Origin of the sequence: Spongiibacter sp. UBA1325, assembly GCF_002306875.1 — a bacterium.
In the GTDB taxonomy this organism is placed as follows: domain Bacteria; phylum Pseudomonadota; class Gammaproteobacteria; order Pseudomonadales; family Spongiibacteraceae; genus Spongiibacter; species Spongiibacter marinus.
This window is the reverse complement of the sequence record NZ_DBTD01000004.1, coordinates 334,316-391,986: the sequence shown is the minus strand read 5'-3', so window position 1 is coordinate 391,986 and position 57,671 is coordinate 334,316. Positions and strand designations below refer to the sequence as shown.

Here is a 57,671-nt window from a genome sequence, read left to right as displayed (position 1 = left end):
ATAGGCGCACATTACCGAAGCAACATTCGCTTCCTTCACCGCGGCTTCGTAGGGCGGCATATACAACTCGCGCATACTGCGCTCATCCACCACTGCATTCACTACCGAGCGGCCACCCACCACCGCAGCGACGGGCGGCACACTAACGATGCCTTCCTGGGTGTTCATCAAATAGTGTTTGATATTGGCCATTACGCCCTCGGCTTGGCTGCCTTTTACCCACTCGACAACCATTCGTGTTGCCAGCAGGGGATCCTCACCAAAGGTTTCGAAACTGCGCCCCGCCAGCGGGTTGCGCACTAAATCGGCCACCGGCGCATGCACGAGATCATTACCCTTGTTACGCACCTCATTGGCGATCGCCGCACCGGTTTCATGCGCCAGCGCCGGGTTAAAACTTGCCGCCAAGGCCAGTGGTATCGGCATCGCCGTGGCCGGACTTCCGCGCACGCCAACCGGGCCGTCGCTCATTCTCAGCGGCGGGATGCCTAAGGCATCAATACCATTAACGATGCCGACATAGGGGTCGCCACTGGCCGAGGCCTGGGGATCGTCGCCCGCGAGGTAATCGATTTTTTGCTCCAGGCTCATTGCAGACACCAACAATTCCGCGCGCTGCGCGGCTGATAGCGAGGCGTCACACCACGGTCGTTCACTAAGCTCGCCGCAATGTTGGCTTATTGGGTCTGGCGTTGTTGTTTCAGAGGGTGAAGAACTGCCCCCGCAAGCGACTAACAGGGCGCTCATGGCGGCGAGAATTACTAGCCCGTTAACGGGGAAGCCACACTTCCTGGAAACACTATACTTCATGGGAACACCACCTGGCTGTCGCCCGCTGGCATACTCAATACAAGCTCGCCGTTACGCACCTGCCAGCGACTGCCCTCAACCTCAACGCGCTGGCCATCATCCAGACCGGTGAGGCGAAGCTGGTAGGGACTATCGCTACTGAGCACAAGACGTTTATCGTCGCGCTCAGCAATACCTGCCTCGCGCAAATTGATCGTTAGCGCTGCCACCTGAACCAGGCTGGCCCGCAGCTCTCCGGTCGCCGCCTCTGCACTCCCTCGCTGCCACAACTGGCTGTCGCGCACGGCTGGGCTCAAGGTCGTCGCATCGGGAAAAATCAACTCGCCTACGCTGGGCTCCAAAGAAATACTGGGCTCGGGTAAGGCGCCGGACTGGGCGCGAATTTCGGCAAACTCGGCGCCTGCAACGGCCTCAAGTTCTTCCAACCACCACGCCCCAGTAGGCCCGATGCCCCAATTTGTATTCACCTTATCTGGCTCCCAGCGATAAACCAACTCACCGGGGGCAGCGCGACGCTGCCCCTCTGATGCCTGCCAGTCCACCATCCACTGTGCGGCTTTTCCAAAGGCAGAGTAGCCGGCATCTTTCAGGGTCCAGGCAATATGGTCCTCCACTAAGTAGTGGTCGAAGACATAGCGATAGCCGAAGTCGCGCATGCCGTCTGCCGTGGCGCGCGCATCCGGAAAGGGCACAAGTTGGTCAAAGGTGCCGTGGGCCTGGTAGTACCCGTTCCATTTCAGGTTCTCCATCAACTCCGGCCCTTTGGGCTCGACGCAGCCGTTATTATCCAGCGAGCACGGCAACAGATTCGCATTGGCATGGGAGCCGGCAAGGATCACCCCGCCAAAAAACACCTCAGGGTATTTCACCATGAGATTGATCGAGCCAATCGCACCCATCGAGTAGCCGGTGGTAAACACGGCTTCGCTGTCGATATTGAAATGCGCCGCTACATCGCGCCAAACTTCCCAGAAATCCAGCTCTGCGGCGGTCTCATAGTAACCGGCTGAACCGCGGCCCAGCGGCGTGACACACACCGACTGGCGAAGATTTTCGCAGGCCGCTAGCAAGTAGTTCGGGACGCTGGCACTGTATTGGTTGTGGTTCTGCGTAAAGCTGTGCAGCAACCAGGTAAACAGGCTCGGCGACTCAGAAGATGGCGAGTAACTGCTGGGAATATAAATCCCGTAGGGCTGAACAGCATCGTAGTACCCGGGGTCGGCAACCACCCCCGCCTCGCTGCGATCAACACCCGCCGCGAAGTTGCCATCCCCGAGCTCGGTACCCGCTACCGAGGACAGATACCAGCGATTACTGTAGCCATAGCGCAGCGGCTCGGGCTCCGTCTCGCCCATTCGCGCCCAGTCAATTTCCCCGGAAAAGGCGGAAACATCGCCCGTGTTCAGCGCCGTCGACTGACTTTCATCAAACCAGAAATTGAATAACGCCGGCTCATCGTCGTAGTCGCGAAAAGCCAGGTTAAATACCGGCGGCTGATGAGGTAGGCTGCGAAAGCCCGCGTTATCGTTAAGAAAGCCACCTTCGCCATTGTTGATGCCCGAGGCAACGTACAGCGTCCACGACTGATCCGTCGCCAAGCTGCTCTGCGGCAGCGCCGCAATAAACGATCGCGATGCCATATCCACAGTGACCGGCGCCACAAACTGCGGGCCACTGCCATCTTTATAATCAATAAAGGCCCCATTCGCCGATAACGTCAGTAGGGCATCGACCCCGGGACTGCGCAGGCCTGTAATACCCGGCCACTCTTCACTGCCCCCTTCCTGGTTGTCGATGGCAAAGGCCGCCACCGGCACGCTGTGATCAATGAGCGTTTGCCAATCCACCCGGAAAAATAATTCGCCATTTTTTCGGCCCAGCGCTACAACGAATAAATCGGCGCCGTTACCCGCCATGTTTGCCGCAGGGTAATGCAGGCTGCCGCCGGTGGGCGTGCCAATGCGATAGAACGGCACATTGGGGCCCTTGGCGCCATTGGCGTCGTAAATAAAGTCGGTCCAGTAATAGGCGCCGTGGGCATAGCGGCCCGTGCCGGACGTTCGCGGCGCGCCCTCCTCAAAGGGCCAGCTTGCCGGTGAGTGGAGCTGGGGTATGTCGCCAAACGCCGCCGCGGGCGCACCACTGGGCACGACACCGCGCGCCAGGGCTGCATCTAGCTCTGACGAGGCGGTATTGGATGATGAGGAAGATTGCCCACCGCAAGCGGTTAGGCCGAATAGCAGTGCAGCAAGCACCGACAACTGAGCGCGCATACGCAGAACCCTTTGTCACATTATTGTTATTAATGTGATCTTACGCTGCTCAGCCTGCCGCCAGCAAAACCCAAATGGATGAGTCGCTTAGCTGCTGATGTGCCCCTGTTGCGGTCGCAGCACAATGTCCTCGGTAACGACATTGCGATCCATCGCGTAGAGGTGCCAGAACGCGCGCGCAACATCTTCAGCTGGCATCAGGGCCTGCTCGGCGATACCGCTATTTTCCCACGACGGCGACCATGTTGGTCCCGGCGAAACGCTGCATACACGAATGTTTTTACCGCGTACCTCTTCACGCAAGGCCTTGGCAAACCCCAGTACGCCATGTTTGGCTGCACAGTATGCGGACACGCCAGCGTAGCCTTCCAGCCCAGCGGTAGAGGCCATATTAAAAATATCACCGCTTTCCCGCTCCATCATGGCCGGCAAAAATTGGCGGCACATCAAAAAGACACTGCGTAAATTACTGGCGATAATCCGGTCAAAGTCCTCTACGGCCATGTCCGCTACCGGCTCTCCGTGCCAGCTGCCCGCATTATTTATCAGCACATCGACGGCGCCCATATCGCGCTGTAGCTGCTGGCCAAGACGCTGCACAGCCGCCGCATCGCTCACGTCACAGGGGTAGATTTCAACCCGTGCGGAACCGCTACACTGCGCGGCAACCTGTTCCAGTTTATCGGCATTGCGCGCCACTAATGCCAACCGCATAGCGGGGTTCTGGCGGCTAAACTCCCGGGCAATTGCTGCGCCTATACCCTGGGAGGCACCGCTTATCAGCAGCACTGGCGACTTGTTCTCAGAAACGCTTCCTGTCATGTTATTTCCTGTTTGGCAGTCCTGCCGAGCGCATTTGCCCCCAAGCAGCAGGCCACGAATGATCGACAATATTGTTAATAACAAAGCTATCAAACTCTTCATCTTAATGGCGGGCTTTTTTGTCGCCAATGCATTAATTGCTGAGTTTATTGGCGTTAAGATTTTCTCGCTGGAGCACAGCCTTGGGATTGAACCACTGTCGCTGAGCCTGTTCGGCGTCGACAACCTCTCCTTCAATTTAACCGCCGGGGTGCTGCTGTGGCCCTTTGTGTTTGTACTCACCGACCTGATCAACGAATACTACGGGCAACGCGGCGTGAAGCTGCTCTCCTACCTCACCGTCGGCCTGATTCTATACGCCTTTGCAATGTTCTACGTGGGCATTGAGCTCACCCCTGCCGACTTTTGGCCGCAGTCTCATATCAGCCCTGCACTACCCAGCGCGGAGCAGCAGGCAATTGCCAGCAAGGTCTCCGATTATGACTACGCCTACCGGCTGGTTTTCGGCCAAGGGCTGTGGATCATTATCGGCTCTTTGGTGGCATTTCTTATCGGCCAAATTATCGACGTCGCGGTATTTCACCGTATCAAAGCCAGTACCGGCGAGCGCTTGATCTGGCTGCGCGCAACCGGCTCCACGCTAGTTAGCCAGTTTATCGACAGCTTTGTTGTATTGTTTGTTGCCTTTTATCTCGGCGCCGATTGGGGGCTATCGCTGGTGCTCGCCATTGGTGTCGTGAACTACCTGTACAAATTTACCATGGCCATTGCGCTCACCCCGGTAATTTATGCGGCGCACTACGCCATCGACCGCTACCTGGGTGAGCCCCTTGCCACAGAAATGAAAATCGCCGCACAGCGACAAAATTAAACCGCAAACTTTAAATTACTGTTAGATAGATGACAGTGACAACATACTATTGCACACTAGGGTATCGACGAGTTCTTATTGCTTAGAATTTGTCCACTGCGATCGCAGTGCGCCAGGAAGGCAAAACCATAACAACCCGGGTAATACGTATGAACGCCAAGCTCTCTATCACGCTTCTCGCCGCTGTGCTGCTCGCCGCATGTGGCGGCTCAAGCTCATCATCGAGTAACAACAATAACAACACCAGCCAACGCGGTATTCCCGAAACCCGCTTTGCCATGGCCAACGGCTGCTACTCTCTGCAATCCAATGCGACCAAGCAATACGCTGCTCTCAGCGACAGCACCTTGCGCATGGACAGCGCGAAAACCAGCGCCGAACGCTTCTATATGAGGCCGGCAACTCTCGGCAAATACTTGCTCTATACCAGCGACGAGCGCTTTATTACTGCCAGCGGCGGCAATATCACCGCCGCGACGGAGCCCAGCGACGACGCCATCTGGACCATTGAGCGCGATGCCAGCGCCAAAACCTTTAGCCTGCAAAGCCACAGCGGACAAACACTGAGCGTTGCTGCCGATGGCGCGCTAAGCACAGGCGACGCCGGCGGCGCAGCCAGCCAATTCCTGTTTGCCCCCACAGCAGGTTGCAGTGGCTATCCGGAAATGCCCACCTCGGTGGCTGGCGAAACCTTCAAAGGTCGCGGTATTGACCAACCCGCTATCGGCTTTGCCGACATCCACAATCACATGGGCATGAGCAGCGAGCTGTCCTACGCCGGTGACGTTGGCCCCTCTGCTGGCGGCGTACTCTACGGGGAGGCCTTCCATCGCTTTGGCGTTACTCACGCACTCGAAGACTGCGAAGAACTCCACGGCCCCAACGGTATTCGCGGTCCCGACCTCATCTTGGAAACCGGCGCATCGCCCAACCACGAAACGCAGGGTTGGCCGACCTTTGTCGACTGGCCGCGCAACAAGTCACTGTCTCATACCGTGCTGTATTACCGCTGGGTGGAGCGCGCCTGGCTGGCCGGATTGCGTTTGATGGTCAACCACGGCACCAATATTGCTGGCTTGTGCACCGTGGGCTCTATTTATTCACTGACACCCGATGCCGACTGCAACGATATGAGCATCGCCATCAAACAAATCAAATACATGTATGAAATTCAGGACTACGTCGACGCCCAGCACGGCGGCCCTGGTAAAGGGTGGTACCGCATAGTCACCAGCCCCCAGCAGGCACGCGAGGTCATTAACGAGGGTAAGTTGGCAGTAGTGCTGGGAATGGAGGCCGCGCAGGTCTTCGACTGTGGCATGACCATGATCGCGGGCAATATCGAAATTCCCAAGTGTGATGAAGCACAGATCGATGCCAAGCTACAGGAGCTGTGGGATCTTGGCGTGCGCCATCTCTACGCCTACCACGATATCGACACAGCGCTGGGCGGCACCGGCCTGTTCAGCGACATTATGAACTTCCTCAATTTGCTGGATACCGGCTCTTTCTGGAAAACCTCTGAGTGCCGCGACTACCCCAGCGAAGAACCCACCGTGCGCGACCCCGGTCTCGCCATTGCAACCGCGCTGCCCGGCAGCGGCAATGACCCGCTATCCAGCATGGTACTCGATATCACCGGCGGCGCATTGCCAATCTACCCCGAGGGACTGCGCTGCAACGCCCGCACAGTAACCGAGCTGGGTAACTATGCGCTCAACGCAATGATGGATCGCGGCATGGTGATGGATATCGACCACGCCGCCTACCACAGCAAGGATATTATGCTCGACCTTGCGGAACAGCGTACACCCGCCCACCCGATGGTATCGTCACACGACGCCCACGGTGGCCTGACCAGCGACCAGGCCGCGCGCATCCTTAAAAATGGCGGCGTAATCTACCCCTACAAGGGCAATGGTGTTAAGCACAAAGAGTTTATGGAAAAGCTGAAATTCTGGCGCGAAAAAGCCGGTGTTAGCGACTCCCTGATGGCACTGGGTTATGGCGCTGACGGCAACGGCTTTGGCGGCCACGCCGGACCACGCGGTGGCGACTCCGAACCAGTGCAATATCCCTTTGTACTGTTCCAGGGTGACGACTGGGGGCCACAGTTCCAAGGCGCCGAGCCCGTCACCGTGCAAATGCTGACCATTCCCGAAAGCGGTAAGTACTGGCATATCGATGAAGTGGGCATGGCCCATTACGGCCTTGTTGCCGACTACGTTGAAGAGGTCCGACTCGAGGGCGGTCAAGAAGCTATCGATGCCCTGTTCAACTCGGCGGAGGCCTATCTACAAACCTGGGAGCGCTCATACAATCCGCGCAATGCGCAGTAGGCTGCCACCATGCGCACAGTTGCATTAGTTCTCAGTAGTGCGGTGGTGCTGGTAGCGCTGTGGTGGGGGCTGAAACCCACCACCTCCGCACCGAGCGAACCACAACTGCGACAGTATTCACTGGCGTTCAGTGGCCAACAGTACCAAGGCCCGGCAACGCTCACCGCTTATGCCGGCGACACGTTGCGATTGAACGTCGTCAGCGACAGCGATGATGCCATGCACGTACACGGCTACGAAAAACACCTGGTGCTGCCAGCCGGCGAACTGACCACACTGGAGTTCACCGCCGATAGCACCGGTCGTTTTATGCTTGAGCTACATGGTAACGACCTGCAGTTTGGCACCTTGGAAGTGTACCCTCGGCAGTGAAACTTCGACTCGCAATGGCTTTCGCCGCCAGTGTGGGCAGCACCGCCGTGCACGCCCACTCCTTCGCCCAGCCCTACCAGTTACCCATGCCCTACTGGATGTACATCTACGGGGCAATGGCAGCGCTGGCACTTTCCTTTGTTGTGCTGGCGTTTTTCCTGAGAGAAACCCCCAACGCTCAGCAACCGCGACACCTGCTGCTTGGCCAGCTCAAGATGCCGTGGCTGCAGCGGCTGTTTCAGACCGCTATGTTTGCCAGCATCGTGTTGGCCATTGTTGCCGGCCTCATCGGTAATCAGGACAGCTATCGCAATATCAACATGACCTACTTCTGGATCGTGTTTGCCCTGGGCGGCTGCTATTTGAGCGCGCTGGTGGGTGGCTGGTACGACGCCGTAAACCCCTGGAAGGTGTCTGTAGAAGTGCTGTCAAAACGCTGGCCCGTTTTTGGCAGCGGCTACATCGCCTACCCAAAGCGCCTCGCCTACTGGCCGGCACTGGCCCAGTACATGGTGTTTATCATTATCGAGCTGTTCGGCGATACACGGCCGTTTTCACTGTCAGTCATTCTGCTCGCGTACACGGCCTTAACCCTGCTGGGTAGCTGGCTGTTCGGGAGTCGCCAGTGGTTTTACTACGCCGACCTGTTCTCAGTGCTATTTCGTGTGATCGGCCATATGGCACCGCTGCAAAAAAATGCTGAGCAGCGTTGGGTGCTGCAGTGGCCGTTTGCCGGCTTAATCGGCCAGCGCGCCACGCACCCGAGTTTGCTGATCTTTATTCTGTTTATGCTGTCGTCCACCGCCTTCGACGGATTAAAAGAAACGCAGCTGTGGTTCAACCTATTCTGGAAAGACCCTTGGAATATTCTCACCCCGCTGCTCGGCGAGCACCCAATCTACGCCTACCCCTATTTGCGGCCCTGGTTCATCGCGTACGAAGTATTTTGGTTGCTGCTGTCGCCACTGCTGTATTTGGTATTGTTTCTCGGCTTTTTATGGCTGGGCAAGACGCTCAGCCGCAGCGACCTCCCACTCACTGAGCTTACCGCCCGGTTCAGCTATAGCCTGCTGCCCATCGCGCTGGTCTATCACATCACTCACTACTACACCTTGCTGCTGAATCAGGGGGTGAAAATTCGCGGGCTGATCTCCGATCCCTTTGGCTGGGGCTGGAACATTTTTGGCAATGCCATTACTGGCCGCCTGCCCATCATTCCCGATATGGGCGTGGTCTGGGATAGCCAGGTTTGGCTGATACTGATCGGTCATGTGGCCAGTGTTTGGTTGGCTCACGTCGAAGCCCTGCGCTGCTTCAATAGCCGCCGCCAGGCCACACTCAGTCAATTCCCGATGCTGGCACTGATGATTGTATTTACCGGCTTCGGCCTGTGGATTCTGGCGCAACCCCTTAAGGGCTAAACACTGCGGAAATAATGCGCCAAATCGCCCCGGGCGTTCGACCTCGCGCGCTGAAAGGCTTATAGTGCGCGCCTCTCTGCTCATCGATTTACGCACTGCCACGTGCAGGCTCAGGATACTCTGTTGATCTCTACTGCAAACATCACCATGCAATTTGGTGCCAAGCCGCTGTTTGAAAACATCTCAGTGAAGTTTGGCAACGGCAACCGCTACGGGCTTATTGGCGCGAATGGCTGCGGCAAATCCACGTTTATGAAAATCCTCGACGGCAGCCTCAAGCCCACCTCTGGCAATGTGTCGTTAGATCCGAACGAGCGCATCGGCAAGCTGCACCAAGACCAGTTCGCCTTCGAGCAGTATTCAGTGATCGATACGGTGATCATGGGTCACACCGAGCTTTGGGAAGTTAAACAAGAGCGCGACCGCATTTATTCGCAGAGCGAAATGTCGGAAGAAGACGGCATGAAAGTCGCCGAGCTGGAAACCCGTTTCATGGAAATGGATGGCTACAGCGCCGAGAGCCGCGCCGGTGAAATTTTGCTGGGCGCGGGCATCGACCAAAGCCTGCACTTCGGCCCAATGAGTGAAGTCGCCCCCGGCTGGAAATTGCGGGTATTGCTGGCGCAAGCCCTGTTCTCCGAGCCCGATATTCTGCTGCTGGACGAGCCCACCAACAACCTCGATATCAACACCATTCGCTGGCTGGAAGAGCTACTGAATGAGCGCAAGAGCACGATGGTGATCATTTCCCACGACCGGCATTTTCTCAATGCCGTTTGCACGCACATGGCGGATATCGACTATGGCGAGCTGCGCGTCTACCCCGGTAACTACGACGACTTTATGATGGCGGCGACCGCGGCGCGCGAGCGCTTACAGGCCCAGAATGCGAAGAAGTCTGCACAAATTGCCGAACTTCAGCAATTTGTAAGCCGCTTCTCCGCCAATGCCTCCAAGGCTAAGCAGGCGACCTCCCGCGCCAAGCAGATTGAAAAAATCCAACTGGATGAAATCAAAGCCTCCAGCCGGGTATCGCCCTATATCCGCTTCAAGCAGGAGAAGAAGCTGCACCGCCAAGCGCTGACGCTTGAGAGCGTTGGACACGGCTTCGATGACAAGCTATTTAGTGACGCCACCATGATTATTGAAGCGGGTACTCGCCTGGCAGTCATCGGTGAGAACGGCGCCGGTAAAACGACTTTTTTGCGCTGCTTAATGAAGGAATTAGCAGCCAACGAAGGCAATATTAAGTGGGCCGAAAATGCCAGCCTGGGCTACTGCCCTCAGGACAGCAGCAATGACTTTGACAACGACCTCAATCTGTTCGACTGGATGGCGCAGTGGCAAAAGCCCAGTCACGACGACCAGATTGTGCGCGCAACGCTTGGGCGCTTACTGTTCTCTTCCGACGACTTCAAAAAGCAGGTTAAGGTCTGTTCAGGCGGTGAGAAGAACCGCCTGCTGTTTGGCAAGCTGATGATGATGGACTGCAATATTCTCATTATGGACGAGCCGACTAACCACCTGGATATGGAGTCGATTGAAGCCCTGAACCTGGCGCTGGAATACTTTGAAGGCACACTAATCTTTGCCAGCCACGACCGCGAATTCGTATCGTCGCTGGCCACCCGTGTTGTTGAAATCAAAGACCAGAAGCTCAACGACTTCCAGGGTAGCTACGAGGAGTACTTGGCCAGTCAGCAGCTCATCGGCTGAGCGAGGACGAGTGCCTACCTCGCCGCGCAGTCCAGCAGTGATGCCATCACTTTGCGGGGCTGCGCGGGTAACATAAACACCTCGTCGAGCAAGCGCTCGTTAATCACCGCCGCAGCGCCGCCCTGGGCGACGAGCCGACCATTGGATAATACCCAAACCTGGTCAGCAAAGCGGTGCGCCAGCACCAAGTCATGAATCACACAGGCAATAGCAAAGCCGCGATCTCGCAGCGACTCAAGTAAGGCCATCAGCGCAAATTGGTGGTTCAGATCCAGGGCATTGAGCGGCTCATCGAGAAACAGATAAGCGGGATCACCTGCCTTTAATGATGGCAGCAATTGCAACAGCACCCGCGCTATCTGTACCCGCTGACGCTCGCCGCCAGACAGGGACAAATACTGGCGATTAATAAGCTCAGCGGCCGAAAAGTACCGCAGGCATTGTTCGATATCCTCGTCGTTGGCAGCGAGTAAACTCCCCATTGCCACAACATCCCTGACCGTGAACGGAAAGAGCAAGCTTTGCTCCTGGGTCAACACTGCCCTGCGCCGCGCTAAAGACGCTGCACTATAGGTGGATAGTAATTGCCCATCTAAACTCACTGTTCCGGTATCCGGCCGTTCACCACCGGCTAACAAATGCAGCAACGACGATTTACCCGCGCCGTTGGGGCCAACAATGGCCAGCAGTGTTCCCGGCGCTAACTCGCCGCCGACATCATGAAGGATTTTTTTGCCTTTTTGCGCCCACCCCAGTCCTTCTGCCAGCAAACTCATAGCCGCCTTCCCTGAGACAGTAGCAAATACAGGAAATACGGTGCGCCAAGCAGGCTGGTAATAACGCCCACAGGCAGCTCCGCAGGCGCAACCACCGTCCTCGCCAGCGTGTCGGCAGCCAATAGCAACAATGCACCTAGCAGGGCACTGCCCGGCAATAGCCATCGATGTTGAGGGCCGATAAGCATACGAAGCAGGTGTGGCACCAATAGACCAACAAAACCGATAACGCCGCTCACTGCCACACAACTGCCAACAATTAATGCCGCCAGTATGACGGTGCGACGCTGTAACTCGCGGGGGTCAATACCCAGGTATTCGGCGCTGCGATCACCCAACTGCAAAACATCCAATTGCCGAGCACTTCGTGTTAGCAGCAACAAGGCGGGGATCAATACACTGCAACACACGGCGATTTGCGTCCACAGCGCGCCGCCCAGGCTACCCATTGTCCAGAAGCTGAGGCTGCGCAATTGCTGGTCATCGCTCAAATACGTGAGAAACCCAATAGCCGCACCACAAAGGGCGTTTATCGCCAACCCCGCCAGCAGCAGTGCCGCAACACCGCCGCCGCTGCGACGAGCAAAAAGAAATATAACGATGCAGCAAATCAAACCGCCGCAAAATGCGGCGATGCTTATGCTGTACAGGCCCAGCAAACCCCAGCTGGATGGAATGGCAATTAAGCTGATGGCCACGGCGAGCGCCGCACCGTTGGCAATGCCCAGCAGGCCGGGGTCAGCAAGCGGGTTGCGAAACAAGCCCTGCATCGCCGCGCCCGATGCGCCGAGCCCTGCCCCAACGATGGCCGCCAAACACAAGCGCGGTAGCCGGATATGCCAGAGTATGGCGGCCTCTGGATTCTGCCACGCCCGCCACTGCCAGTGCTGCCACTCGACACTGGCCGCACCGACAAAAGCAGCCAGCATCAACGCCGCCAATAAACAGGCCATTAATAAGCCCAGCACGCGATACGCCGCATTTGGATGACGCGTTTCAGTAATCGCGCTGGGCATCATTTTCGGATTCGCCGTGTAGTGCATTAAACAGTGCGGTGGCGGCGTCAGCCGTGCGCGGACCAAAACCCAGCAATAGCAATGCATCCATGCTGAGAATGCGCCGCGACTCAGCGGCCGGTGTTAACGCCATCCCAGGCTGGCGCAACAAGCCGTCGACACCGCCAAACTGCTCCAGTCCCTGGTCAGTCACCACAATCCAGTCAGGCGCCGCATTCACTAACGCTTCTGCTGTCATGGGTTTGTAAGCGCGTATCGCGTCGGCAACGTTCCGCCCGCCCATCAGCTGAATCATGCTGTCGGCAGCGGTATTACGCCCCGCTATCATCGGTGCGCCACCACCGTGATTCATCACAAACAGCACCCCAGGGCGATGCGATAACCGCTGACGCCGCTCGGCAAGCGCGGCGAAATCCGCTTTGAGCGTTGCAATAATATCCTCGCCGGCGGCCACGGCTCCCAGCAACGATGCTAGCCGGCGAATCTTGCCATACAACTGCTCAGGTGTCGGCGTTGCCTCCACTAGCTCCAGTTGCTGACCAGCGGCCTGGATCTGCTGCTTTACTGCAGGCGGGCCAATGTCAGCATTCGCGATGATACGATCTGCCGACACCGACAATACGCCCTCGGCGGACAGGGCGCGAAGGTAACCCAGCTGGGGTAGCTGACGCACCTTCGGCGGGTAAACACTGGAGCTATCTACTGCCACCACGCGATCACCGGCGCCGAGCGCAAACACAATTTCTGTTACATCTCCGCCCAAGGTGACCAGGCGCTCACTCGCGTTACCCAGACTGGAGAGCAACGCCGCGCCAAAGGCCAGTGCCACGGCGCGCTTATTTATTCTCATTAAACATTTCCCTTTGGTGCAATAATTGAACACGTTCGACCTGCGCTTTTTGCAGGGCGTCGAGCAGGCTGACCAAGGCCTGTAATGGCGCCTGCTGGTCACCGGCGATGAGCAAGGTGGCATCCGCACTCGCCTGATAACGCACCAGAAGTTTGGGCATCAGTTCAGCGGTGGTGGAATAGCGGCGCTCATCCAATACATAAACGCCTGTCGCATCCACGCTTAACTGCAGCGGGGTATCGGGCATCGGCGACGACTCGCTGCCCTCGGCCTCCACCAGTGCTACGGGCATTGGCGCCACTGCAGCGCCGGCAGTAAGTAAGAAAAACAACAGCAGAATGAAGAGAATATCCATCAACGGCATCAGCTCCATCGCTGCGGGCTCTGCAGAGTCAGGCAGTTTGATCATGCAAGCTCCACGCGCAGCGTCGGCGCTGCCACTTTGGCTCCAGCCATATCCAGAGATCGCTGATTGAGTTTTGCGGCCCAGTTCTGCAGTACCACTCGGCAAACACTGTTTTGCAATGCTGCCAGCACGGCGGCAAGCAGTGCGATAGACAAACCCACAGCGGTCGTTGTTAGCGCCTGCCACAGGCCATCGGCAAGCAGTGCGGGATTCACCGCGCCGCGGTGTTCACTAAGGCGGTGAAAAGCGGCCATCACACCGATGATGGTGCCCAGCATTCCCAGCAGCGGGCTTACCGTGGCCAGGCCACGCAATACGTTTTGACCGCGCAACCACTGCGTGGAGAGCATTTGTAAATGCAGGGCCAGCACTTCATCGCGCAACGCTTTGTCACACTCGCGGTTACTGTCTAGCAAATTCAGGGCATCACTATAGGTTTGTTGCCGATGCCAAACTGCCCACACCGCAAAACACAGGCGCTCTCCCGCTACAGCGAACAACAGTAAGGCGCAGCAGATTAACGGCCACGCGAGTACGCCGAGAGTATCAATGGAAAACATTGCCATCATCAGTCAGCCAAGGTCTGCAACAATTCGCGCCACAGCGGCAATTCGGGTTGACCGGGTTTGCGGCGCCCAAAGAATGTGACGATCAGTTCACCGCCCGCGCCATAGACCTCCAACGCGGAGACCACACCATCGACGGTGGGCTTGCGAGTAAGCCAGCACGCGGCGACCGCATCTTCCTTAAGGTGAAGGTTGAAACGTGGATCCAATACGTTAAACCACCCCGGTGTCGCGCGCAGATTAGTAACCGGGCCACTGTGAATCTGAATGCAGGCGCGGTTGCCTACAAACACCATAATTTCACATTGGCTATCGCGCGCCGCTTCAAGCAGACGACGGGGAGATTCTGTGCTGAGCGGCTTCGCAAGATCGTCGCTGACCAAGCGCAAGGCCTGCTCACGCTGCACCTTGTAGGTCGCGAGTAAGGCGTGAAAATCGTGGGTGTCTTTCAGCGCCCGCCACGCGCTCTCGAGTCCCTGAATATCAATGTCACTGTCAGCGAGAGGCGGCGACGGCTCGGGGTAGGCCTCCAACGCCAGCTCTTCAACCTGAGGGCAGTCAGAAAATTTGCTGACCAGGGCTCGATACGCGGCGGCGTCCGAAGCGGACGTCAAATAGATTTTGTGGGCCGCGGTTCCCGAACGATCAAAAAACTGCAGACTGTGACGGCCAGATTCCTCGACCGCGAAAATACTCGACCAATGGTGCATGAATAGTCGCAGGTCAATCTCTTCGTTTACAGCAAGGCCCATGCTGCCGTTGAAACCGATTTTTTGGTAGCAGCCTTTGCGTTCATGCACACAGTGTTCATTACGGGTCAGGGCCATTACCTCGCCCAGTGTTTTTACTTCTTTCAGTATCGCCTTCGCATCATTGCGTAAACGCGTTACGCCAAGGCCAATGCGACTGGCGACCAACTCCGCCTCTGACACTCCCAGCGATTCAGCGGCATTGCGCGCACGAAGTGTTTTCCCTTGTTGCTGCAGTGCTTCGTAGCGCTGCAGCAAACTCTGGCCGTCCTTTACTAAGGTATCCATACACCCTCCATATCAATTGAGTAAAAATTCGATGGGCACTCGCATCCACTGTCCCTGCATGGGGCCTGGGGCAAAGCGCCACCGAGATACCGCGGCAAGCGCGGCCTTATCCAGCAAACCAAAACCAGAAGACTCAGCCACCTTCACATCGCGCAGCGCACCACCACTGTCGATCAACACATGCAGAACCACCATGCCCTGCATACCCAGCTCAACGGCTCGGCGCGGATAGCGCGGCGCTCGTCGCTCAACCACCTCGGCCTCGGCCAACGCGGTGGGCGTCGATGCCTGATTTTGGGTTTGCTGTTGCGCGGCAACGGCATCGGCTACCTCGCTTTCCTGCGGTGAGGCTTGTGATATTGGTTCGCGCTGCCGAGTTTGGTGGGCCTCACGTCGGGTGCGCCGCGGTGCCGGTGGCGATCGATGGCGGGCCGGCTGTGCAGACGATTTTTCTCGCGGGGGCGCAGCGAGCGCGTGTTGAACCGGCGGCGACGCCAGCGATACTGGCTCGTTTGCTGTTGAGTTATCCGCCGTGTTTTCTGATTCCGGCTGAAATGATGGTGACACCAGATTTACACCCACGGGAACAGCGACGGAAACCGGCGCCGTGTCGGGTAGCAACGCCGGCGCAAGTACGTGCATTAGCCACAACGCCGCAAGTGCGCCAGCGGCACTTAGCCCCTGGCACACCCGCGCTGGGTAGGTGCCCGACGACACTACCATTGATAACTCACTCTCGCCGTTAGGTTACGCTCCGGCGCGGCAGTGAGTGCAACGGGCCGCTGGTAGGTCTCATCAGTAAGGTTGTTAACGCCGAGATCAACCGTCAGCGAATCCACCGGTGACCAGCGAGCATAAACATCGTGAACCTGGTAGCTATCGCGACGCAGCTCGTCCTGTGGCACCTTGCTGGTGGAGTCCGCAAAGCGACTACGCAGACCGATCTCGGTGTTAATTGCAGCGACCTCGTAGGCCAGACTGATCGCGGCGGTACGCGGCTGATTGCTAACCAGATACTCGTCGGTTCGGCTGTTCTTACCCGTGCTATATGCCACACTCAAACCCAGTTGCCAGGGCCCAAGTCGGTAGTCGGCAGTGGCATCCCAACCCCGAATAACCGCATCAGAAATATTGCGAGATTGTGTTGTGCCGCAACAGGGTTGACCGGAAAACGGCGGAACGAAGTTCACCTCCAGGTCGATGTAGTCTTCGGCATCAACATTGAAGTAAGCCGCTTTAACATTCAGGGCATCCCCCGCTCGCCATACATTTTGAAAGCTCAAGCCCATCCCCAGCTCTGCGGTCAAATTGGTTTCCGGCTTTAGGTCTGGGTTAGGCACAAAGCGGTTACAACCGCCCGCTCCGGGAATGTTTAAGCAGAAGTGATTTCCCGTCGCGTAAATTTCGGTCATCGTCGGCGCGCGAAATGCCCCGGTATAATTGGCAAACAGCAGCAGCCAGTCCTTTGGCGCAAGGCTGACACCAAACCTTGGCGACCACTTGGACGCATCAATTGAGCTCGCCGGATCCGGATCACTCGCACTGCCTGGCAGAGGAAATGGCAACGGCCAGCCCGCGCCACCCGATACGGCCCCCTCGCCCTGACGTTTGGAGCGGTAGCGGTCGTAGCGAGCACCGGCGAGCAGCAACCACTGCCCCGCCGCATTCTGCCACTGCCACTCTTGCTGGGCGTACACGGCGGCAAAGTCCGCCTTGGCGTCGGGGATACCGTTGGCTTCACCGTTTGCGGAATCTGAACCGCGCTGCTCCTCTCGATAGGCCTCAATGCCATACACCGTGACGCTGTCACCCGACTGCCACAGCTGTTTGTTTTCCAACTTCACACCATCGGTGATCAATTGACGTCGACGCTCGTCACCCTGCGCACCCATGCCGGTGGCAACGGTCAGTGTTTCTTCCAGGTCCGTGTCTACGCGATAGATCTGAGCGTCGAGATTAACCCCCTCGTGGTCTGGGTTCTCATAGCGATAACCAAGGCGCCACAAGGTCGAGTCAATGCGCTTATCCACCAGCTCCTCACTGTGATCGTCGCCAACTCCCAGCTGGGGATTGTTAGGCTCTTCGGCGTCGCCGCGATAGTGCTGGGCACTGAGTTTCAAGCTGTGAAAATCTGCCAGTGTTATGCCCAGCTTGAACAAGCCACTGAGCACCTCATCATCGGCCGGCAGTGTGCTGCCGTCGGAAAGATCGATGTCACCCGACTCGCGTCGACTCACTGACAGCAAGCCATCCATGGCGGCGGTGCGACCAAATACACTGGCGGTCTGGCTGCGTTCGTTGTCGACAGACTGATAACCCGCCGCCAGCTGACCGCCGACCTGCTCGCCTGGCGCCAGCAAATCCGCCGCGTCGACCGTTTCCATCGCCACCACACCGCCGAGCCCGCCGGAGCCATAGAGCATGGAACTCGCTCCGCGTATCACCTCCACCCGCCGCAACAGCGCGGGGTCGACAAAGAAGGCACCATCGTGCCCGGATTCAAAACGCTGGCGAACACCGTCGAGTAACACCAGCACGCCGTCGCTGTCGTAACCGCGCATCACCAGTGTTTGGCCATTGCGGCGCGCACTGCCCGCAACCTCTACCGACGCCAGGCTATCGAAAATATCGGCCACTCTTGAGGCAGAGGCATGCTCAGCCGAACGCGCATCAACAACGTTGCTCATCAGCGGCAAGCGATGGCTGTCACGCGCCGAGCGGGTGGCGTACACGGTTAATTTATCGGTGCTAAGCAGTGCCGTATCGGCGGGCTCACCTTGACTGTCGGCGAGCACAGGAAGAATAGTAAGACTGCCTGCCAGCAGCCCCAGTCGCGCAATTCGCATAGTTGCTCCAAATACGATGGCGTTGCTGGCGACGTGCTGGCTGGCCTAATTTTGAGATGAAATTACTTGGTTAAAATCAATTTTCCCTGACGAGTAATTCGCAGTTGATATTGCTCGCCGGCATGCAAAATACGCAACGGGCCTTCCTTGCAAAGCAACTGCGAACTCTGCACAACGTTGTCACGAATCGTGACATAGCGCTGGCTTGAGCGGCGATCCGGTTCCACATCAAACTCCCTAAACGTTAATGCGAACAATTATCATTTAATTTGTAGGTGACGTCAACTCCCCAACCGCGCCCTTGCCTTTTATTTTGGCCGGGCTATGCTGTCAGCTCACTCATCGACTTCCCGGCAACCATGAAACGCAAGCTCAAGACCTGCACAACACCACTCAAATTTCTCTCCTAAGCCGGGGAGTTAGTTCGCTCTCCGGCATGAAGGCAAACACCTTGTTTTCACCATTGGAGGGTCGACATGTCTTCTCGCGAGACTACCCAAACTATCAAGCGCAACATCGCCGACAAACGTAAATCGCTGTTCCCTGCACAACGCTTATCCGGGCTTCTGTCCGACACACCAATTTTCAGCCAGCCCGCTGAGTTACTGGCAATATTGTGCCGGCTCGAGCAGGCACCTGTGGGAGATAACCGGGTACAGCTGGGTGATCACGTTCTACTTGAATGCGGCGAATTTAACGAATTACTGTGCGTCAAATTGGTGTTACCAAAAGACGTGACACTCAGGCACTACCACCTTTCTGTGCTCTCGCCGCTGGGCAGGGCCGTTTATCAACAGCCACTCGGCGCGGAGCTGTCCATCAAGGTGGCTCGCCGCTCGGTAACGTTCCGACTGCTGCATTTCTACCGCTAATCATCAATGGAGGGAAACCCGCTATGGAGCGTTTATCGCGCCGCACGCTTTTTTATTCATACATGAATGCGATCAGCAGCGCTCGCAACGCGGCGCAGCATGGCGCTGGATCGTAGGAGAATAAACATGGCCAAAGAAAAGCCGAAGAAAACCGCCCAAAAATCGCTGAAGGATAAACGCCGCGAGAAGCGCGAGAAACGCAGAAACAGCGACTAACTCAGCCACTCGGCGCCGCCCTGCGGCGCCGTTATTAAAGCCGATACTTCAGGCTGACATCTAACTGACGCGGCGCGATCGCCTTTCCAAAATGCGCGCCACTGAGTGTGGGAATATCACCGCTGCCTTCCAGTGCATGTTTGTCACCGGCATTGCGCAAAAATGCCTGCAGCGACCACTGCTCGTCGTCATCGGCGACGCGCAGGCGCAGATTATAGGTGCCAAACTCGCTTTGAAAATCTATCGGATCCTGGTCGGCCTGCAGGTACTTATCGTCTTCATATAGCACGTCGACGCCAAACAGCACGTTCACCGGCCATTCACCGAGGTCATGAAAATAATTCACGCTGAAATTTGCTTTCCACAACGGCGCATTTGCCAGCGGTCGTCCGGTTAGGTCACAGGGCGTGTCTTCACCAGCGGGACAAGGGCCATTTTCATAGTCGGTAAAACTGGCATCAAGGTAGGCGACGGCGAGGTTGCCTGAAATACCCCAGGGCGTCACGAAGGCCGACTCCAACTCGGCACCTTTGGAGATCGCCCCCGCTGCATTGGAGATGCGACTGACATTGCCTTCAAAAATAGTAAGTTGAAGGTCTTCAAATTCCGTGTAAAACGTGGCGAAGTTGAGCGAGGCTGCGCCGCCAAAGAAACGAGCTTTCGCCCCTAGCTCATAGGTCAGCGAGGACTCAGGTTCTACTTCGGTTATTTCAGCGCGAACCGCCGAACCACTGTAGCCACCGCTTTTAAACCCCGCCGCCGCGCTGCCATAAAACGTAATATCGTCACCCGGAATCCAACTGAGCGACAACTTGGGGCTAACATCTTCATCGACGCGTTTATCGATAAGGCGATATTCCTCAGCGGTGACCAGCTGGGTAAAGATGGGGCCATCGATGTCCGTGCCGGCGGTGAACATTTGCAGCTGTTGGTCGACGTCTTTCTCTTCACGCGACACGCGAATACCACCGGTTAGCGTCCACTCCGGCGAAAAATGCCAACTTGCCTGCGCGTAAGCCGCCGTACTGAGGTTTTCCTGGTAGCCGTCAATCAACAGTCTCTCTCCCGGCCCACCGCCAATCACTGAGGCCAAAATGGGGTCGAGACTCGCCAGCAGTCCACTGGTTGCCGATAGCCCCGTTAACAAATCCTCAGGATTCGGCGCGGCATCGATAATCACGCGAATACGGGTATCACTGGTGGCGGCGTAAATACCCGCCACGTAATCAAACTTGCCGTCAAACATGCCCAGCGGAGAGACAATGCGCAGCTCGCTGCTCAGCTGTTCATAATCCTCAGCGTTCAAAAAATACAGCAGAGGAATGGGTGAAAAATCCAAGTCGCTATTGGATTCCTCTGCGATAGTGGTCAGCGAATTTATCCAGGCAAATTCATGCCCCCACAGCTGGGCGTTGAACCGGATATCGTATTTATTGCCATTTTGGTAAGTCTCAGCAGGATAGTCCTGCGAGCTCAACTCATTGGAGGGGTCCAATTCAACACGCGGGTCATAGAACTGCATCAGCTGAAACTGCTCGGGCGTTGCGGTTTGCACCTGAAAGCTACCGAGACGAAACTCCTGATTAGTATCGGCCGCGGCGAAGGTAACATCCAGCCAGTCGGCAATATCCCAGCGCAGCTGCACGCGACCAATACGCGCATCGACACTGCCCTCATCGCGATCCAGGGTGGTGTTGTACACGGCGCCATCGCGCTGGTTAATTAAGCCAGAGGCGCGTAATGCCAGCCTGTCGTTAATAGGAATGTTCGCGGTTACGCTGTATTTATCGAGGTCTTCTTCACCCGTTACCAGCTCACCTGAGAATTCCAACTCCTGGCTGGGCTGGTTGGAGCGAATACTGATCGCACCTGAGATCGTATTTTTACCAAAAAGTGTGCCCTGAGGGCCTCGCAGAATTTCCACCGAGGCCACATCGAGAAAGGCCGCATCAAGAAACGCCAAGCGGCCGAGGTAGACCCCATCCAAAAACAGGCCAGCCGATTGTTCAAAGCCTTTATCAAAGGGCGAGCCCAAGCCCCGCACCTGCAGGCTGGTAAAAGGCGCATGACTAAAAACGCTGAGATTAGGCGTGAAGTTGGAGATGTCTTCCATATTGCCGATATTGGCATCTGCCATCATTTCCGCCGACATCGCCACCACCGATATCGGCACCTCTTGGAGACTTTCTTCACGTTTTTGCGCGGTAATGACGATCTCTTCGAGCACCGGTGAGCGCGCCATCAAGTCTGTGCTCAACAGACAAAATACACTAGCAAGCAATCGCTTCTTCATCATTTATCCACTGGCCTCAGTCTTATCGCGCTGGCGGGCGCATCACCAATACCGGTGTATTGGCTTTGTATTGTTCATAGTCCACTTGACCACCCCACTTCTCGTCGGCGCGTTTCTCAAGCAGCGGTACGCCGCTAATACGCGTGAGCAGCACCACGACAAACAACGGCGAAATCATCGTCACCCACTGCCAGCCCTGCAAACTGGGAATCGCCACAATCGCGACACCCAGCCAGAGCACAATCTCGCCGAAGTAATTGGGGTGGCGCGACCACCGCCACAGGCCAATATTTATAAATTTACCGGCGTTCTCTGCTTGCTGGTTAAAACGGGTTTTCTGCGCGTCGGCGATCGCTTCTATCGACAAGCCCGCCAGCCACACCAAGCCACCAGCAATCGCCCAACTATCGATGTCAGGCGCTCGCGAGCTGGTGATCGCCGCGAGGGCTGCCGCCAGAGTGACAAACACCCAAAGTCCCTGCAGCGTCCAGGTCACCAAGAAGCGAGACCAAATAGGTTTAATTTCATCGAAGCGGCCATCTTTACCCGCACGTTTTACTCGGCGAAATAAGAAAGGCCCGAGGCGCAATGCCCAAATGAATACCATTGCACTGAGCAGTATCGACCGGGGAGCGGCCTCTGCCAATGAGGCCGACGACGCCAGCAGCGCAAGCGTAATAACAGCCAGGTAGGTAAGACTGCCGGTAAGGTCGTAGTAGTGCTCGGTTTGGAAAATATACGATGGAACAAAAATCAGCCACTGCACGAAAAACGCCAACCCCGCGCAGGCCAACATCAGCGGAACACCGGCAACCTCCAGGCCACCATCGCCGCCAGCAAGGGCAATTGCCACGGCAATTAGCACCGACACCAGGATCACCGCCAGCGCAATTAATTTCTTCTTCATGGAGCATCTCCTTCAGCTATCCACCGGCTGAGCACCAGACGTTAACTACATGCATACTTCTATGATGAACGATTAAGCTGCCTGCTCCTGGCAGTGACTACGCTGCCAAATGACGCTGCCGAAACATCGCGGTTCAATGGGATATTGAGCAGCTTACCCGTGGGCACAGGCGCACACCGAGCGACCAATTCTCCTGACACCTCGACTTTTATTCTTCGTCATTATTTCTGAAGCAAGGCTCGCACATCATTTGCCAGCGAACCGGCAAATGCAAGTAAGTCACTCAACGCACGATGCGTGCATTAGGCAAGCCAGCCAACGAAGGTCTACGTACGCAGCGATAAAATGGATGCGTCGCGCCTAGGGAATAAGCCGATAAAGAGACAGCGCATTGCCGTAGGGCAAAGGGTTAGGAATGAGTAAGCCTTTCTCACTGACGAGTATGTCTGTCGGCTCAAAAAGCGGTGGGCGACCCAGGCGTAACTGGCTGGGGCTATCAAAGCTGAGAGGCTCGCTGCGACTAAGCAAGTCGCCGTCCTGACTGACCAGCGCGACAGCGCCCTCACTGAAAAAACTGAGCAACAGTGCATCGCCTGCGACACTCAAGTCGTCGGGAATGCTGGTGAACTGAAACAGCTCTTCCGGCTCGCCGGCGGAGCCATCAGCGGCAATGTCTACCCGCAATAGCACACCGAGTGCTGGCGGCAGTAGTCGGCTTGCCGTAATAAACAAACTGCGCCCGACACTCGCAATACCATTGGGTTGATAGCCTGTTAGCGAGAGCCAGTCGCTCTGTTCAACAACCTGCATGGCATCGCTGGCGGAAAACTGAACCCTAACCACCTTGGGGTCAGGCAGCGTCAAACCCAGTTCAAGCGGACCGTTAACAACATATAGCTCCCCACTCGGCCCGGCAGCCAAGCCATTGGGCATAGTCAGACCGAGCGGATGGATAAGAGAAAATTCAGGGGATTCGGTAAGCCGCGCGGCCCACAGTCCGCCGTCGTCGAATACGTTGACATAGAGCGTGTCGCCACGCTGAGCCATACCACCAAAACCACTGCCACCGGCTGTACCCACCGAGCGAGGCAGCGCGCGAAACTCATCAGACTCTTTTACCACTTCATAGATATTGGCGTTACCCGTGACAAACAAACGGCCAGCGTCGGTAAAAAACACATTCTCCGCGCCGGGGATCTCCAATAAACGCTGCTTGCTGCGGCATTGTGCCGTGACACAGCTCGGCGTGAACGTCGTGTTTGCGCTGCCACCGCCAGTGCTACTGTCATTACAGGCGGTCATCATTAGCAAACTTAACAGCAAGAGTGCGTTTTTCATGCGGGCAGCTCTCCTTCCGTTTCCTGCGCAGCTGGGCTGCTGGCGGCAAATTGCACATCCTGTTGTTCGGCAAGCATCTCGCAACTGCCGCACTGCACCTCAATTTTCAGGGCCTGCCCACAAGATTTATGCGTTAGCGTCAGAACCTCGCCCTGTGGCCGCCAGTCCACCGCCCACTGCCGCAAGGCAATGATGATTGGATACAACGACAAGCCTTTTTTGCTCAGTTGGTACTCATAGCGCGGCGGATTGGTCTGGTAACTTTTGCGCTCAAACACATTCACTGCAGACAACAGGTTGAGGCGGTCCGTTAATATATTCGATGCAATACCCAACTGCTTCAGAAAACCGTCGTAGCGGCGCGTGCCGAAAAACGCACAAATCAGTATGAGTAAGGTCCAGCGATCGCCGATCAGATCACTAATCCCCGCCATGGCCAGATCCTCTTCACCGGTAGACTGAGAAACCCGCACACGCCGTTGACCGCTGAGCGACTTAATCGCGGCGATTTGTTGCTCGGTATCTCGCGCCACGGTGGGCAAAGCCATTGAGCCCAGGGTTATCGGCTCATGGCAGTGTCCGCACACAGCAACGGGGTGCATCGGCTGCCCGCAATGCGTATGCAGCAATGTGTAAGGCAGGGCATCGCGATACGCAGCCCCGCCCCACTCCAACTCCCATTGCCATGCCAATAATGAAACGGGAAACAACGCCCGGCCTTTCTCGCTGAGGCGGTATTCAAAGCGGCTGGAGCCCTCGCCGTAGGCATGCTTTTGCAGCACACCCTCTGCAACAAGGGCATTGAGCCGGCGACTCAGGGTCGCTCGGCTGGCTCCGGTGTGACGCCGAAACTCTTCAAACCGCTGGCGCCCCAAAAAGGCATCTCGCAAGATCAGCAACGACCAGCGGTCGCCGATCACATCCAAACCCTGCGCAATACTGCTGTTAACAACTAAGTGATTGATATTCATAGATTCTCTATACCCGAGAAGCAGCAGTATAGGGCCAAAGCCACCGTCGCAACAGTCGAAAGCATTGACAGCACTAATTTCAGTATCATAATGCAACTCACTATATCGATTGATCTGGCAAGCCCAACAAGGAATACCGCTGTGACGATAAGCTATAAAAACACCGTCAAACACACGCTCAAACCGAGCCTACACCCCTACCTCAACGGTGCCTGGACACCCAACTTTGACGAACTCACAGCCACCGACCTCGAGGTGATTGGCACCATTCCCAGCGATATCGACGGCGTCTATATTCGAAATACCGAGAATCCCGTCCACGAAGCTATCGGCCACTATCACCCCTTTGACGGCGACGGCATGCTGCACGCGATGGTGTTTAAAGACGGGAAAGCTGAGTACAGGAATCGCTTTGTTCGCACCAAAGGCTTTGACGCGGAACAAGAAGCTGGCGAGGCCATTTGGGCGGGCATTGCCAATAACCCGAAGAAATCCAAACGCCCTGGCTGGGGCGCCCAAGGCTATCTAAAAGACGCCTCATCGACGGATGTTGTGGTCCATGCCGGCCAGGTTCTGTCCACCTTCTGGCAATGCGGCGACGGCTACCGCCTCGACCCTTTTACCCTGGAACAGCACGGCGCAGAGCGATGGACGCCGCTGGACGGCATCTCTGCCCACCCAAAAGTGGACGAGCGCAGTGGCGAAATGCTGTTTTTTAATTACTCCACCTATCCGCCTTATCAACACTATGGCGTGGTGGACAGCAACAACAAGTTGGTGCACTACACACCTGTACCGACACCGGGGCCGCGCCTTCCACACGACATGGCGTTCACGGAGAACTACTCCATCCTGGTCGACCTGCCGATGTTCTGGAATCCCACTCTGCTCGAGCAAGGCAAATATCACGCGGAGTACCACCCCGAGCTACCCACGCGCTTTGCCATTTTGCCGCGCTATGGCACTGCCGAAGACGCCATTTGGTTTGAAGCGTCGCCCACCTATGTGCTGCACTGGATGAACGCCTACGAAGACGGCGATGAAATTATTTTGGACGGCTACTTTCAGGATGACCCAGATCCAGCGCCGCTGCCGGGCCTACCGCCGGCTGCGGGTAAAATGATGGCCAACATCGACCTGTGCTCGCTAAAAACACGGCTGCATCGCTGGCGTTTCAATCTGAAAACCGGCGAGGTCAAGGAGCAACATCTGGACGAACGCGCCCTGGAATTCGGCACCTTCAACCAGCGCTATGCCGGCATCAAGTCCCGCTACCTTTACTCCGTATGGAACGAGCCCGGCATGTTCCTATTTTCCGGCCTGGTCAAACACGATCTGGAAACCGGCGACAGTTGGGAGCTGCCCTTTGGCGAACAACGCTACGGTAGCGAAGCGCCGTTCGCGCCGCGGATAAATGCCAAAGACGAGGACGATGGCTACCTGGTGAGCTTTATCACCGACATGAAAGCCGACCGCTCTGAGTGCGTATTGATCGACGCCAAAGACATTGAGGGGGGCCCCGTTTGCCGAATTATTCTCCCCCACCGGATCAGCAGCGGCACCCACGCGACTTGGGCCGACGGCCAGAGTATTCGCTCGTACCAAAATCCCTGAAGCGCTGGTAGTCTTGACGTTCGTGCCGCCGACAGGCGGCCATAACAACCAACAATAAAAAGTGGGGAACATATGGAAGCAGCATTCTGGGACGGCCTCCGCGCGCCGGGTATTCCAAATACCGTAGATACTGAAGCCTACAACAATGTGCTGGAAATCATCGAGCAGGCCTTTGCCGAGCACGCCCAGCGCCCTGCTTTTACGGGCATCAATCACACATTGAGTTACGCCGAGATTGATCAACTTAGCGACGCTTTCTGCCGCTACCTTCAGCACAACACCAATCTTAAACCTGGCGACCGCATTGCCATCCAAATGGCCAACCTGTTGCAGTACCCCGTGGTGATTTACGGTGCGCTGCGCGCTGGCTTGGTGGTGGTGAATACCAACCCGCTCTATACCGCCAGGGAAATGCGTCATCAATTTAAAGACTCGGGTGCCAAGGCGCTGATCTTCATGAGCACATTTGGTGACAGCGTCGCAGAAGTCATCGCCGACACCGACATTGAAACGGTGATTGTCACCAATCTCGGTGACCTATTGCCCACCGGTAAACGCCTGCTTTTCAACTTTGTTGCCAAACACGTGAAGAAGATGGTGCCAAGCTACCACCTGCCACAACAACTGCAGCTGCGCGACGTGTTAGCACAAGGCAAAAAAGCGCCGGCACGCCAACCCGTTTCGCCCAAGCGCGACGACTTGGCCATGCTGCAATACACCGGTGGTACGACCGGCGCCGCAAAAGGTGCAATGCTCAGCCACGGAAATTTGGTGGCCAATATGATGCAAATAAATGGCATTCTGGAGCAGCACAACGAACACGGGCAGCCGCTGTTTGATAAAACCAAAAGCGAGAACATCGTTGCGCCGCTGCCGCTGTACCATATATATGCGTTCTCCATGCACCTAATGTCAGCGGCATATAATGGTCAGCACAATATTCTTATCGCTAACCCACGCGACGCAAACACCTTTGTGCGCGCGCTCAAGCCCTGGAAAATCAACGTCTTTATTGGCCTGAACACGCTGTTTGTTTCACTGCTCAAACACCCCGAGTTCCGCAAGCTCGACTTCAGCGGGCTGAAGGCCACGAACTCAGGTGGCACAGCATTGGTTCCCGACACGGCGAGCCGCTGGCGCGAACTCACCGGCTGCAATATTGGGGAAGGTTATGGCCTAACAGAGTGCTCGCCGGTGGTTAGCGCCAGTGGCGCAGGCGCCTTCATTAACCCCGAATCAGTGGGGCTACCGGTACCCAACACCGCCCTGAAAACCGTCGATAGCGACGGCAACGAAACGGCGTTGGGCGAACCGGGAGAGCTGTGCGTGAAAGGCCCACAAGTCATGCAAGGCTATTGGCAACGCCCGGATGCCACCGCCGAGGTTATCGATGAAGACGGCTGGTTCCACACCGGTGATATCGCCACCATCGACGAGCAGGGTATTGTGCGCATCGTCGACCGCCTCAAAGATATGGTGCTGGTATCAGGCTTTAACGTCTTCCCCAATGAAATCGAGAACGTGGTGCTCGAGCACCCTCAGGTGGAACTGGCTGCGGCCATTGGTGTGAAAGACGAAAAAACCGGCGAGGCCGTCAAATTATTTGTGGTGCCCACTGACCCAACGCTGACGAAAGAAACCCTGCTGAGCTATTGCCGGGAACAGCTAACCGCCTACAAAATTCCTAAGTACATCGAGTTTCGCGACGAGCTGCCGATGACGCCGGTGGGTAAAGTTCTGCGCAAGGAACTGCGCAAAGAAACGGAAGAGGCCTGACGTTCATGAGCCGCCCACGGGTCTACATTTTAGGGGGAGCGCAAAGTGACTTTGCCAACAACCTCTACCGCAGTGGCGGTGATATCGCATCGCTTTTTATCGATACGGTTCGGCAGGGGCTCGATGCCTGCGCGCTCGACCCCGCAGACGTAGAGGTCGGTCACGTAGGCAACTTTGTCTCATCGCTGTTTACCGGTCAGTCTCAACTGGGCGGTTTTTTCGGCCATGTTGATCCCGCTATGGCAACCCTGCCCGCCTCCAGCCACGAGGCGGCATGCGCCTCCGGCTCTATGGCGCTGCTCGCGGCAATGGCTGATCTGCAGGCTGAGCGCTACGGCGTGGCCTGCGTAGTTGGCATCGAAGTTATGCGCAATGTGCCCGGGGACGATGCCGCCAACAATCTGCGCCCCGCCGCCTGGGCGAGCCAGGAATGGCAGGACACACCCTATGTGTGGCCCTGCGCCTTCGACAATATGATTGATGAGTACCAACAGAGATACGGCCTGGATAAACAGCACCTCTACGCCATTGCCCAGCAAAATTTTGACAACGCCAAGCTCAACCCCAATGCCCAAAGCCGGAACTGGCAGTTTGGCCCGGACAGCTTCAGCGACGACGACACCGCTAACCCAAGGATCAGTGGCAATATTCGTCGCCAGGACTGTGGACAAATTACCGACGGAGCAGCTGTGGTGTTTCTGGCCAGCGAACAGCGCGCAAGGGACTATGCCAAGCAGCGCGGTATCGCCCTGGAGTCGCTGCCCTATATCAAGGGCTGGGGCCATATCAATGCCCCTATCGCCTTCGCCGAAAAGCTGCGCTTGGGCGCAGGCCAGCCGGCCATCTTCCCGCATATACAGCAGTTGTTCTCCCAAACCCTGCAACGGGCAGGCATGACAAGTATCAATGACGTCGACGGCCTGGAAGTGCACGACTGCTTCAGTATCACCGAATATATGATTATCGACCACTGCGGTCTGTATTCGCCGGGGGAAGCGTGGAAAGCCATTGAAAATGGTGATATCGCCCCCGGCGGCAAACTGCCGGTGAACATGAGTGGCGGATTAATCGGCCTCGGGCACCCGGTTGGGGCCACCGGTGTACGCATGGCATTGGACGCCAGCAAACAGGTTCGTCAGACCGCCGGCGGCTACCAAATAGCGGGAGCCAAAAACATCATGACCTTCAACCTCGGCGGCAGCGCAACCACCTGCGCCAGCCTCATTATCGGTCGTGACTAGCGGCTATATTGAGCAGGCGATAACGCTTTGATATAGTTATTCGCCTCGTCGTTGCCACGCGATTATGCACTCGGAATGTAGCTCAGCTTGGTAGAGCACTGCCTTCGGGAGGCAGGGGTCGGAGGTTCGAATCCTCTCATTCCGACCAATCCCCGAAAGACAAACACACTTAGTGTGCCAGCCCTCATCTGATTGATTACGGGTGTCATTCCATCCCGAAAGCACCGCCCCTCTTCTGCTTACTGAACACGACACATCGATGGCTAAGACAGCCACGCCGTTCATCGACGATCGACTCACGGTAACAGTTTGCTAGGGTGCTTCGCGTATATGTTCGTATTGCCATCACCGCCGTACTTGTCAGACTGGCTACACAGTGAAGGCTCTTGTTACAAAATATACGCGAGTAGGAGTTTAGTCTTGGTGGATCACCCAAATAGCGACCCTGCTGTACAACGCTTCTTACAGTCTATGCCCGCCAGTGCGGCGAACAGTTTCAGCACCGAACAGCTGCTCGGGATTCAACAGGCGATTGCCGGTCGGCAAGGGGGAAAACTCCCTGTCGACCTCCGCCTGACACTGAAATTACCGCTGATACCGAGCAGTCTTTTTATCGTGTTGTTGGCGGGGCGAAACCAGCGCACGCTATCGCCGCGCGAGCAAGCCGCGTCGGCAATGGCATTTCTATTCGTGGCGGCGATGGCGCTAACTGTCGCAGTTAGCGTGGGGCTATTGCTGCTGTATATTGCCAAGTCTGCTGTTGGCATTAACATTTTTAGCGAGCAGTCTCTGGGACTCTGGGACTGGCTTAGCAGTTGGTAAACAACACTATCTGCATGCCGTTGAGGTCGCACAAGGCTATGCCTCATCTTTCTCCCAGGCTTTTATTTTTCGATAGATTGTCGATGCACTCACACCAAGGCATGCCGCAGCAAGCGGGATATTGCCATCACACTGCTCGATCGCCGATTCTATGGTTTCTTTCTCCACCATCCACAATGGACGAATACCCGGCTTAGCCGCTACGACGCCTGGCGGCATGGAGTCGGTACCCGTTAACGATTGCAGTGCAGGAGACGAAGTCGTCAGTGGCGTTGGCACAACGCTGCTCGTCACCACTCGCAGCATTTCATCATTGACGAATTCTTCATCGTGGACCACCACGATATTTTCGATAACATTTTGTAATTGGCGAATGTTGCCAGGCCACTCGTAGCTGAGTAACAGCTCCATCGCCGCATCGGTAAACCCACGAAATACTTTGTTATTTGCCGCGGACTTCTCTGCCAGAAAATGCGTCGCCAAGGCGATAATATCCCTGCCCCTGTCACGCAAGGGCGGCAACTTAACCGGAATAACATTTAAACGATAATAGAGGTCTTCCCTGAACTGCCCCTGCCGAACAGCGTCTTCTGGATCGCGGTTTGTGGCGCACACAATGCGTATATCTGAGTGCATCATTTTTTGGCCACCGACTCGACTAAACGTCCCCGTTTGCAAAAAGCGCAGCAGTTTTGCTTGCAAGGCCAAATCCATTTCGCCGATCTCGTCGAGAAACAGGGTGCCACCATTGGCTAACTCGGCCGCACCTTTGCGCTGCGACACCGCGCCGCTGAAGGCGCCTTTTTCATGGCCAAAAATTTCCGACTCGAATAACTCGGCGGGGATCGCCGCGCAGTTAACGGGAATAAACGGCCCGGAAGCGCGCGAGCTGGCATCGTGAAGCGCTTGCGCACACACTTCCTTGCCGGTGCCACTTTCGCCAGTGACAAACACACTCGCCTTACTGCGGGCCGCGCTGTCGAGAAGCTGATAAATGCTCTCCATTACCGAGGACTCGCCGACAAAATGCTCTCTTACAGCTCGGATTGGCCGGGGTTTTGATGCCGCTGTGGCACCAGCAGTGACTTGTCCCTGATCTAAGGTCGACTGCTGCGCGGCATCGGCAACAGCGGCGATCAGTCTGTCCTTGGAAAACGGCTTTTCTATAAAATCGAAGCCGCCATCGCGCATCGCCTCAACGGCGATATCGATGGAGCTGTTAGCGGTAATAATGATCACCGGAATATCGGCACGCGCTTTGGTAAAGCGCATTACCTCCATACCACTGATGTCGGGTAGGCAGACATCCTGCACCAAGATATCTGGCATCTTTTCCTTGATAGCTACCAGGGCGGAATGGCCGTCAATAAAATGCGACACCGCATAACCAGCGGCCTCGAGGTAACTGCTATAAAGGGCCCCGCTGGACACACTGTCTTCCACAACATATACCAGCTTTTGCGATCCCTCAGACATTGAATGCCCTCCGCAGATTTTTAAAAAATAACACGACTACAGCAGCTCTACCTGAACTTTCTGACGTGTTTCATGACACACCGCCAGCAACTGTTCGGCAAGTTCGATGATTTGCTCTCGGCCACTTGGTGGCGTTTCATTGATATAGCGGGCCAGACACGACAGGCGTTTGGCGCCGTACAACTCCGCCGAGTTTTTTAGAATATGCGCAACGGCCATGACTTCAGTCTCTGAATTATGATCGATGGCGGTACTCAAACGCGCCGACAATACTGATAATTCGTCAATAAACAGCCCAAACAAACGCGCAACTGTAGCCGGGTCGAACTGTTCCTGCATATCGCGATGCACCGCTACATCGAGCAACGCTTCGTCACCGCCGAAGCCGGCTATGTCATCGCCCTTGATGGATGACTCACTGTCGCCCGATTCGCTCAGTACGGACACCAGCGCCAGCTTACTGACCGGCTTCGCCAACATCGCGTCAAAGCCCGCTGCGTCCATTACCGCGCGGTGCCCGCTACCTTGTTCGCCGCTGAGCGAAATAATCATGGCGTGCTGGTTAGGGCCCGACTCCCCTCGCAGCGCAACGCATATCGCCGAGCCCTGCAGCCCCGGCATGTGCTCGTCTAACAACAGTGCGTCGTAATGCTCGTGTTGCGCTTTTGCCAGTGCGCTGCTTCCATCATTGGCGGTATCGCAGATGATGCCCTCAGCCTCAAGCATGGCCTTTACTGCCAATAAGCCGGGCAAGCTATCATCGGCGACCAAGACTTTGCGTGTCACTAGTGAGTGGCTTTGCGGTCGGGCCATCATTTTTTACCTCTGCGCTGCGGTGGCGAAAATAATTTTCTTCCATGACCACGCAATATCGGCACCAAGTACTTACAACAGCAACTTTGTTATAACTATCATGTTGTTAGCCTGCTTTGCGGCGAACGACAGCCAGAACAGCGACAATTTTTATCACCAACATCCTATATTGCTTTGCAAAATGCAAACTGTTCTGCAACTCAGCAATATGGCCAGCCAGGCGGAAATTGACTGCGCCGACCAGATATCAAATACTCAGATTACCTTTCGCGACTACGTAAATGCTTATGACTGACGATCGTCCCTCAAAGCAGCCGCAGGCTGGCAGCAGAAGTATTGAAAGCTGGGCTGAATTTGAGATCGACCACGAGGGCACCATTACCCGCATTCTGCACCGCGGTCCTATCGATACACTTCGGTCTCTCGCGTCAGTCAGTCCGGGAGACAAACTACGTGACCGCCTGCCCAGTGCTGCGCTGCATTCACTCAAATCCGGGGCGGCGGCTGGCGTCGCATCGCAAAGCTTTGCCGCAACCATGGATGGCGAGCCGCTTATCCTCCACCTTACGGCCTCTGATGAGCCGCCGGGGCGTTTTCTACTGACGATCTACCCCGATCGATTGGGGCTGAGTCGTATTCAACGCCAGCAAAAGCACCTGGAAATCATCTCCCGCTCACTGTACGAGTCCAGCCTCGACGCCATCATTACCATTGATGACAAGAGCGTCATCCATGAATTTGGCAGCTCTGCGGAACAACTCTTTGGCTACACCCGGGAAGAGGTGGTTGGTAAACATGTGGCGGACATCGTCATTCCCCACGGCATGAGAAAATCTCACAACGAGGGCATGGCCAACTTCAATAAGACCCGGCAGGGGCCTGTGCTGAATACGCGGATAGAAGTAGAAGCTATCCGGCGAGATGGCAGCCTCTTCCCCTGCGAGCTAACCGTTGTTCCCACTGCAGAATTCGAAGGGCAAACCTTCTTTACCGCAACCATTCGAGACATTACAACGCGCATCGAGCGGGAAAAAGCGCTTACTCAGGCAAGGGAAACCGCAGTTGCAAGCAGTAAGGCTAAATCCAGCTTTCTCGCGCATATGAGCCACGAGATTCGCTCGCCCCTGAACGCCGTTATTGGCTGTATGGACCTGCTGCTTGAAGGCGATTTATCCACCGAGCAACGCATGCTGGCAGAGACCTCACTTGCGGCAGGCAATAGTTTATTAAGCGTCATAGAAGACGTGCTGGACTTTTCAAAAATCGAGTCCGGGCAACAAGAAATTCACTCCAGCAAGTTCAGTTTATTAGAGCAATGTGAGCGCGTGATGGAGGTATCAACCATTCGCGCGGTAAATAAAGATATCGAGATCTCCGCCTGCATCGACCCCCGCATACCGAAAACGGTAATCAGTGACCTGAGCTTTGTACGGCGAATCGTCACCAACCTTCTCGATAACGCGATTAAGTTCACTGACTCTGGCGGCGTAAATCTAAAAATCTCTCAAACTGATGAAAAACTGGCTGACGGCCGACTCGGGCTGGTACTTGAAGTGCGCGATTCGGGGGTTGGGGTTTCAGAAGAGGATCAAGAGAAGTTATTTAATGAATTCTCTCAAGTAGATAATAGTGACAGCGCCGTTCACGGTGGCACGGGCCTTGGCTTAGTCATTTGTAAAAAACTGACTGAGCTGCTCGACGGTCGAATCTCGCTGACGAGCAAAAAAGGCGAAGGCTGCCGGTTCCGCGTTGAGATACCGGTCAATGCAAGCAGCACTAGCCTTCCCAGCCTGGCAAAGCCAAAACGCGCACCAGGCAAGCTGTTTTTGCGGAGCGACAACAAAACACTGCTTGCCAGCATACTGCAACAAGCGGACTGGCTGGGCATAGAAGCCGCCGCAATTCGTGCCTTAGAGAACCTTCCGAAATTATCTGCACACGACATACTGATCGTGGACATGCGTTGCTTTGCCACACCGGAAAAATTGAGCACGTTATTGATGGCGCAGCAGATCTCCATTCAACAAGTGGTGCTGTACAACCGCAATTTCTCGGCGGAACTCTTGCAACACAGTAGCAAGGCCGGCTTCCAACACATGATGTATCGCCCCTTTCGGCCGAGCCAGCTCCTTGCCATTCTCGACGGCGACGCCGAATCGGAGCCCGCCAATGAACACATCACCGACGAAATAAATCCAAGCCGGCACAAGCTCCTACTCGCAGAGGATAACGAAGCGAACCAGTTAGTCGCGAAGACTCTGTTGTTGCGCGCCGGCTATCAAGTCGACATCGTCGCCAACGGCATTGAGGCATTAATGGCCGTAACCAGTGGCCGCTACGACTTGGTGCTAATGGACTTGCGTATGCCTGAAATGGACGGTTTAGAGGCAACCCGACACATCCGCCAATTGCCAGGTAAAGAGCGCAACACCCCAATTATCGCAATGACCGCCAATGCCTTCGATACCGATGTAAAGCGCTGTGAAGACGCGGGCATGGATGGTTTCCTGTCTAAACCGGTAAACCGCGATGAATTGCTGAACACACTTGAGTCCTGGCTACCTGTTGAACAAACCGCTGCGTCCAGTTCCCAGGATGACGCGGGCAACACCGCAACACTCACTGCAGCGCTGTATGCCGCGGAGATAGACACCACGATACTTGAACAACTCGTTGTCGATACAGGGTTAGAGACCGCGCTAATTATTTTAAAAATGGTCGTGGAGCAGCTTGATAAGTTGCAGTCTCTGACTGCAGCGATTGCGGACTCCGCCGATCAACCAGCACTCGCCGGGCTTCGCGACGCCGTACACTCCGCGAAGAGCAATCTTGGTTATTGCGGCGCAACGTCGTTGCAGGACTATTGTTTGCAGATCGAAAAATGCTGCGATGCTGAAAATACCCAGCTTCTTATGGAGCTACTTTCGGTATCCGGCGAGAAATTCTCGTCAGGCAAAGAAGCCCTCCATCATGCGATCGCTGAGTTAGAAGCGCGGTCAGTCTAAGCCTAATGTTTCGCGCAGTGCGCGCTTAGCATCACCGGCAAGCCAGTTGCATTGCAAAATGCAAATCATGCTGGCTATCGAACCACTCTCTGCGCCCTTAAAAACCCACCTAACCCTTTGGCAATCACTTATAAATCATAGACTTAAAATAATTTTACGCGCCTGGCACAGGCATTGCCCCTTTAGCTCTAAACAGCCGAGAGGATGCCAGCATGCGCCATCACACCGTTTACAACAAATCGCTCAGCGCCCAGCCACGCTGTGTAAAAAAAACAGACCGTATATTGGCAGTGGCAGCCGCGTTAGCCTTCGCTCCGTGGCTTTTCGTTCATAGCCTTTTTCGCCTGATTAAAGGCAAAAAAATCGTTGACCGCGTCACCTTGCACAGCGCTGCCGGTGATGGCGTGCCCGCCTTACTGCTGCACGATCAGGTAAATCTCAGTCGCCTGCCGTTGCTCCTAAACGTTATTAAAGGCGAGCTGGCACTGGTCGGTTACCGAGCGCGCACCGAGCAAGAGCCCGCTGCAGCGGGTACCGAAACCCTGAATCCCGGTATGTTTTCACTGTTCGAACTGCGACGAATTTCTGGTATCGACTTTATCGACGAAGAGGCCTGCAATCTCGAATACGCCGACAAGCAGGGATTCAAAACAGATGCTGCCATCATCGGCAAATCGCTGCTGGCAGGCCTGTTGTACAGCGGCGGCAAAACTCTGAAAGACGTCGACAGTTTTACGATTTTTGGCGTAAACATCGCCAACATCTCAATGGAAAACGCACTTTCGGTGATTAATAAGCACGTGACACATCGACATCGTGCGACAGTTTTCTTCGCGAACGCCCACACCTTAAATCTCGCCTACAATGACAGCGAACTGCGATCACAACTGAATCAAGCAGACTATATGCTGCCCGATGGCAGCGGTATCGAAATGGCCTGTCGGCGCAACGGTATTCGCCGTAAGGGCAATATAAACGGCACCGATATGCTGCCTTTGCTGTGCGAGCAACTCGCCCAACACGGCCAGCGCCTGTTCATGCTCGGCGGTGAAGACGGAATTGCCGATGCCGCGATGCAGGCAATGTTGAAGCAACAGCCACACTTGCGAAGCGCCGGCACACAACACGGCTATTTCGACAAACAGCACTGCCAGGACATCGTCGATAAAATTAACGATAGCGGGGCGGACGTGCTGCTGGTCGGCATGGGTCAACCCCTACAGGAACAGTGGATTCTCGCCCACCGGGAGCAACTAAATAGCCCAGTCGTCATCGCCGTTGGCGGCTTGTTCGACTTCTATGCCGAGAAGGTCTCCCGGGCGCCCCTGTGGCTGCGTGAGCTGGGTATGGAATGGATCTGGCGGCTACTACAAGAACCGGGCCGGATGTGGAAGCGCTACATCATTGGCAACCCTCTGTTTTTACTCAGGCTGCGGCAGGCCAGCCAGAGCTAAGGATCGCACCACATCGTATACCGCCACTGCGGTGGCGCACCCTCCAGCAATATGATTCGCAAAATGCAAACGCAAGGCACGATTTGCATTTTGCAATTTCCCGCCCTCGACAAAAAAACACTATCCTACTGTTTTTAAAGCATATTTTTATTCACGCCAGCTGGCACGCCCCCTGCAATATTCAAGATATGCCGTCTCACAATAGCAGTGAGATCAACCTAATCAGCAGCAGGAAAGCGCTATGAACATTGCCAAATGGACCCTATCTGCACACCGCCTTTTCACGCCGCGACGCTGCCGCCGCGCCGTCCTCGCCAGTGTCGCATTAACACTGGCGGCCTGTGCGTCGATGCCGGATATTTCGACAAGCCTGCCTGAGCGCGATAAGCCAGAGGTGGAACAACGCCACGAGTTTAGCAGTCGCATGGCGGTGAATACCTGCTCGACCGATGGCAGCGGCATGGCGCCGAACAGTGCGGACTATCGTGTCGATGAACCCTTAGCGCAGCAGTGGCGAAATCCCGGTACCCCGCGATCGTTAAACAGCCAAGGCCGGCGCTTGCTGCCACTGTCACCGGGCGACAGGATCGAAATTCGCATCCATGAAGGGGAGGAGTTCAGCGGCGAGTACTTGGTTAACCACGATGGCAATATTGAGCTTCCCTACCTCGCCCCGGTGCAGGTGGTTGGACTGGACACCGAAGAAGTGGAGAACCGCCTGCGCATCATGCTGGTTGCCCAACAAATGTTTCTCGCCCACACCCTTCACATCAGTGTGCGCCCGCTTCAGTGGGCCCCCATTATGGTTTCGGTGTCAGGCGCGGTATTTGAGCCTGGCCGCGTACTCATCAACGACCTGATTCCCGCGCAGACCGACGACAGTAAAATTCGCATCAGCGGCGACTACCCCACCAAACGCTACCTCAGTGAAGCCATACGCGCAGCAGCGGGTGCACGCCCTGACGCGCGTGTAGACAAAGTTCTGCTGATTCGCGACGGCTGGCAGCAAGAAATCAATCTCGCAGGGATATTTTCGGGCCAGCACACCTACGACGTGCCATTGATTGCAGGCGATCAAGTGATCGTTCCCTCAGCAGGCTGCATGCAAGCCGAGCTGATTCGCCCGAGTCAAATCACGCCAAAGGGCATTCGGGTGTTCATTTCAAATTTGACCAACCCAGCAAGCAACAACGCCTCTGCGGCAGTGGGCAAGTACAGCAGCAGCATGCCCTACGGCACGCGGTTACACCAGGCAGTGGTATCGGGCAACTGCAGTGGCGGCACGCAATTCACCAATGCCTCACGCTACGTCGTGTTGGTGGGCACTAACCCCATCAGTGGCGAGAGCGAAATTATGAAACGCAATGTCGAAGAACTGCTGCGCAATCCAGATTCCGACGATATCAATCCCTATTTACTACCCAACGACACCGTTAGCTGCTATGACTCTACAATAGGGAATTGGCGTGATATCGCCAGAGCGATTGTCGACGTCGCCACTCCCTTTTCACTCTTTTGATCTGCGCGGCTGGGAAGTGACATGACACCGACGATACAGCCAAATCAAGAGCTGCAACTCTACAAGGCGCCCGCTGACAAACCGCGCTGGACGCGATACATCGTGGTGGGGGTGATCTCCTTTGCAATGATTTGGGGAATGGTATTTCTCTACATTGCCTCGGCGCCCCAGTACGTCAGTAAATTCGCGTTTATGCTGCCGGGCAAGGCAGTATCCACCAAAGTTAATTTGGAAAGCATCGGTGAGGCCAGCAGCAGTAGTAGCTCACCGTTTGGCACCAGGGGTGTTAACCCGAGAGTGAATTACAAGGAAATCCTGCTGAGCACCAGCGTGATTGGTGGCGCGGCGAAAGCCCTGAATATCGACTACGCGGATTTTCACAAGCCTGTGGTAAAGCTCGTAGACGAGACCACCATTATCCAAGTGGCAACCAAAGCGGGCTCTCCCCGCCTCGCACAGGACCAGGCACAGGCGCTAATTTCGGCGTTTAACACCCGAATAGAAATCCTCCGCGCTGATGAGCTCGACCGCCGCGAGGCAGGTATTGCGCAAGCGCTAAAAAGCTATAAAGAGCGATTGGAAGCCGCGCAACGCGCCTTAGTATTGCACAAGCAAAGCTCTGAATATGTGTCTGGCCGTCAGTATGAAGAGCTCAGCCTGCGCCTAGAGCGTTTGAAAGAGGAGCAAGTACGAGCCGAGGCCGAGCGCGACCGAGTCAGCAATTACGTCGACCAACTTTCTCGCAACTTAGGCATTACTCCGCAGCTGGCAGCGAGCGCGTTTATCCTGAATGCCGACCAACAGTTTCGGGAGCATTTAGAAAATTATCAAAACGCGACAACAACGCTGGCGGTGTATCGCTCAAAGTGGGGACAGGCTCACCCTCAGGTGGTAAAAGAAAGCGCGAGACAAGACAACACGCTCAAAGCCCTGCAACAGCGCAGCTTAGAATTGGTTGGCCACAACGACATGGGCACCATCAAGCTGATCAGCATGAATGATGCCGGCAAACAGAGCGCTCTCTTTCAAGATTTGCTGGTGTCATTCGCCAAAATTGAAGGCCTCATTGGCAAAATTCAACAGCTCTCAAGTGCTATCACTAAGCATGGTCTGAACTTAAAACGCTACGCTGAAGAAGCAGCGATCCTTGAGAACCTCGAGCGCGACTATCAAATAGCCGAAGCGGTTTATACCTCGGCGATCACGCAGATCGATACCAGCAAAACCGATATCTTTGCGTCCTACCCGCTAATTCAGGTACTTGCAGCCCCTTCTCTTCCCAGCCAACCGGCGTCACCCAATAAATTACTGGCCATTATTGGCGGTGTGCTGGGTAGCGGCATGGCTTTATTCGGATTATTTCTTCTGTGGAAACGCAAGCAATTGCTCCAGAAAATATTATCGAAAAGTGGATTTGGTACGCTCTAATTCTTACCTATCCCTTTTACGCCCTCGGCGCGGTATACATTATTGCGCCGGTGCTCGGTTGGATTCTGCTCGGCTACTGGGCCTACAACCTGTGGCTACCTGCGCCGATGCGCGCCAGGTCGATTCAAGTTGAACCGCACCCCGTGGTTATACTGTGGGTGGTCGCCATGCTGGTGATGGAAGTGGCCTTGATTATGGGGCATTTGGATTTCTATCTCGGCCTGCCCGCGATGATCAAGTCCACGATCGGCTGGGCAAAGGGCTGGGCACTGCTGGCTATTTTCATACTAATTGGCGCCACCTTACCTATCCGTGCAGAGCTGGTTTATCGCGCCTGCTGCGTTATTTGCCTGCATACGCTGTTGTTAATTCCGCTATTTGTTATCGCCGCGTATACCCCCATTCCCGGTACTATTTATATCTCGCCACTCAAAGTAATTGGCGGCCCCGGCCCGGAGTTCTTCGAGTTCCAGCTCTATGGCATTAACCCCGAATCCCTCGGCCCCCGCTGGCGCTTTTTCACCCCCTGGGCACCAGCTGCCGGCCTACTCGCCAATTTCTACTTAGTCTTTGCACTGCAGGAAAAAAATATCCGCTGGCGTTGGATCGGCATTATCGGCAGTGTCGCGATGGTGCTTATGTGCCAGTCTCGCGCCGGACTGGTTGCAATGCTTTTCGTATCGCCAGCGGTCTTTTTCATTTCCCGCCTCAACTCACCGGCACTGTGGCTAACTGGCGGTGTGGGCATATCAGCAGTGGCCGTTGTAGCCACCCAACTCATGGCCTTCGCTGAAAGCTCTATTGCGGAATTCAAAGCTGCCCGCGCAGGTTCGAGCCGAGTCCGCTCGGCGCTGGCAAGAATTGCAATACAGCGCTGGCGAGATGAAGCGCCTGTTTGGGGACACGGCGTTGTAGAGAGAGGGCCTCACCTGGTGGAATATATGCCTATTGGCTCCCACCACAGCTGGTACGGTCTACTATTCGTTAAGGGCGCCGTTGGCTTTCTGGCGTTGCTGATTCCCATGCTTGTCACCCTATTACTGTTACTCATGCAGGCCCAGCGATGCTGCGTATCTCGCGCAGGTTTAGCCTGTATGCTAATACTCATTATGTTCAGCTTTGGTGAAAACCTGGAAATTCTTGCGTATCTGTTTTGGCCGGCGCTGGTGTTAATCGGCATCGCCTTTCGCAATGACACCATTGCACAAAGTATTCTCCGCCAGCGTTCTTCAGCAACGCATCACTGATTAGGAACCAAGAAAATGGCTGCCTTCGACACCCTGCTTATCGGCTATTACGGCATGCAAAATACCGGCGATGATATGCTCATGGCCGCCGCTGCTGAGGGCGCGCGCCGCCGATATCACAGCCGGCATATTGCCGCCACTGGCGCCAGCGGCAGTGAAGCCTTGCAGCAACTGCAGCTAAGCGCCGTGCAGGCAAAAAAGCAGCGTTTCAAAGGCCAGGATCGACTGCTCAAGTATTGGGCCGCGGCGCGCAGCGAGCACATTATCATCGGCGGCGGATCTGTCTTCCATACCGCAAAAGATATTGCGCAAAAAACCCACTATTTAAAACTCGCTACCAGCAACCAGCATTGTGCAGCAGGCGTCGGCCTGGGCCCATTCAATGACGTAGCGGCAGAAAAAGCCTGCGCAACATTCCTAAATGCCTGCACCTTTACCGGGCTGAGAGACAAAACCAGTCTCGATATCGCCCGCAGTATCGCTCCCAACGCCAATACCGCACTGACCTTCGACCTGGCCCCTAGTATGATCAGCCAGCCCGCGTTCCAGCACGCGCTAATGCCCGAGCGCGACAACGCTATCGGCGTTGCACTTTGTCCCGTCGAACGGCTCACCGGCGATGAGAACGCTGAACATGTGCGCAACCAGATACTCGCCGACGCCCTGATTCAACATCATCGCGAAACCGGCGCGGAGATACGCCTGATCGACTTCAATGGGCACCCCACATTAGGAGATCAACAAGTACACCGTGATTTATGCGCGCGGCTCGGCGAGACGCCCTGCAAGATTATTCCCTACAACCCAAACCCCTATGAGGCCGTTAGGGAAATCAGCAAGCTATCAATGATCGTGGCGATGCGACTCCATGCGGCTGTCTTTGCCTACCTCAGCAATACCCCATGTATTTCCCTGAACTATCACCGTAAATGCGAAAATTGGTGCCGCGATATTCAGCAATCGACTGACTTTTCCATTGATAGCCGGCATGTCGACAAAGACTCGCTAAGCACCGCAATAGCGACGATACATCGGGGCGGCTATGTCCCGCCCCGCTTGCCCCTTGCCGACGCGGAAAAAATGGCCCTCACCAACTGGACTCACTAGCCATGACGACCTCAAATGTTGACCGCAGCGCAGACAAACAACCTCGGTTTTCCGTTCTTATTCCCCTGTACAACAAGGCTGCACACATTGGCGATGCGCTGCGTTCCATACAGGCGCAGAACTACGACGACTTGGAAATTATTGTTGTCGATGACGGCTCCAGCGACGACGGCCCGGAGATAGTTCGCAGCATGGCGACATCTGACTCGCGTATTCGCCTTATCGAACAAGAGAACGCGGGTGTTTCCGCCGCTCGAAATACTGCCATCAGTGCAGCAACCGCCGACTACCTGTTGTTTCTGGACGCCGATGACCTATGGAAACCCGGGTTAATACAAGAAATCGAGGCGCTTATTCACCTATTTCCCGAATGCGGCGCCTACTCAACGGCCTACTCCCACTATTACGAAAACAGCGGAACAGAGCGTCCCATCCACCCGCGCTTTCCAGCGAGCACAAAAAATCACAGCCAGTTCAGCTATGATTTTTTCGAGGTCGCCAGTCGGGGCGAACTACCCATTACCCCGTCGAGCTGCTGCATTCCAAAATCCGTATTCGAGGAGATTGGTGCATTTCCTTTGCATGAGCCAATGGGAGAAGATCAGGACCTTTGGGTGAGAATCGCCTATAAATACCCAATGGCCTTTTCCCGGTCATACAAAGCACTCTACCGACAAGATGCCGACAATCGTGCGTGTATTAGTAATCCCCCCGATCAGGAGTGCCCATTCAGCCTGCGCCTGCGAGCCACAGCCGAGGCAAGCAACGATCCGCGAAGCAAGGCAATGTTAAGGCTGACCGCTAACCATATTCTTCACATCGCGCAGCTAAACATACAGGCCGGCGAATATGATAAAGCGCGGGCCTTACTACGTGACAAACGTTGCTGGCTACTACCAAAACGGAAATTGAAATGGGAACTTGCCTTGCTACTGAAGCGCTAGCCTGCACCGCCCATTGGCGGGCGGTATTTAGCCACGGCGTTACTTTTTGTGGGGCAAACTATTTTCGCAATAAATGTGCGGCGTAATCCGGGGAGTGGCTGTCGACAGCGCACTATTGCGGGGAAGGTTTGTGCGGACAGCTTTGCACAACGCTTCCAGCTGCTGTGAGGGAGAGCCGCCCGATTCAGCCTTTGCGATACTGCGTAACAATCGCATGATTATACGATAGCCATAAAAGCCAATGACTTCGCCTAATCGCGGCTTGAACATGTCGCGCAGCGGGCCAGCGCTGTAGTGGCGAATATAGTCATTCATCTGCGGGCAATAATTATTATTCCAGCGCGACGAGATACGCTGAAAGCGGCTCTCCGTTTTCAGGAAATGAATAATGTGCCCGTTTTCGCCCCAGCCCACTTCATCCTCTTGCGGCAGTGTCATTGTCATTGCGGCGATAACACGGTTTAAAAACGCCAGTGATTCGGGCCCAGCGCGAAATATCAACACCCCAGAATTAATACGCCCCGAATACCCGTTGGCCGCAAATATCGATCTTCCGACGGACATAGCCTCGCTAAAGTCAGGGGCGTCTGCACGCGGCTGCGCATCGGCGTCTATAAACATGACCTCGGCGTAGCCGCATTGCAAGGCGTCTCGAATCAAGTACAACTTTAGCCAGGCCACCTCATTGCACAGCGAGTGCACACTTGGCTTGGTAACGGCTAGGTACTCGGCGCCGACACGCTCGGCGTATTGCCGCTGAGCAGCAATGCACTGCCGATAGCGTAAGTGATAACCGTTAAGGGCCAACGTGAAGATCAAGCGTGGTTTATTCATAGTGGTCACCCAGAGGCGGTGGAGTACGACGGCCAATATGTGCCGGCTCGCGAATACTGCGGCTGGAAAGTTCTACGCAGAACTGACCCCAGAAAAAAATACCCAGCAGTTTCGCTCCCTCCTCTAGCTGCAAAAGCGCAACACCATTGCTGATGCCACTGTCGATCAGTACATCAACGCTAACGGAAATACCCCAGCACATCGCCGCAGTCAGTGCATAGCGTCGCGACCGGCCGACAACCCCGCGAAACAGCCAAAGTAGAACAAGCGCTAACAAACCTAATGCCGCTTGGAAACAGGCTCGGATAACATCAACCAGAATACTGCCGGTTGTCATCGGCGCAGAGAATAAATCATGCAAAAGCAATAACAGGGTATAACTTGCAAACCAAAAGCTGGCGCTGCTGCGACAATGGAAGCGCTCATCCTGCCGCCGCAGATACACCGCAAATAGCAATATGGCGGCACTCATACCCAAGACTATGGTACTGAGTTTCGCCAGCAAACCATCATACCAATCCGCCTGGCCTCTGCTGCCGGTGCGGCCATCTATGAGCGCCTCTGGCGACACGCCCAGGGTATTCGACAGCATTAGTACCGAGAATAAAATCGCCAGGCTCAATGTCAGTGGCCACAAGGAGGGCAAGGCGAGCCACCGCCGATAATGCGGGGCGCGCCTAACAACAAGCTTTGTTAAGGACTCCATTTGTCGGCGCACCTATGACGGCATTGACGACATAATCAGTCGCTCAACGGTGTCGTATCCGCGAGTGGGAAGAATCAGCAACAGCGATGCGCACCCGGCCGTTAGAACCGTTTTTACAGGATCCCTAAGCGAGATCGTCCAGTCACTACGCAGTGATTTCACCAATAACAGCGCCGCATTCTTCGCATCTCGAGATTGAATGGCACGCCGGCAAAGGTAGCGGTACTGGTAAGCTCGCGCCAAGCCTTCGTGGTCGTTAAAAAATGATGGCGACAGCGCGCGATTTTTGTCGACATTGCGCTCCCAGGCGGCCAATTGCTTGACCCAGTTCGCCGATAAGCCGCCTCCGTTTACTCGGTAGTTCGTTAAGGCCTGCGCCAGCCCCTCGAATCGCCACGACGTCGAGAGCGCAATCCGTAACCAGCACTCCACATCCTCGGACTGTCTAAAGGATTCATCGAAGAATTGCTGGTCGCGATGGCCGACAGCGGCGTTCGTGAAGGCGATGTCCTTAAATACGCCTGCGCGGAAGACGGGCGCAGAGCCATTGCCCACCGGGTTTCGACAAAATACATCGACTGCCGTGACGCCCGTTGTTTTCGGGTATTGGCCGATCCCCATATCGACACTGGCTTCGTTCATAAACCGCGATGCACTGTAGCTAACACCGATGTCAGGGTTGGACAGGAGATGATCTACATGCCTGGCAATTTTCGTCGAATGCCAGCTGTCGTCAGCGTCTAGCAGGGCAATAAATTCGCCGTGCGCGTGGCGAATACCGGTATTGCGCGCACCGGCCAAGCCCCTGTTTTCTTGCTGAATAACCACAATGCGCGAGTCCTGGTAGCCCCGCACGATGTCGGCACCGTTGTCCGGAGACCCGTCATCCACCGCAATTATCTCCAGGTGTGGATAGCTCTGCGCAATAACAGAGTCAATACATTCGCGAAGATAGGCCGCCGCGTTATACATTGGGATAACAACGCTCACTAAGGGCTGATCGCGGTGTGCTGAGTGATTATTTTTCATCGCTGGTTCCTCATTCACTATTACTGGCAGTGCCGGGCAGATACCCGACGGCCCGCTCTTCAATACGCTCCGCTTCCCGACAACACTGCGGGTACCGTTTTCAACGCTATTCGCAAATCAGTGGCTAGGCTTTGTTGGCGGATATACTGCAGATCCAGCTCCACCTGCTGATCAAAATTCAAATCCGCTCGGCCAGACACCTGCCATAGGCCTGAAATTCCAGGTAATGCCTTCAAACGTCCGCGCTGATACTCGCTGTATTGAGCCACTTCTGCAGGCAGTGCCGGGCGCGGACCGATCATCGACATTTCGCCGCGCAGTACATTAATCAGCTGCGGTAACTCATCGATTGAGTATTTGCGAATAAACTGCCCTACCCGTGTCACGCGAGGATCGTTTACGAATTTCTTGCAGATACCATCCCGGTCACCTGACATTGACTCCACTTGTCTATGCAGTGCTCTGTCAGTACACATCGACCGAAACTTATAAATTGAAAACTGCTCGCCATTCTTTCCGACACGCTGCTGACGGAAGAAAATTGGGCCGCGGCTTTCAAAAAGAATGGCCGCCGCTGTAACGACGAGTAGCGGTGACAGCAGCAATAGCAATCCGCCACTTAATACAATGTCGTAGCTACGCTTATAACCACTGCGTAGAAATTTCCGCAGAGATAACCCGGCGGGCATGAACAGGCTGGAAATAAAAATTAGGTAGGCACTGGAGACCTGATTCTTTATTGCTTGCATATCAATTACCCCGTTGGTGTTCGCTTTCCAGGGAAATTGCAACCGCTATGCCAAACAAAAAAATAAATTAACTTTATGTTTTTATTATATTTTTTAAAAATTATCGCTAAATAGCTTTACCGCTACTGCAAAGCTATTCGCATTTTGCAAGGCAGCTTGCCGACTAAAGCGACGATCATCAGGGGAAAATAAAAGACGGGGTGAGCACGCCGAGCGCAGTGGCGCTATGCGGCAGATAAGGGCGCGCGAATAACACCGCGAGGTGCGCGGTGTATCATCACGAGTACCGCCCACGCGCCGCCGAGATAGCAAATAATCATTGCCAGGGCGACGGCTTGCGCTCCCAGAAAACTCGACGCCGCGATCACCGCACAAAACAGCGCGGTGAAGGCCACGGCAATGTGATTTTCACCGCGTAAGTTGTCAGCCGCACGAAAATACATACTGGCAGACTCAAACACCATTCGCGGAACCGCCGACAGACACAAAAGCGCAACAAGCACACTGGCTGGCGCCCATTTCTCGCCGAACAGTAACGGCACGTATAACGGCGCCAATAGTGCCTGGCAAAGAATCACTGGCGCGATGAGTCGCATCGCCGTTTTTAAACTTGAGTAATAACTCAGTTCCAGTGCACCACCCTCGCGACGGGTATCACACAGTTTCGGCAGCAAGGCAGTATTAAAGCTGTTTGTCAGCGACAGACTTATTCCCAGACCGGCATTGCGCGCAAAGGCATAAAGCCCAAACAGGTCAGCTGGTAACAGGCGGCCGAGGATAAATAAGTCAAATTGACCGCGGCCGTTTTTTAAGCACTCTGCGAGCAATACCCCTCCGGAATAGCGTCGCGCGGTCACCAGTTCCTGCAATGAAAATTGCAGCTTCGGCACCCAGCGGATGCGCCGATTAATCACCACTACCCACACCACAGCGGCGAATAACTTCGGCCAAATGACCGACCAGACACCGAATCCGCTCAGCGCCAGTGCGGCACTGATCAAGTTATCCATTGTCACCGTGGCCCCCATAATCAGACCCGCTTCCTTCATCCGGCTATCACGCTGCAAGAGGTTAAATTGAACCATCGCAAAGGGGTAAATTAAGTGACTAAAAGCCAGCGCCTGTAACAGCGAGGCCAAAACGGGAGATTGGTAAAGGTCGGCGATAAGGGGGGCGAGGAAAAACTGCAGCGCAAACATCACAATGCCGATAGACAGGTTAAGCCAAAACACCGTCTGCGAAACCCGCCCCAGTTTGTGCTCCTCGGCTTTGACGATTAGATTGCCAATGCCATTGGCAGCAAGAATTCTCACAATCTCCGCGGTCGCTAGCGCGAGCGCCGCGAGTCCGTAGTCCTGCAAACTCAAACAGCGAGCCAGGATGAGTGTCGTGATCAATCGCGACACGCGAACCATCAGTTCGCCGGTTGCCAGCCAACTGAGATTACGCCGAAAACTGCTTGCTGATTTCATGCCCTTGCCCTGAAACACCACTAATAAATGACTGGTCCGTTTACTCAGCAAAAGCCAGGCCAACCTTTTCCTGATTGAAAATTGGCGCTAAAGGCCATTACCACGGGCGTTGAACCCGAAACGTCCGGCAAAATGCTAGCCAAGCGCGGATAAATCTGGCTTGATTCGCATTTTGCGAAGCAACCTACAACGCGAACAGGGTCGTATCGACGCAAAGCGTGAAAGGCCATTTCGTCTAAGCAGCGATGAGCGCCTGCTAACAGCGTGCTATCCACCCGAGCAAACCTCTATTAGGACGTTCCAATGATTGAAAATACGGCCAATGCATCCAACAAGCTACCCGCAGATGCCATTTTCATCATCGTTACGCTGTTGGCAGCCATCAGCTGGATCTTCTCCAAGGAAGCCGTCGCCATCATGCCGCCGCTGCTGTTCATGTCGGCACGCTTCCTTATCGCCGCCGTCATTCTGGCGATGGTGGCAAGAGCGGAGTTGCGGGTTCTCAGCCGCGCGCACTTTATTCGCTGCGTGAAGGTCGGGGTGGTCTTTGGCATAGCCATGAGCCTATGGGTCGAAGGGCTCGCGGCCTCCAACCACGTCGGTGAAGCGGCGTTCATCGTCAGTTTGGGCGTCATTCTAGTGCCGGTCATTGCGGCGCTGTTATTCAAGGAGTCGGTTCCGCGCAGCACCTGGGTCGCGCTGCCAGTTGCCTGTGTTGGGCTCGCCCTCCTTTCTCTGAATCAGCAATTGCGGCTAGAGTTATCGCAACTGCTATTACTCTGCGCCGCGGCGCTATTTGCGCTGTATTTCAATTTGAACACGCGCGCGGCCAATCCGATGTCACGCGCCGATAAACACGGACACGCTCAACACGTTCCAAAGGTGCCGGTATTGGCACTAACGACCTTGGTATTGACCACCGTCGCGGCGGTTACCGGACTACTCTCAACACTACTCGAGACCTGGCACATCAGCGTATTGGCCGGGCAACCGATGGTCTGGTTATGGGTCACGCTCTCCGCAACCGTTGGCACGGCGCTGCGCTTTTACCTGCAAACCTACGCACAGAGCCTGTCGCCGTATAGCAACGGCGTTATTATCATGGTGCTTGAGCCTGTGTGGACGGCGCTGATCGCGGCGGCATGGTTTATGGAGCGCCTTAGTGCAACGCAATTGCTAGGCTGCCTGATGATATTCCTCGCGCTGATGATTACTCGCTGGCGAGCACTCCAAGGTTTACTGAAATCTGTTTTTCGCAAACGCCGAAGCCCTTAACCCACTCTGTGTTGAGCCGCATCAAGATACTTCCGGCGAAAATGCGCTAAAGTGCGCGTTTACTCACTTGCCGCTGAAGAGATTGTCTATGTCACGAGGCATGAAGATTTACGCGTTTTTTATCGCCGCGCTCGCCCTCACCGTAATGGTAAATATCTTTTACGAGCCCTCAGAGGTTCGCGCATTGAATGCGGTGTTGAAGCAAGACGCCAAACTCAATAGCTACCACTACCGCTTTCGCGTTTTAGCGGTAAAAAATGGCGTCGCGGTAATGACTTCACCTCGCTCAGCAGATGTGCCAGTGCCCGTCATCATTAAGGTTATTGACCCTTCTTTGCAGAACGTCTCTGTCAGCGAAGAGCGTTTTTTTGAGGCTCAGCAAACCTTGGCCGACCTGCAAGCCTACGCCAGAGAGCAGGTTATGGCTCAGGAGGGCATCAGCCGCGTTATCTGGAAGCTTGACGAGGAGTGGCTGCTTAGCCACGGCGTTAAACTGCCCCACTAAAACCCTGCGCATCGAATCGTGCGCACACACCAGTAGCCTGAATATACTCGACTATACTGTTACTCGTTAGCATCGGTGGGCACGCCGTTTTTCCCACCATACCCAGTGACATTTATGCAGAGGAAGACATCATGTCGAAGAAAGCGAAAAAGAAAATCACCAGCCTGAAAAAAGCCATCAAGCAGCGTAAATCGAAAATCGCCAAGCACGAAGGCAAACTCGCCAAACTCAAGAAAAAGCTGAAGAAGGCGGCTTAGCAACAACAGATCAGGGGCGTAAAGCAGCCCCTACCATTGCGCCGTTTATGGCGCTGTCGGCTCGCAACAAAACACGGGGATATCTCGGTCAGTGCGCGCCTGGTATTCATCGAAATCGGGATATAAGCTAACTAAGTGAGGCCAGAGTTCCCGCTTGGTATCAGCGTCCACTTCTCGCGCCGTGTAGGCGAGTCGCTCGCGCCCAACTTGAATCGTAATCGCAGGGTTCGCCTTGATATTGTGATACCACAAAGGGTGCGATGCCATGCCTCCTTGGGAGGCGACCAGTAGCTTCTTGTCACCCAGCGGCAGATGGATCAGTGCGATCTCTCTGGCTTTACCCGTTTTTTTGCCCGTCATACCAACGAGACAAATGGGATAACCGCCGGGAAAGTTTTTCATCAACCTCCCGCCACTTTTCTTATACACCCAGACATTGAAACGGGTGTAGTGACGCATAACGGTCTTTATTGCGCCGGACCAGCTCTCTGGAATACTGGCCACATCCTCGCGCCGTGTTTTTACATAGTCGAATTTCATATTCTGCCTGCCCCTATTTTATTGTTATTGGCCATGGGTCTTTTCACCTCAGAGAGTCATCGGTGCAGCTCTTCCATCAATTGGTCTTTTTCCTTCCACAGTGCGCTAACCCATTGCTGGAACTCATAGCGGAAGTCCTCATCGTCGCTGTAGCTACGACCCAAGAATTCGCAGGGGATCTCTCGTTTCTGCACGCGAACCTTAACGTTATCCACCCGTCCGCAAAGGAAGTCGCCAAAGGACGGCTGTGTGTGGCCGGGATAAGCAATGGTAATATCGACTAAGGTTTTGACACTTGAGCCCATTGCTCCCACAACAAAACCGATGCCACCTGCCTTGGGCTTTAGCAGCCATTTATAAGGCGACTGCTGCGCGTCGTGTTTGGCAGGGGTATAGCGCGTACCTTCCAGGAAATTGAAGACCGACACGGGTAAATGCTCAAACTTCTCACAGGCGCGGCGGGTGCTTTCAAAGTCTTGGCCACGCTTTTCTGGGTGCTTTTCCAGGTATTCCTTGCTGTAGCGTTTCATAAACGGGAAGTCCAACGCCCACCAGCACAAGCCTATTACCGGCACCCAGATGAGCTCCTGCTTCAGAAAGAACTTGAGCATTGGAATTTTTCGATTCAGCAAATGCTGAAGAATAAAGATATCGGCCCAGGACTGATGATTAGAGGTCACCAGATACCACTGCTCCTTGTCGAGTTGCTCAATACCATCCACTTCCCACTGCATGCGCTGGGTTAAGCGCATCCACTGAGAGTTGATCGCGATCCACAATTCGGCAATCCACACCGCCGCCGCCGTGCAGCGGCGTTGAAAGCCTGCTAGCGGCACAAGAAAACGCAGTAGCGATACCACCATCAAAAACGGCGCCAGTACAATGGTATTCATGGCCAACAGGCACGCAGCGAGAAATCCCTTTACCACAGGCGGTAAAAAACCGAGCATCCGTCCTTCCCCTCTATTGTTGTCGTCACCCCAGCTATCACCCTAGTTGTCACTGGGTCGCGGCCGTATTTTAGGGTATCCCCGCGGGGGAAGGTAGCGCTGCTAACATCACCGACCTCGGCAAGCCCCTAGCTCTCCATCAATAACGCTCGCATTGCCACTGCCGCCGATGACAGCTGCTGTCGTCGGCGCCTGATAATACCCACTCTGCGCTCGATGCATCGCCCGCTTATCGGCTTACAGCAGGCGCCCAATTGATGCATCTGCTCCTCACACAACGCGGGTACTAGCGCCACCCCCAGACCAGCGGCCACCATTGCACCCACGGTAGTGAGCTGGAACGCCTCAAAGATCGCCGGGGGCGAAAGTGACTCCCTGGCAAAGGCATCTTCGGTCCAGCGGCGGGTGCTGGAGCCCCTGTTCAGGGTAATCACCGTATCGCCGAGCAGGTCTTTTATCCGCAGACGACTGCGCGTCAGTAAGGGGTGTGCCTCTGGGAATACCGCCACAAAGCGGTCGGTGAAAAGCGCTTCAAATTCCAGCCCTTCGCTATCGTCTGGCTCAAAGGCCACGCCAAGTTCAACACGGCCAGCGCGTACCGCTTCAATAAGCTCTTCCATCACAATATCGCGCACCGCGATATCAATATTGGGGAACTTCTGCCGGTAGGTCGTCAACACAGCAGGCAGGCGTGTGCTGGCAAACGAGGGCATTGCCGCGATGGTCAACTTGCCCTGTTGTAAGCTATACAAACGCTGCAAGTCGGTAAAGGCATCGGACCAGTCCCGCAGCAGGCGCTGAGCGGTTGGCAAAAATGCACTGCCCTCGGGGCTTAAACTCAGCGACCGGGTCGAGCGCAGAAACAGGCTTCCACCCACTTCATCCTCGAGGTTCTTCACCGCCATGCTCAGCGCCGGTTGCGATATATTCAATTGCTCGCATGCCTGCGCGAAGCTGCCTGTCTCGGCCACAGCGACGAAGGCGCGCAACTGCTTTACACTTACATTCATAAGAAAATATTATTAATTAATAATTATTATCAATTTGATAAAAATATCTCAACAAGGCAGTCTACGTCAATTACCCTATCACTCGCTCCAGCTATAGAGACATCGAATAATGAAAAACTGTCTTTGGGAACCTTCGGCGGCGCGCATTCAGCGCAGCCAATTGAGCCAATTCTTGCAGCAGCTCGACCGAGAGCAACAACGCCAGTTCGACAACTACGCCGACCTGCACCGCTGGTCGGTGGAGTCCCCCGAGGCTTTTTGGCAATCGGTGTGGGACTTTTGCGATATTCGCGCCTCACAAACGAGCAACCAGGTTCTGGTAGACGGGAACCAATTTCCCGGTGCGCGATGGTTTCCCGATGCTCGCCTGAATTTCGCTGAAAACTTGCTGCGTAACCGCAGTGATAAAACCGCACTGATTTCCCGGCTGGAGAACGGCCGGCGCGAGACGATCAGCTACGCCGGCCTCTACCAACGAGTCAGCCAGTTAGCCCAGGCGCTGCGCAATGCCGGTGTTGGTCGCGGCGACCGCGTTGCCGGCTTTATGCCTAATATCAGCGAAACCGTCATCGCCATGCTGGCGAGTGCCAGTATTGGCGCAGTCTGGTCATCGTGTTCCCCGGACTTTGGCATTAATGGCGTGATGGATCGCTTTGGCCAAATCCAACCCAAAGTACTGTTTGCCTGCGACGGCTATTTCTACGGCGGAAAAACCCTCGACAGCTTACCGCGCGTGTCGCAGATCAAGGCGCAGATCAGCAGCATAGAGACGCTGATCATTGTCCCCGTCAGCCGCACCGCCGAGGAAATATCGCTGCCCGAAGGGGCAACATTGTGGGCGGAGACACTCGCCGCGTATTCGCCGAACGATATTGAGTTCGAGCAGCTGCCCTTCGACCACCCGCTTTACATCATGTATTCGTCGGGCACCACCGGGGTACCGAAGTGCATCGTCCACAGCGCCGGCGGCAGCCTCATTCAGCACGTGAAGGAGCACCGCTTACACACCGATCTGGGCAGTGAGGACACGCTGTTTTACTTTTCCACCTGTGGCTGGATGATGTGGAACTGGCTGGTAAGCGGCCTCGCCTGCGAAGCAACCCTTGTACTATACGACGGCTCTCCCTTTTACCCACAGCCGCAATCGCTGATGGACATGGCCGACGAGGAAGGCATTTCTATTTTTGGCACCAGCGCCAAGTACATCGAAGCGCTGCAAAAAGCCGGGGTAAAGCCCGCTGAAAGCCATCAACTCAGCGCCTTAAAAGCCGTGTTATCAACCGGTTCGCCATTGTCCGACGAGAGCTTTCGCTATGTGTACCGGCACATTAAACAGGATATTTGCCTGTCATCGATTTCCGGCGGCACGGACATCCTGTCGTGCTTTGTTCTCGGCAACCCCTGCCTTCCCGTCTACGAGGGGGAGATTCAGTGTCTCGGCTTGGGTATGGCGGTAGAGGTTTGGGACGATGATGGCAACGCCGTAGTCGGTGAAAAGGGCGAAATGGTCTGCACTCGCCCCTTCCCCAGCGCCCCAATCAGGTTTTGGAATGACCCCGACAATGCCAAATACCGCGCGGCCTATTTCGACACCTACCCCAATGTCTGGGCCCACGGAGATTACGGCGAGATCACCGAACACGGCGGCATGATCATTCACGGCCGCTCCGACGCCGTGCTCAACCCCGGCGGCGTGCGCATTGGCACCGCGGAAATTTACCGCCAAGTTGAAAAGGTTGCCGACGTTGTCGACAGCATCTGCATCGGGCAACAATATCAAGGTGATGTGCGAGTTGTCCTATTTGTGGTGCTGCGTGAAGGCTGCACGCTGGACGACTCCCTGCGCAATACCATCCGCAATACCATTCGTCAGGAAACCACGCCGCGCCATGTACCGGCAAAAATTATCGCGGTGGCAGAAATTCCACGCACGATCAGCGGTAAGATTGTTGAGCTGGCGGTGCGCGATGTGGTTCATGGCAAAACCGTGAAAAACGTCGATGCTCTGGCCAACCCCGATGCGCTGGCCCTCTTCAAAGATTTGCCAGAACTCCAGTAACGCGGGGTCGCCCTCTACAAAATACCCGGAAATACCGCTTTGCGGTGTGCCGGGTAATTGTCGAAGGTCTGCCGATACCACTGGTGATTACTGAGAGCACGGGGAAGCAAGTTCGCCAAGGTCCACAATAGGAAAACAGCCCCCGCCGACGACCACGTTGCGAGCGCCCAACCACACCACACCATGATTTCTCCCAGGTAATTGGGACACGACACCCACTCATACAACCAGCCACGCGGTATTTTGTAACCGCTCTCTCCCGGCTTGCGCAGTGCGGCCAACATGGCATCGCTGCGACGATTGACGTAATAGCCGACGAAAAACAGCGCAACACCTAAGATCAAGCGCGGGTCAGTAAGCCATGCCGCAGTGTAATCCATCGCCAACGACGACCAGGACAGTATGCTGGCGTTGAGAAACGAAATCCCAAAGTTGGTGAACAGCGCGATCAGCGGCAGTAACAAGGGCGTTTTATCGCCCGGCTTAACGCTGCGCTTAAATGGGTAGATAAAACTGCGCTGGAAGTAATGCACCTGCCACAGCGCAAACAGTAATAGCGGCACGGGCTGCCAAGCGTTGTCACCCAGAAAATAGATCACCGCAAAGCCGATTGACGACGGCGCCTCCATGATCACCCATGCCACGCGCGTCGGTACTCCCGGCCCCCACCACCAAGCGCGATCCTCGGTATCGTGGCGACCATACGATGCCTTAATAAAAAACTGCAGTACCACAAATACCAACACCGACATTGCCGCGTAGGCCATTAGCAGGCCGTCGTGCCACTGTATAACCGTCATAACAACCTCACACCACATAAGTCTTCAGACTGGCACCACAGCTCCGCTGCCAACGCCTGATCCTGCGCTGCCGCCACCGCCGCCACCTTGGTGGGCGGGCCGCGAAATTCAAAGGGGCCGGCTGGGCCGATATAGTCACCACCGCTCACCGCTGGCGAGGTCGCCGCATACAGCGTTGGCCAGGCCCCCTGCTCTGCTGGCTGCGCCAAGATTCGATTCCCCAAATACGCAATCCACTCCCACAGACGGCGCCGCAACCCCGCCGGCGCATCGCTGGCATAGGCGACGTTGGTTGCCGCATAGCCCGGGTGGGCGGCAAGACTGAGGGCATCCATGCCCGCGGCGTCAAAGCGACGCTGTAACTCCAGTGCAAAACTCAGATTCGCTAATTTGGCGCGCCCGTATGCCGCGACTTTGGAGTAGGGCGTGTGCTGCCAATGCAGATCATTCATTAGCAACTGCCCCTTGCGCGCAGCGAGGCTGGAAACCGTGACCACCCTCGCCTGTGTCGCCGCGCGCAGTGCCGGCAACAGTTGCGCGGTAAGTGCAAAATGACCAAAGTGGCTGACAGCAAACACCATTTCGTGGCCGCGCGCATTGCGCAGCAGCGGCAGGCCCATCACCCCTGCATTGTTTACCAAACAGTCGAGTTGCCCATGTGTGGACAAAAACGCGTCGGCCGCAAGGGCAACTGAATCCAGGTCAGACAGCTCCATGGTTATCGCCGATAGCTGCGCGCCCGGCACAAGCTGCTGAATGCGCTGCAGCGTTTGGTTGGCCTTTTCCTGGCTGCGGCAACTGACGACGACCCGTGCTGAGCGCGCCGCCAACTGCACCGCCGTTTCAAAGCCGATGCCGCTATTCGCGCCAGTGATCAGCACAGTTTTGCCCGACAAGTCGGCAATTTCATTCGGGGTCCAGTGCGCCATGAATTCCTTTTCCTCTATAGTGGTAGCTTCAACGACGCGCGACATCTTAACCGGAGACTCCATTGGCACGCTCACACTGCGACGCATGCAACCGCCCAACGAAAACCTGCCTGTGCGACGTTATTGTCACGCGCAGCTGTGCATATGAGCTGATTATTCTACAAGACCCGAAAGAGGCACGGCATGCCCTCTCCTCGGCCCCATTACTGCAGCGCTCCATACAAGATAGTCGATTAGTCGTCGGCGAGTATTTTCAGCCCGAGGCCTTGTTGGGCCCAGACTGGCGCAAGCAATGCCTACTAATCTTTCCCGGCGAAAACCCGCTCAGCGCGGCGCAAGCACAGCTGCGCCAGTTCTCCCAGATACTGCTGCTCGATGGCAGCTGGCGGAAAGTACGGCGACTGCTGTACTTGAACCCCTGGCTCACAGAGCTGCCCTGCCTCGCTATTAGCCCTTCGGCGCCCAGCCAATACCGTATCCGAAAGTCGCCCCGAAGCGACGGCCTATCAACCATCGAGGCCGCGGTGGCCGCGCTGAATGCGCTTGACCACAGCGACAACTATAGCGACATCCTCGCCGCCTTCGATCAAATGATCGATTACCAAATTGCCGCCATGGGCGCCGCCACCTTTCGCAAAAACTATCCCGCCTAACCTCGTCTAACCCCGCCTATTTTTGTCTGTGCACGCCTTGTATGGCGAGCGTGGCGTCGACGCCGCGACGTTGACTTATGTAACGCGATTATATATCTTGCCGAGCAACTTATGTAAACCAGTTACAAAAAATAACGAGACATTATGCAGTCGCACTGTTCACAAGCTCGCCGTAAAGGCAAAGGCCTCGCCCGATGAAAGTACTGGTAACAGGGGCGTTTGGTAACCTGGGGCAATTGGTGGTGGAACAGCTATTGGCCGACGGCCATCAGCTGCGCTGCTGCGACCTGGATGCGCCACGACAGCGGCAATTAGCCAAACCCTATCAAGCACGCTGTGAAATCCTGCTGGGCGATATCACTGATAGCACCCAGCACGCGGCGCTAGTCGACGACATGGATGCCATCGTCCACCTCGCCTCAATGCTGCCCCCCTTAACCGAGCGTGCACCCGCTGTCGCTCATCGGGTAAACGTCGACGCTAGCTGTTCACTTATCGACCAGGCGCAAGCGCAGTCGCGGGCCCCGCTGTTTATCTTTCCATCGTCGGTAACCGTGTTCGGACACTCACAACGCCAGGCGCCACTGCGCCATTGTGCAGACCCGGTGATCGCCACTGACCAATACACCGAGCACAAGCTGGCAGTTGAGCAATACCTTCAGCAATCGGCTATTCCCTGGGTGATTATGCGAGTGGGGGTCTCGGTAGATGCTCGCACCACGCGAACAGAGCGCGAGGT

At 55.5% G+C, this 57,671-nt stretch carries 51 protein-coding genes and 1 tRNA gene (2 of these 52 running past the window's edge); 24 read left to right on the top strand and 28 right to left on the bottom strand.

Annotation, left to right across the window (positions count from 1 at the left end; genetic code table 11):
- From B3K78_RS04605 to B3K78_RS04595, 3 genes are all read right to left on the bottom strand, one after another.
- A protein-coding gene (locus tag B3K78_RS04605; RefSeq protein WP_286694493.1) for a beta-glucosidase crosses the window boundary here: on the bottom strand, positions 1 to 810 show its 5' end (the start). Its footprint begins 1,572 nt before the window's first position; the window shows 810 of its 2,382 coding nt (coding positions 1–810); the start codon lies at positions 808 to 810; its stop codon lies beyond the left edge, outside the window.
- Positions 807 to 3,083 (bottom strand): alpha/beta hydrolase family protein, encoded by a 2,277-nt coding sequence (locus B3K78_RS04600; protein ID WP_286694492.1) that lies wholly within the window; start codon positions 3,081 to 3,083, stop codon positions 807 to 809. Before B3K78_RS04600 ends, B3K78_RS04605 begins: the two co-directional genes overlap by 4 nt.
- 87 nt (positions 3,084 to 3,170) lie before the next feature.
- A complete protein-coding gene (locus B3K78_RS04595) occupies positions 3,171 to 3,905 on the bottom strand; it encodes an SDR family oxidoreductase (RefSeq protein ID WP_286694491.1) in 735 nt (244 codons plus the stop codon).
- Positions 3,906 to 3,963: 58 nt separating this feature from the next.
- Between B3K78_RS04595 and B3K78_RS04590 the strand changes: the two genes are divergently transcribed.
- From B3K78_RS04590 to B3K78_RS04570, 5 genes are all read left to right on the top strand, one after another.
- Complete coding sequence (locus B3K78_RS04590; RefSeq protein ID WP_204995263.1) at positions 3,964 to 4,776, top strand: queuosine precursor transporter; 813 nt, start codon at positions 3,964 to 3,966, stop codon at positions 4,774 to 4,776.
- A gap of 149 nt (positions 4,777 to 4,925) precedes the next feature.
- The gene (locus B3K78_RS04585) at positions 4,926 to 7,115 is read left to right on the top strand and encodes a peptidase M19 (protein WP_286694490.1); all 2,190 of its coding nucleotides are present in this window, start codon (positions 4,926 to 4,928) and stop codon (positions 7,113 to 7,115) included.
- 9 nt (positions 7,116 to 7,124) lie between these two features.
- Complete coding sequence (locus B3K78_RS04580) at positions 7,125 to 7,487, top strand: cupredoxin domain-containing protein (RefSeq protein WP_286694489.1); 363 nt, start codon at positions 7,125 to 7,127, stop codon at positions 7,485 to 7,487.
- Positions 7,484 to 8,908 carry a hypothetical protein gene (locus B3K78_RS04575; RefSeq protein WP_286694488.1) on the top strand — a complete coding sequence of 475 codons (1,425 nt, stop codon included), beginning with the start codon at positions 7,484 to 7,486 and terminating at the stop codon, positions 8,906 to 8,908. Before B3K78_RS04580 ends, B3K78_RS04575 begins: the two co-directional genes overlap by 4 nt.
- Before the next feature lie 123 nt (positions 8,909 to 9,031).
- Entirely contained in the window at positions 9,032 to 10,624 is a 1,593-nt protein-coding gene (locus tag B3K78_RS04570; protein WP_286694487.1) for an ABC-F family ATPase, read from the top strand.
- 14 nt (positions 10,625 to 10,638) lie between these two features.
- On the opposite strand, the gene B3K78_RS04565 is transcribed toward B3K78_RS04570, so the two are convergent.
- The 9 genes from B3K78_RS04565 to hemP form a co-directional block, all read right to left on the bottom strand.
- Positions 10,639 to 11,400 carry an ATP-binding cassette domain-containing protein gene (locus B3K78_RS04565; protein WP_286694486.1) on the bottom strand — a complete coding sequence of 254 codons (762 nt, stop codon included), beginning with the start codon at positions 11,398 to 11,400 and terminating at the stop codon, positions 10,639 to 10,641.
- Positions 11,397 to 12,419, bottom strand: a complete 1,023-nt coding sequence (locus tag B3K78_RS04560) for a FecCD family ABC transporter permease (RefSeq protein WP_286694485.1) — start codon at positions 12,417 to 12,419, stop codon at positions 11,397 to 11,399. Before B3K78_RS04560 ends, B3K78_RS04565 begins: the two co-directional genes overlap by 4 nt.
- On the bottom strand, positions 12,397 to 13,266 hold the full coding sequence (locus B3K78_RS04555) for a heme/hemin ABC transporter substrate-binding protein (protein ID WP_286694484.1): 870 nt from the start codon (positions 13,264 to 13,266) through the stop codon (positions 12,397 to 12,399). The genes B3K78_RS04560 and B3K78_RS04555 overlap by 23 nt, the downstream gene beginning before the upstream one ends.
- On the bottom strand, positions 13,253 to 13,675 hold the full coding sequence (locus B3K78_RS04550) for an ExbD/TolR family protein (RefSeq protein WP_286694483.1): 423 nt from the start codon (positions 13,673 to 13,675) through the stop codon (positions 13,253 to 13,255). Before B3K78_RS04550 ends, B3K78_RS04555 begins: the two co-directional genes overlap by 14 nt.
- Positions 13,672 to 14,241, bottom strand: a complete 570-nt coding sequence (locus B3K78_RS04545) for a MotA/TolQ/ExbB proton channel family protein (protein ID WP_204995255.1) — start codon at positions 14,239 to 14,241, stop codon at positions 13,672 to 13,674. Before B3K78_RS04545 ends, B3K78_RS04550 begins: the two co-directional genes overlap by 4 nt.
- The gene (locus B3K78_RS04540) at positions 14,241 to 15,275 is read right to left on the bottom strand and encodes a hemin-degrading factor (RefSeq protein WP_286694482.1); all 1,035 of its coding nucleotides are present in this window, start codon (positions 15,273 to 15,275) and stop codon (positions 14,241 to 14,243) included. Before B3K78_RS04540 ends, B3K78_RS04545 begins: the two co-directional genes overlap by 1 nt.
- 12 nt (positions 15,276 to 15,287) lie before the next feature.
- Positions 15,288 to 15,998 carry an energy transducer TonB gene (locus B3K78_RS04535; protein WP_286694481.1) on the bottom strand — a complete coding sequence of 237 codons (711 nt, stop codon included), beginning with the start codon at positions 15,996 to 15,998 and terminating at the stop codon, positions 15,288 to 15,290.
- Positions 15,992 to 18,121, bottom strand: a complete 2,130-nt coding sequence (locus B3K78_RS04530) for a TonB-dependent receptor, heme/hemoglobin family (RefSeq protein ID WP_286694480.1) — start codon at positions 18,119 to 18,121, stop codon at positions 15,992 to 15,994. Before B3K78_RS04530 ends, B3K78_RS04535 begins: the two co-directional genes overlap by 7 nt.
- A 62-nt stretch (positions 18,122 to 18,183) precedes the next feature.
- Positions 18,184 to 18,348 carry a hemin uptake protein HemP gene (gene hemP / locus B3K78_RS04525; protein ID WP_084498074.1) on the bottom strand — a complete coding sequence of 55 codons (165 nt, stop codon included), beginning with the start codon at positions 18,346 to 18,348 and terminating at the stop codon, positions 18,184 to 18,186.
- A 249-nt stretch (positions 18,349 to 18,597) separates the two neighbouring features.
- Between hemP and B3K78_RS04520 the strand changes: the two genes are divergently transcribed.
- The gene (locus tag B3K78_RS04520; protein ID WP_286694479.1) at positions 18,598 to 18,993 is read left to right on the top strand and encodes a GreA/GreB family elongation factor; all 396 of its coding nucleotides are present in this window, start codon (positions 18,598 to 18,600) and stop codon (positions 18,991 to 18,993) included.
- Between the two features lie 250 nt (positions 18,994 to 19,243).
- On the opposite strand, the gene B3K78_RS04515 is transcribed toward B3K78_RS04520, so the two are convergent.
- From B3K78_RS04515 to B3K78_RS04500, 4 genes are all read right to left on the bottom strand, one after another.
- A complete protein-coding gene (locus tag B3K78_RS04515) occupies positions 19,244 to 21,502 on the bottom strand; it encodes a TonB-dependent receptor (protein ID WP_286694478.1) in 2,259 nt (752 codons plus the stop codon).
- A gap of 22 nt (positions 21,503 to 21,524) precedes the next feature.
- Positions 21,525 to 22,409: a DUF1295 domain-containing protein gene (locus tag B3K78_RS04510; RefSeq protein ID WP_286694477.1), complete on the bottom strand. Its 885-nt coding sequence runs from the start codon at positions 22,407 to 22,409 to the stop codon at positions 21,525 to 21,527.
- Positions 22,410 to 22,769: 360 nt separating this feature from the next.
- On the bottom strand, positions 22,770 to 23,747 hold the full coding sequence (locus tag B3K78_RS04505) for an SMP-30/gluconolactonase/LRE family protein (protein WP_286694476.1): 978 nt from the start codon (positions 23,745 to 23,747) through the stop codon (positions 22,770 to 22,772).
- Entirely contained in the window at positions 23,744 to 24,718 is a 975-nt protein-coding gene (locus B3K78_RS04500; protein ID WP_204995247.1) for a winged helix-turn-helix transcriptional regulator, read from the bottom strand. The genes B3K78_RS04505 and B3K78_RS04500 overlap by 4 nt, the downstream gene beginning before the upstream one ends.
- 141 nt (positions 24,719 to 24,859) lie before the next feature.
- On the opposite strand from B3K78_RS04500, the gene B3K78_RS04495 reads away from it, so the two are divergent.
- From B3K78_RS04495 to B3K78_RS04475, 5 genes are all read left to right on the top strand, one after another.
- Positions 24,860 to 26,332, top strand: a complete 1,473-nt coding sequence (locus B3K78_RS04495; RefSeq protein WP_286694475.1) for a carotenoid oxygenase family protein — start codon at positions 24,860 to 24,862, stop codon at positions 26,330 to 26,332.
- 72 nt (positions 26,333 to 26,404) lie between these two features.
- Entirely contained in the window at positions 26,405 to 28,108 is a 1,704-nt protein-coding gene (locus B3K78_RS04490; protein ID WP_286694474.1) for an AMP-binding protein, read from the top strand.
- Between the two features lie 5 nt (positions 28,109 to 28,113).
- On the top strand, positions 28,114 to 29,349 hold the full coding sequence (locus B3K78_RS04485) for an acetyl-CoA acetyltransferase (protein ID WP_286694473.1): 1,236 nt from the start codon (positions 28,114 to 28,116) through the stop codon (positions 29,347 to 29,349).
- Positions 29,350 to 29,420: 71 nt separating this feature from the next.
- Positions 29,421 to 29,497: transfer RNA gene (locus B3K78_RS04480), tRNA-Pro, on the top strand.
- 275 nt (positions 29,498 to 29,772) lie between these two features.
- On the top strand, positions 29,773 to 30,171 hold the full coding sequence (locus B3K78_RS04475; protein WP_204995243.1) for a hypothetical protein: 399 nt from the start codon (positions 29,773 to 29,775) through the stop codon (positions 30,169 to 30,171).
- Between the two features lie 36 nt (positions 30,172 to 30,207).
- Here B3K78_RS04475 and B3K78_RS04470 read toward each other — a convergent pair whose 3' ends face one another.
- On the bottom strand, positions 30,208 to 31,647 hold the full coding sequence (locus B3K78_RS04470; protein ID WP_286694472.1) for a sigma-54-dependent transcriptional regulator: 1,440 nt from the start codon (positions 31,645 to 31,647) through the stop codon (positions 30,208 to 30,210).
- A gap of 36 nt (positions 31,648 to 31,683) precedes the next feature.
- Positions 31,684 to 32,433, bottom strand: coding sequence for a response regulator (locus tag B3K78_RS04465; protein WP_286694471.1), 750 nt, complete (start codon positions 32,431 to 32,433; stop codon positions 31,684 to 31,686).
- A 314-nt stretch (positions 32,434 to 32,747) separates the two neighbouring features.
- On the opposite strand from B3K78_RS04465, the gene B3K78_RS04460 reads away from it, so the two are divergent.
- The 7 genes from B3K78_RS04460 (at position 32,748) to B3K78_RS04430 (ending at position 43,164) form a co-directional block, all read left to right on the top strand.
- On the top strand, positions 32,748 to 35,465 hold the full coding sequence (locus B3K78_RS04460; protein ID WP_286694470.1) for a response regulator: 2,718 nt from the start codon (positions 32,748 to 32,750) through the stop codon (positions 35,463 to 35,465).
- A 212-nt stretch (positions 35,466 to 35,677) separates the two neighbouring features.
- The gene (locus tag B3K78_RS04455; protein WP_286694469.1) at positions 35,678 to 36,919 is read left to right on the top strand and encodes a WecB/TagA/CpsF family glycosyltransferase; all 1,242 of its coding nucleotides are present in this window, start codon (positions 35,678 to 35,680) and stop codon (positions 36,917 to 36,919) included.
- Between the two features lie 241 nt (positions 36,920 to 37,160).
- Positions 37,161 to 38,438, top strand: a complete 1,278-nt coding sequence (locus tag B3K78_RS04450; RefSeq protein WP_286694468.1) for a polysaccharide biosynthesis/export family protein — start codon at positions 37,161 to 37,163, stop codon at positions 38,436 to 38,438.
- 21 nt (positions 38,439 to 38,459) lie between these two features.
- The gene (locus tag B3K78_RS04445; protein ID WP_286694467.1) at positions 38,460 to 39,866 is read left to right on the top strand and encodes a GumC family protein; all 1,407 of its coding nucleotides are present in this window, start codon (positions 38,460 to 38,462) and stop codon (positions 39,864 to 39,866) included.
- Positions 39,806 to 41,113 carry an O-antigen ligase family protein gene (locus B3K78_RS04440; protein ID WP_286694466.1) on the top strand — a complete coding sequence of 436 codons (1,308 nt, stop codon included), beginning with the start codon at positions 39,806 to 39,808 and terminating at the stop codon, positions 41,111 to 41,113. Before B3K78_RS04445 ends, B3K78_RS04440 begins: the two co-directional genes overlap by 61 nt.
- A gap of 15 nt (positions 41,114 to 41,128) precedes the next feature.
- Positions 41,129 to 42,220 carry a polysaccharide pyruvyl transferase family protein gene (locus B3K78_RS04435; RefSeq protein ID WP_286694465.1) on the top strand — a complete coding sequence of 364 codons (1,092 nt, stop codon included), beginning with the start codon at positions 41,129 to 41,131 and terminating at the stop codon, positions 42,218 to 42,220.
- Positions 42,221 to 42,222: 2 nt separating this feature from the next.
- A complete protein-coding gene (locus B3K78_RS04430; RefSeq protein ID WP_286694464.1) occupies positions 42,223 to 43,164 on the top strand; it encodes a glycosyltransferase family 2 protein in 942 nt (313 codons plus the stop codon).
- Positions 43,165 to 43,203: 39 nt separating this feature from the next.
- Here the strand turns inward: B3K78_RS04430 and B3K78_RS04425 are convergent, their stop codons facing one another.
- The 5 genes from B3K78_RS04425 to B3K78_RS04405 all read right to left on the bottom strand — a co-directional run bounded on the left by B3K78_RS04425 (position 43,204) and on the right by B3K78_RS04405 (position 47,954).
- Entirely contained in the window at positions 43,204 to 43,998 is a 795-nt protein-coding gene (locus B3K78_RS04425) for a glycosyltransferase family protein (RefSeq protein WP_286694463.1), read from the bottom strand.
- Positions 43,991 to 44,704: a DUF8692 domain-containing protein gene (locus tag B3K78_RS04420; protein WP_286694462.1), complete on the bottom strand. Its 714-nt coding sequence runs from the start codon at positions 44,702 to 44,704 to the stop codon at positions 43,991 to 43,993. The genes B3K78_RS04425 and B3K78_RS04420 overlap by 8 nt, the downstream gene beginning before the upstream one ends.
- Positions 44,705 to 44,716: 12 nt before the next feature.
- On the bottom strand, positions 44,717 to 45,733 hold the full coding sequence (locus B3K78_RS04415; RefSeq protein WP_286694461.1) for a glycosyltransferase family 2 protein: 1,017 nt from the start codon (positions 45,731 to 45,733) through the stop codon (positions 44,717 to 44,719).
- Between the two features lie 59 nt (positions 45,734 to 45,792).
- Positions 45,793 to 46,482, bottom strand: coding sequence for a sugar transferase (locus B3K78_RS04410; protein ID WP_204995230.1), 690 nt, complete (start codon positions 46,480 to 46,482; stop codon positions 45,793 to 45,795).
- A 224-nt stretch (positions 46,483 to 46,706) separates the two neighbouring features.
- Entirely contained in the window at positions 46,707 to 47,954 is a 1,248-nt protein-coding gene (locus tag B3K78_RS04405; protein ID WP_204995229.1) for an oligosaccharide flippase family protein, read from the bottom strand.
- A gap of 303 nt (positions 47,955 to 48,257) precedes the next feature.
- On the opposite strand from B3K78_RS04405, the gene B3K78_RS04400 reads away from it, so the two are divergent.
- The 3 genes from B3K78_RS04400 (at position 48,258) to B3K78_RS04390 (ending at position 49,991) form a co-directional block, all read left to right on the top strand.
- Positions 48,258 to 49,229 carry a DMT family transporter gene (locus B3K78_RS04400; protein WP_204995228.1) on the top strand — a complete coding sequence of 324 codons (972 nt, stop codon included), beginning with the start codon at positions 48,258 to 48,260 and terminating at the stop codon, positions 49,227 to 49,229.
- Between the two features lie 88 nt (positions 49,230 to 49,317).
- Positions 49,318 to 49,734, top strand: a complete 417-nt coding sequence (locus B3K78_RS04395) for a hypothetical protein (protein ID WP_286694460.1) — start codon at positions 49,318 to 49,320, stop codon at positions 49,732 to 49,734.
- A 131-nt stretch (positions 49,735 to 49,865) separates the two neighbouring features.
- Positions 49,866 to 49,991, top strand: coding sequence for a hypothetical protein (locus tag B3K78_RS04390; RefSeq protein ID WP_275587302.1), 126 nt, complete (start codon positions 49,866 to 49,868; stop codon positions 49,989 to 49,991).
- Between the two features lie 45 nt (positions 49,992 to 50,036).
- On the opposite strand, the gene B3K78_RS04385 is transcribed toward B3K78_RS04390, so the two are convergent.
- The 3 genes from B3K78_RS04385 to B3K78_RS04375 form a co-directional block, all read right to left on the bottom strand.
- The gene (locus tag B3K78_RS04385) at positions 50,037 to 50,531 is read right to left on the bottom strand and encodes a nitroreductase family deazaflavin-dependent oxidoreductase (RefSeq protein WP_204995226.1); all 495 of its coding nucleotides are present in this window, start codon (positions 50,529 to 50,531) and stop codon (positions 50,037 to 50,039) included.
- 56 nt (positions 50,532 to 50,587) lie between these two features.
- Positions 50,588 to 51,481 (bottom strand): 1-acylglycerol-3-phosphate O-acyltransferase, YihG family, encoded by an 894-nt coding sequence (gene yihG / locus B3K78_RS04380; RefSeq protein WP_286694459.1) that lies wholly within the window; start codon positions 51,479 to 51,481, stop codon positions 50,588 to 50,590.
- Positions 51,482 to 51,609: 128 nt separating this feature from the next.
- Positions 51,610 to 52,491 (bottom strand): LysR family transcriptional regulator, encoded by an 882-nt coding sequence (locus B3K78_RS04375; RefSeq protein ID WP_286694458.1) that lies wholly within the window; start codon positions 52,489 to 52,491, stop codon positions 51,610 to 51,612.
- A 109-nt stretch (positions 52,492 to 52,600) separates the two neighbouring features.
- Between B3K78_RS04375 and B3K78_RS04370 the strand changes: the two genes are divergently transcribed.
- Positions 52,601 to 54,550, top strand: a complete 1,950-nt coding sequence (locus tag B3K78_RS04370) for an acetoacetate--CoA ligase (protein ID WP_286694457.1) — start codon at positions 52,601 to 52,603, stop codon at positions 54,548 to 54,550.
- 14 nt (positions 54,551 to 54,564) lie between these two features.
- Here B3K78_RS04370 and B3K78_RS04365 read toward each other — a convergent pair whose 3' ends face one another.
- Positions 54,565 to 55,350 (bottom strand): DUF1295 domain-containing protein, encoded by a 786-nt coding sequence (locus B3K78_RS04365; RefSeq protein WP_286694456.1) that lies wholly within the window; start codon positions 55,348 to 55,350, stop codon positions 54,565 to 54,567.
- Positions 55,347 to 56,279 (bottom strand): oxidoreductase, encoded by a 933-nt coding sequence (locus tag B3K78_RS04360; RefSeq protein WP_286694455.1) that lies wholly within the window; start codon positions 56,277 to 56,279, stop codon positions 55,347 to 55,349. Before B3K78_RS04360 ends, B3K78_RS04365 begins: the two co-directional genes overlap by 4 nt.
- Before the next feature lie 62 nt (positions 56,280 to 56,341).
- Between B3K78_RS04360 and B3K78_RS04355 the strand changes: the two genes are divergently transcribed.
- Positions 56,342 to 56,932: a tRNA-uridine aminocarboxypropyltransferase gene (locus B3K78_RS04355; RefSeq protein WP_286694454.1), complete on the top strand. Its 591-nt coding sequence runs from the start codon at positions 56,342 to 56,344 to the stop codon at positions 56,930 to 56,932.
- A 194-nt stretch (positions 56,933 to 57,126) separates the two neighbouring features.
- Positions 57,127 to 57,671: the 5' portion of an NAD-dependent epimerase/dehydratase family protein gene (locus B3K78_RS04350; protein ID WP_286694453.1), read on the top strand. 403 nt of this gene lie beyond the right edge of the window; only the first 545 of its 948 coding nucleotides appear in the window; it begins with the start codon at positions 57,127 to 57,129; its stop codon lies off the right edge, out of view.

What these genes read in the sequence shown, in the direction of transcription:
- B3K78_RS04550 (WP_286694483.1), bottom strand. Translation starts at nt 13,675, where the DNA reads ATGATCAAACTGCCTGACTCTGCAGAGCCCGCAGCGATGGAGCTGATG.
- B3K78_RS04390 (WP_275587302.1), top strand. Translation starts at nt 49,866, where the DNA reads ATGTCGAAGAAAGCGAAAAAGAAAATCACCAGCCTGAAAAAAGCCATC.
- B3K78_RS04445 (WP_286694467.1), top strand. Translation starts at nt 38,460, where the DNA reads ATGACACCGACGATACAGCCAAATCAAGAGCTGCAACTCTACAAGGCG.
- B3K78_RS04415 (WP_286694461.1), bottom strand. Translation starts at nt 45,733, where the DNA reads ATGAAAAATAATCACTCAGCACACCGCGATCAGCCCTTAGTGAGCGTT.
- B3K78_RS04360 (WP_286694455.1), bottom strand. Translation starts at nt 56,279, where the DNA reads ATGGCGCACTGGACCCCGAATGAAATTGCCGACTTGTCGGGCAAAACT.
- B3K78_RS04585 (WP_286694490.1), top strand. Translation starts at nt 4,926, where the DNA reads ATGAACGCCAAGCTCTCTATCACGCTTCTCGCCGCTGTGCTGCTCGCC.
- B3K78_RS04395 (WP_286694460.1), top strand. Translation starts at nt 49,318, where the DNA reads ATGTCACGAGGCATGAAGATTTACGCGTTTTTTATCGCCGCGCTCGCC.
- B3K78_RS04510 (WP_286694477.1), bottom strand. Translation starts at nt 22,409, where the DNA reads ATGAAGAAGAAATTAATTGCGCTGGCGGTGATCCTGGTGTCGGTGCTA.
- B3K78_RS04590 (WP_204995263.1), top strand. Translation starts at nt 3,964, where the DNA reads ATGATCGACAATATTGTTAATAACAAAGCTATCAAACTCTTCATCTTA.
- B3K78_RS04385 (WP_204995226.1), bottom strand. Translation starts at nt 50,531, where the DNA reads ATGAAATTCGACTATGTAAAAACACGGCGCGAGGATGTGGCCAGTATT.
- B3K78_RS04580 (WP_286694489.1), top strand. Translation starts at nt 7,125, where the DNA reads ATGCGCACAGTTGCATTAGTTCTCAGTAGTGCGGTGGTGCTGGTAGCG.
- B3K78_RS04425 (WP_286694463.1), bottom strand. Translation starts at nt 43,998, where the DNA reads ATGAATAAACCACGCTTGATCTTCACGTTGGCCCTTAACGGTTATCAC.
- B3K78_RS04600 (WP_286694492.1), bottom strand. Translation starts at nt 3,083, where the DNA reads ATGCGCGCTCAGTTGTCGGTGCTTGCTGCACTGCTATTCGGCCTAACC.
- B3K78_RS04530 (WP_286694480.1), bottom strand. Translation starts at nt 18,121, where the DNA reads ATGCGAATTGCGCGACTGGGGCTGCTGGCAGGCAGTCTTACTATTCTT.
- B3K78_RS04515 (WP_286694478.1), bottom strand. Translation starts at nt 21,502, where the DNA reads ATGAAGAAGCGATTGCTTGCTAGTGTATTTTGTCTGTTGAGCACAGAC.
- B3K78_RS04375 (WP_286694458.1), bottom strand. Translation starts at nt 52,491, where the DNA reads ATGAATGTAAGTGTAAAGCAGTTGCGCGCCTTCGTCGCTGTGGCCGAG.
- B3K78_RS04485 (WP_286694473.1), top strand. Translation starts at nt 28,114, where the DNA reads ATGAGCCGCCCACGGGTCTACATTTTAGGGGGAGCGCAAAGTGACTTT.
- B3K78_RS04470 (WP_286694472.1), bottom strand. Translation starts at nt 31,647, where the DNA reads ATGTCTGAGGGATCGCAAAAGCTGGTATATGTTGTGGAAGACAGTGTG.
- B3K78_RS04365 (WP_286694456.1), bottom strand. Translation starts at nt 55,350, where the DNA reads ATGACGGTTATACAGTGGCACGACGGCCTGCTAATGGCCTACGCGGCA.
- B3K78_RS04505 (WP_286694476.1), bottom strand. Translation starts at nt 23,747, where the DNA reads ATGAAAAACGCACTCTTGCTGTTAAGTTTGCTAATGATGACCGCCTGT.
- B3K78_RS04455 (WP_286694469.1), top strand. Translation starts at nt 35,678, where the DNA reads ATGCGCCATCACACCGTTTACAACAAATCGCTCAGCGCCCAGCCACGC.
- B3K78_RS04405 (WP_204995229.1), bottom strand. Translation starts at nt 47,954, where the DNA reads ATGAAATCAGCAAGCAGTTTTCGGCGTAATCTCAGTTGGCTGGCAACC.
- B3K78_RS04400 (WP_204995228.1), top strand. Translation starts at nt 48,258, where the DNA reads ATGATTGAAAATACGGCCAATGCATCCAACAAGCTACCCGCAGATGCC.
- B3K78_RS04595 (WP_286694491.1), bottom strand. Translation starts at nt 3,905, where the DNA reads ATGACAGGAAGCGTTTCTGAGAACAAGTCGCCAGTGCTGCTGATAAGC.
- yihG (WP_286694459.1), bottom strand. Translation starts at nt 51,481, where the DNA reads ATGCTCGGTTTTTTACCGCCTGTGGTAAAGGGATTTCTCGCTGCGTGC.
- B3K78_RS04555 (WP_286694484.1), bottom strand. Translation starts at nt 13,266, where the DNA reads ATGAGAATAAATAAGCGCGCCGTGGCACTGGCCTTTGGCGCGGCGTTG.
- B3K78_RS04545 (WP_204995255.1), bottom strand. Translation starts at nt 14,241, where the DNA reads ATGATGGCAATGTTTTCCATTGATACTCTCGGCGTACTCGCGTGGCCG.
- B3K78_RS04450 (WP_286694468.1), top strand. Translation starts at nt 37,161, where the DNA reads ATGAACATTGCCAAATGGACCCTATCTGCACACCGCCTTTTCACGCCG.
- B3K78_RS04560 (WP_286694485.1), bottom strand. Translation starts at nt 12,419, where the DNA reads ATGATGCCCAGCGCGATTACTGAAACGCGTCATCCAAATGCGGCGTAT.
- B3K78_RS04490 (WP_286694474.1), top strand. Translation starts at nt 26,405, where the DNA reads ATGGAAGCAGCATTCTGGGACGGCCTCCGCGCGCCGGGTATTCCAAAT.
- B3K78_RS04535 (WP_286694481.1), bottom strand. Translation starts at nt 15,998, where the DNA reads ATGGTAGTGTCGTCGGGCACCTACCCAGCGCGGGTGTGCCAGGGGCTA.
- B3K78_RS04435 (WP_286694465.1), top strand. Translation starts at nt 41,129, where the DNA reads ATGGCTGCCTTCGACACCCTGCTTATCGGCTATTACGGCATGCAAAAT.
- B3K78_RS04520 (WP_286694479.1), top strand. Translation starts at nt 18,598, where the DNA reads ATGTCTTCTCGCGAGACTACCCAAACTATCAAGCGCAACATCGCCGAC.
- B3K78_RS04410 (WP_204995230.1), bottom strand. Translation starts at nt 46,482, where the DNA reads ATGCAAGCAATAAAGAATCAGGTCTCCAGTGCCTACCTAATTTTTATT.
- B3K78_RS04565 (WP_286694486.1), bottom strand. Translation starts at nt 11,400, where the DNA reads ATGAGTTTGCTGGCAGAAGGACTGGGGTGGGCGCAAAAAGGCAAAAAA.
- B3K78_RS04540 (WP_286694482.1), bottom strand. Translation starts at nt 15,275, where the DNA reads ATGGATACCTTAGTAAAGGACGGCCAGAGTTTGCTGCAGCGCTACGAA.
- B3K78_RS04500 (WP_204995247.1), bottom strand. Translation starts at nt 24,718, where the DNA reads ATGAATATCAATCACTTAGTTGTTAACAGCAGTATTGCGCAGGGTTTG.
- B3K78_RS04370 (WP_286694457.1), top strand. Translation starts at nt 52,601, where the DNA reads ATGAAAAACTGTCTTTGGGAACCTTCGGCGGCGCGCATTCAGCGCAGC.
- B3K78_RS04420 (WP_286694462.1), bottom strand. Translation starts at nt 44,704, where the DNA reads ATGGAGTCCTTAACAAAGCTTGTTGTTAGGCGCGCCCCGCATTATCGG.
- B3K78_RS04430 (WP_286694464.1), top strand. Translation starts at nt 42,223, where the DNA reads ATGACGACCTCAAATGTTGACCGCAGCGCAGACAAACAACCTCGGTTT.
- B3K78_RS04460 (WP_286694470.1), top strand. Translation starts at nt 32,748, where the DNA reads ATGACTGACGATCGTCCCTCAAAGCAGCCGCAGGCTGGCAGCAGAAGT.